Here is a 54,897-nt window from a genome sequence, read left to right as displayed (position 1 = left end):
CCCATGTGAGCTGTGCGTTCAGCGCTATAGGCCGAGATGTCGTCGACAAAGCGCAGCTTCGGAACGGCCCGCTCCAGCGCGTGCGGGTCGTCGATCGCCCAGTGGACCTCGGCGCCCGTCGCCCTGATGGTCGGATTGAGTCGAAGCAGCTTCAGGCCGAAGCGGCTGTAGACGTCGAACATCAGCTCGCCGCCGGCAAGATGCGAGACAAGGCGCGACAACAGGCGTGGCCCCTCCTCCGCCGGGAGATAGGGCGTCAGCCCCTCCATCACCACGACGGCCGGGCGGTTGCGGGGCACTTGGGCCAACCAGTCCGGGTCGGTCACCGAAGAGCCGACGAGGTGATAGCGCTCCCGGGACGGGTAAAGCTTGCGCCGGAGCGCGATGACATCGGGATAGTCGACATCGAACCACTCCACGCCTTCAGGCGGATCGACACGGAAGATGCGCGTATCGAGCCCGCAGCCGAGATGCAGCACGATGGCGCCGGGATTCCTGGCGATGAAATCTTGAACGCGCACGTCGAACGTCCTGGCCCGGATCGCCAGGCCGATGCCGAGATTGGTGTCGACCTTGAGGCGCGAAAAATCATAATCGATCTTGCGCACGGCGTCATCGGCGAAGCGATCCCCAAGCAGCGAATGCGGCAACCGGCTCTCCAGCGCCTTGCCGTAGAGCGTCATCAGCAAGGTCTCCCTTGCCCCGCTCAGGCTTACCTTTTCGCCGGCCATCGGCATCTCCTGCTTGGCAATCCAGTGTCTATCTGGGCCAGTGTCTATCTGGGCCAGCTTCTATCTGGGTTTGCGCCGCAACAAGGCAAGTTTCGGGTGGTTGCAAAGGGCGCAAAGACCGATATTCGCGATCAAGGAGATATTGCCATGAACGCCCAGATGACCATGAATACGCAGATGAAACCGACAGCGATCCTGCAGAACGACATCACCCCCGAAGGCAGCGACTACGAGGTCGTGCGCCGCGCCATCGAGAAGATCAGCCTCGACTACCGCGACCAGCCCTCGCTGGAAGCTTTGGCAGCCGATGTCGGCGAGACGCCGACCGGGCTGCAAAAACTGTTCACCCGCTGGGCCGGCCTGTCGCCAAAGGCCTTCCTGCAGGCGGTCACCCTCGACCATGCTCGCAAGCTGCTCGATTCCGGCATGCCGCTGCTCGAAACATCGTTCGAGCTCGGCATGTCCGGCCCCGGCCGGCTGCACGATCTGTTCGTCACCCACGAAGCGATGTCGCCGGGCGACTACAAGACGCGCGGCGAAGGGCTGACCATCCGCTACGGCCACCACATCTCGCCCTTCGGCATCGCCCTGATCATGGTCACCGACCGTGGCCTTGCGGGGCTGGCCTTCAACGATCCGGGTGGTGAGCGGGCGGCCTTCGCCGACATGTCGGGCCGCTGGCCGAACGCCACCTATGTCGAGGACATGAGCGCCACCCAGCCCTATGCTGCACGCATCTTCGATCCGACGCTGTGGCGCGCCGACCAGCCGCTGCGCGTGGTGATGATCGGCACCGACTTCCAGCTGCGTGTCTGGGACGCTCTGCTGAGGATCCCGATGGGCAGGGCCTGCACCTATTCCTCGATCGCCGCCGGCATTGGTGCGCCAACGGCCAGCCGGGCAGTGGGTGCGGCGGTCGGCGCCAACCCGTTGTCCTTTGTCGTGCCGTGCCACCGGGCAATCGGCAAGTCCGGCGCTCTGACCGGCTATCATTGGGGCCTGACGCGCAAGCGCGCCATCCTCGGCTGGGAAGCGGGCCAGACCGCCTCCTGAAGCACCCCGCATCAAACAACACCGGCGAAAACCCTTCGCCGGTGTTTTTCTTTTCTGCGAGCCCTCGGAAATCGCGCAAAAATTCTGCCTGCTCTGGCAAGCCGCCGGCTTACGGGTTAGCGTCCCGCGCATTCCGCTGGAGGCATTTTCTTGATTATCGTTGTCGGCTCGATCAACCTCGACCTTATCGCCAATGTCGACCGCTTGCCCTCGCCGGGAGAGACGGTCCGCGGCTCCGGTTTCACCACCGCGCCCGGCGGCAAGGGCGCCAACCAGGCGCTGGCCGCCGCGCGCGCCGGCGCCAAGGTGCGCATGGTCGGCGCCGTCGGCAAGGACAACTTCGCCACCGAGGCGCTCGCCCTGCTTGTGGCCGGCATGGTCGATCTCTCCGGCGTCGGCCAGAGCTTCGCCTCCACCGGCACGGCGCTGATCCTGGTCGGCGCCGACGGCGAGAACGTCATCGCCGTGGTGCCGGGCGCCAATGATTCGGTGCTGCCGGGCGATCTCGCCAAAGCCTTCCTTGGGAGGGGCGACGTCGTCCTGCTGCAGCACGAAATCCCGCTGCAGACCGTCGATTCAGCGCTTGATGCCGCACGCGCCGCCGGCGCCATCACCGTGCTCAACACCGCTCCCTTCCGCGGCGAGGCGGCAGCGTTTCTCGGCAAGGCCGATTACGCCGTCGCCAACGAAACCGAATTCGACCTTTACGGCGAGGCGCTGTCGCTGAAAGGCCGCGACCGCCCGGCGCGCATGCGCGACTTCGCCGGCAAGACCGGCCGTACCATCGTCGTCACGCTCGGCGGCGACGGCGTGCTGGCGGCGACGCCGGACGATTTCCTGACCGTGCAGGCGTTGAAAATTACCCCGGTCGACACGGTCGGCGCCGGCGACACGTTTTGCGGCTATCTCGCTGCCGGGCTGGCGTCCAACCTGCCGCTCGAACAGGCTCTCACCCGCGCCGCAGCTGCCGGTTCGCTCGCCTGCCTGAAGCCCGGCGCCCAGCCGGCGATCCCGCTGGCGGCGGATGTCGATGCCGCCCTGCGAAACAACGCCGGATAACAGCCATGCGCCCCGCCACGAAGCATGCCGTGCCGCCGGCCGGCGATATCTGCCGGATGTCCGCCGTCGACCTCGCCGAGGCGATCCGGTTGCGCCGGCTGTCTGTACGCGAGGTGGTCACGGCCTTCCTCGACCGCATCGACGCGGTGAACCCGCTGGTCAACGCCATCGTCTCATTGCGCGAGCGCGCCGACATTTTGCGCGAGGCCGACGCGGCTGACGCGCATCTGTCGCGGGGCAAGCCGACCGGCACCCCGTTCGGCCTACCGATGGCCATAAAAGACCTCGCCATGACCCGTGGGCTAAGGACCAGTTCCGGCTCGCCGATCTTTGCCGATTTCGTGCCGCAGGAAGACGATTTCTTCGTCGAGCGCATCCGCAATGCCGGCGCCATCATCATCGGCAAGACCAATGTTCCCGAATTCGGGCTGGGATCCAACACCTATAACAACGTGTTCGGCCCGACGTTGAACGCTTTCGATCCGACGCTGACCGCCGGCGGCTCGAGCGGCGGCGCTGCGGTTGCCCTTGCGCTGAACATGGTTCCTGTCGCCGACGGCAGCGATTTCGGTGGCTCGCTGCGCAATCCGGCCGCCTGGAACAATGTCTTTGGCTTCCGCCCGTCGCAAGGGCTTGTGCCGGGCGGGCCGGACGTCGAGGTCTTTCATGCCCAGATGGGCGTCGACGGGCCGATGGGTCGCAACATCAGGGACATGGCGCTGCTGCTCGATGTGCAGGCGGGCTACCATCCGCAGGCGCCACTGTCCTGGGAGAAACCCGGCTCGTTCCTCGAGGGCCTGGCCACGCCGGCAAAAGGTGGCCGCATCGGCTGGCTTGGCGATCTCAACGGCCATCTGCCTGTCGAGCCTGGCATCCTCGATCTGTGCGAATTCGCACTCGGCCACTTCGCGGAGGCATCCTTCGTGACCGAGCCCTTGCTGCCGGATGTCGATTTCGAAGCACTGTGGCAGGCCTTCGTGACCCTGCGCCAGGCGACCGGCGGCTCGTCGCTCAAAATCCACTATGACGATCCGCACAAACGGACCCTGCTGAAACCGGAAGCCATCTGGGAGGTGGAGAACGCCATGCGGCTGACGGCGCCGCAAATCCGCGCGGCCTCGGTCGTCCGCACCTCCTGGCACCGAATGCTGCTCTCCCTGTTCGAGCGCTTCGACCTCATCGCTCTGCCGACGGCGCAGGTGTTTCCTTTCGACGTCGGCATCCACTGGCCGCGTGAGGTCGCCGGACGCGCCATGGACAGCTACCACCGCTGGATGCAGGTTTCAGCCTTCGCCACGCTCGGCGGCTGTCCGGCGCTCAACGTGCCCGTCGGCTTCGACGCCAAGGGCAGGCCGATGGGTATGCAACTGATCGGCCGGCCGCGCGGCGACCTCGCCGTGCTACGCGCGGGCGCGGCCTATGAGGCGACGCTGCCATGGCAGGTCGGAGCGTCCTGACGTCAATTCGCGACCGAAGGCGACCTGTCCTGACGGCTTGCACCAGCGTCGCTGGCGTGCATTGATCAGGCCCTGACGCGCCGTGCGAGGCGTATTCTGTCTGAGGAAATCCCCGAGGAATCCCCATGTCGCTGGAACTTTACGCCGCCTATGTTCTTGCTTGCATCGTCATCATCCTGGTGCCCGGCCCGACGGTGACGCTGATCATCGCCAACAGCATCCGCCATGGCGCGCGCGCCGGGCTTGCCAATGTCGCCGGCACGCAGGCCGGGCTTGCCGTCATGATCGCCATTGTCGGTATCGGCCTCAACACGCTGATATCAGGCATGGGCCACTGGTTCGAATGGGTGCGCCTGATCGGCGCCGCCTATCTGATCTGGATGGGCGTGCAGATGTTTCGCGCCAAGGGCACGCTGAACGCCGACGGCACGGCGAGGAAGCCGCGCGGCGGCTTCTTCCTGCAGGGCCTGCTGGTGGCGCTGAGCAATCCGAAGACGCTGGTTTTCTTCGGCGCCTTCTTCCCGCAGTTCATCGCCCCGCAGGGCAATTACACGCTGCAGATCGTCGTCATGGGCTTCACCGCCATGATCTTCGCCGCCGTCTCCGATTCAACCTACGCGCTCGCCGCCAGCCGCGCCGGCCGCCTGCTTTCGGCCAGCCGCATCAAGCTGATGTCCAGGATCAGCGGCAGTTTTTTGGTCGGCGGCGGCCTGTGGCTGGCGTTTTCAAAGGCGAAGTGAGCGCGCCTTTACCTTCTCCCACAAGGGGAGAAGGTAAAAAGACCCCCTACAGCCGCGCCAACCTCTCCACCAGCAGCGCGAAAAAGGCGTCATGGTCGATGTCGCGCATCACCATGGCGTTCTTCGGCCGCTTGGTCACGCCCCACCAGTCGATCACGGTCATGCCCATGGTGAGCTCGGAGGCCGTTTCCACCGTGACGTTGCAGTTGCGGCCCTTGAACAAATCCGGCTTCAAGAGATAGGCGATGACGCACGGGTCGTGCAGCGGACCGCCATCGGTGCCGTATTTCTCCTCGTCGAAGCGTTCGAAGAATTCCAGCATCTCGGCAGTCGCGGTGCCGACCCTGGTGCCGAGCTGGCGGATGGCCTGCGTGCGCTTGGCCGTGGTCAGCGCCTTGTGGGTGACGTCGAGCGGCATCATGACGATCGGAATGCCGGATTTGAACACCAGGTCGGCGGCCTGAGGGTCGACATAGATGTTGAACTCGGCGGTCGGCGTGACATTGCCACCCTCGAAGAAACCGCCGCCCATCAGCACGATTTCCTTGATGCGCGGCGCAATCTTTGGTTCGCGCATCAGCGCCAGCGCGACATTGGTGAGCGGTCCGAGCGCGCACAGCGTGATCGTGCCGGCCTCTTCCTTCATCAGCGTCTCGACGATGAAATCGACCGCGTACTGGTTCTGCAGCTTCATCTTCGGGTCGGGCAGTTGCGGGCCGTTGAGGCCGGTCTTGCCATGCACTTCCTCGGCGGTGACGAGTTCGCGCGCCAGCGGGCGGATGGCGCCGGCATAGACTTTGATATCGGGTCGACCGGCCAGTTCGCAGATTTTTCTGGCGTTCTTCTCGGTCAATTTCAGCGGCACGTTGCCGGCAACAGCGGAGATGCCGACGATCTCGAGTTCGGCGCTGCCGAGCGCCAGCAATATGGCGACGGCATCATCTTGGCCGGGATCCGTGTCGATGATGATCTTGCGGGTCTGGGGCATTTCATTTCCTTATGCGGGGGAGTCTTTTTGGCGGGGGTTTTAGACGGCTTGAACTTGGCCGCGGCGCGGACCATATCAAGACCATCGGGAAAAATGCCATCCGGGTTTTTCCAGTTTATGTCGCTCCAAAGAGGACAGTGTAACATGAGCCGAATGACGCCCTTCTCCAGCCCGCTTCTCCTGGGTTTCGATGCCATGGAAAAGACCTTGGAACGATTGGCGAAATCCGGTGACAGCTATCCTCCCTACAACATCGAGCGCCTCAGCGGTGCCGACGGCAAGGCCGAAAGGCTGCGCATTACGCTCGCTGTCGCGGGATTCGCAGAAAGCGATCTCGATGTCACCACGGAGGAAAACCAGCTGGTCGTGCGCGGCCGTCAGACCGACGACACCGAGCGCGAATTCCTCCACCGCGGCATCGCCGCGCGCCAGTTCCAGCGCTGTTTCGTGCTGGCCGACGGCATGCGGGTGATCGCAGCGGAACTGAAGAACGGCCTTTTGTCGATCGATCTCGATCGGCCGGAGTCCGAACGGCTGGTACGGAAAATAAATATATCGGTGAAAGACTGATCTTTACCGATGGCTCTCATGCGGGATGGCCTTGAACGGCGTCCTCGCGCCAAGGAGGCTTTGAAATGACCAGAACTGACGAAACCATCACCATGACCAGCGGCGAATTCGCCCATCTCGGCGAAGGCTCGGTCGCTTACCTCCGCAAGGTCTCGAGCGACGAACTGCTCGGCCGCTTCCCCAATCTCGGCGAAATAGCGCCCGGTATGGTCCTGTGGGCCCTGTTTGCCGCCAACGGCCAGCCGATCCTGCTTTCGGATGCGAAAGACCGGGCTTTGGCCGGAGCCATGGAAAACGACCTGACGACTGTCGCCATTCACTAAACCATGATCCCGAAAAGCGGGAACCGGTTTTCGGGCAAGATCATGGTTGATCGATAAGAATAGGCGATAGCAGTCAGTGTTCGAAATGGAGAGGGCCGCCCATGGCGGCCCCTGGAAGGCTTAATCCAACAAAACCTCAGGCCGCGTGCGAAGCCTGTGTGTCCGACAGCAATGCGTGGATGGCGACCGCATCGCGCGTACCCCTGATCTTGGCCACCGTATCGGCGTCGCGCAGCACCCTGGCGATGCGCGACAGCGCCTTGAGGTGATCGGCGCCAGCGCCCTCCGGAGCCAGCAGCAAGAACACCAGATCGACCGGCTGGTCGTCCAGCGCCTCGAAATCGACCGGCGTCTCCAGCCTGGCAAAGACGCCGGCAATGCGCTTCACCCCGGCGAGCTTGCCATGCGGAATGGCGATGCCGTTGCCGACGCCGGTGGAGCCCAGCCGTTCGCGCTGCAGGATGGTGTCGAACACTTCGCGCTCCGGAATGCCGGAAATCGCTGCCGCTCTCTCGGACAGCAATTGCAGAAGCTGCTTTTTGGAGTTCGCCTTCAACGCCGGCAAGATCGCCGGAACGTTGATAAGATCGCTCAGATCCATGCTTGAAAATCCCTTATTCGCCTGCCGTCGCCAGTCCTCGCCCCTCGCGCGGCTGGCTATTATCTCTGTGCGACTGTTGTCGTCACGCCCGTGCGACCCATTGTCGTCACGCTTGTGCGACTTTGGTCGTGGACGGGTCGATCCAGCCGATATTTCCGTCCGGCCGCCGATAGACGATGTTGAGGTGGTCGTTTCCGGCGTTACGGAAGACGAAGACCGGGCTCTCCTTGGTGTCGAGCTCGATGACTGCCGACGCCACCGACATGGTCTGCAGCGTCATGGTTGATTCGGCGACGATGGCCGGGGCGAAATCCTCCGGAAACTCCTCGTCGTCGTCGGCAAGCGGCGCCATCACCGTATAGGCGATGTCGGTGATTTCACCATTGCCATTGCCTGAATTGTGCGATTTCAGACGGCGCTTGTAGCGTCGAAGCCGGGTTTCGAGTCGATCCGCCGCCGCCTCAAAGGCAAGCGTTGGATCCTGGGCATCGCCGGTCGCCTGCAGCGAAGCGCCGGAATCCAGCCTGATCATGCAATCGGCCGAATAGCGCGACCCCGATTTGATGACGGTGACATGCCCTGAAAAACCGCGATCGAAATATTTACCGATCGCTTCGCCGACACGATCGGTGATGCGCGTACGAAACGCATCGCCGATATCCATGTGCTTTCCCGATATGCGCAGCTTCATCTGAAAACTGACCTTCCTTGCTCAGGCTTCAAACTGGCCAGAGTTTATACTCGTGGTCCGTGCGCACAAGCTTTGCGGCGTCAACTTGCGCCGATTTTAGATCCGAACTTTCCGGTTGATCACAATCCGCCTTCTTGGCCGTCCCGTGGCCTTCATCGTGACGGACCATCCGCATGCGGGCCGCGAGCCCGTCTCATGCGGGCGGGCTTCTAGACACTTCATTGCGGCTTGTCAATGAAGGTCCAAAGTTGTGGAAATCCAGCCATAGCAAAAGCCGTGCCGGGCAAGCAGAACTAGCGCCCGGCGCTGGCCAAAGCGCGCTTTTCACGCCGCCGCTGCACCGATGAGGGAATGTTCATGCCCTCGCGGTACTTGGCCACGGTGCGCCTGGCAATATCGACGCCGCTCTCCTTCAACATGTCGACGATGGCGTCATCGGACAGCACGTCGGCGGGCTTTTCCTCGTCGATCAGCTGCTTGATGCGGTCGCGCACCGCTTCCGAGGAATGCGCCTCGCCACCGCCCGACGCCGCGATCGAGGCAGTGAAGAAATAGCGCAGCTCGAACACGCCGCGCGGCGTCAGCATGTATTTGTTGGCCGTCACCCGGCTGACGGTCGATTCGTGCATGCCGATGGCGTCGGCCACCGTGCGCAGGTTGAGCGGCCTGAGGTGGCGGACGCCGTGGACGAGAAAAGCATCCTGCTGGCGCACGATTTCCGACGCCACTTTCAGGATCGTCTTTGCCCGCTGGTCGAGGCTGCGCGTCAGCCAGTTGGCGTTCTGCAGGCATTCGGCCAGGAAATCCTTCTCCGCCTGGTTCTTCGCCTGCGGCGAAACCTGGGCGAAATAGATGTGGTCGACCAGCACGCGCGGAAGCGTCTCGGCATTGAGCTCGACCGTCCAGCTGCCGTCATTGGCGGCGCGGACCTCGACATCGGCGACGATGGCGTCGCTGGTGCCGCCCGAAAACGCCGTGCCCGGGCGCGGGTCGAGCGCGCGGATTTCGGCCAGCATGTCGAGGAGATCCTCCTCGTCGACCCCGCAAAGCCGCTTCAGCGTCTGGAAATCGCGCCGCGCCAAGAGTTCGAGGTTGGCGACCAGCGTCTTCATCGCCGGATCGAGGCGATCGCGCATGGCAAGCTGCAGCGACAGGCATTCGGCAAGGTCGCGCGCAAACAGGCCGACCGGCTCGAATGTCTGGCAGACGACCAGCACCTTGGCCACCATGGCTTGATCGCCGCCCAGTCGCTTCGCGATCTCGGCGGGATCGGCGCGCAGATAGCCGGCCTCGTCCATGCCATCGGCCAGTTCGCTGGCAATCAACCTTGCGGCCGGATCGGCGAAGGCAAGCGCGATCTGCTCGCCGACATGCTGGCGCAGCGTGATCGCCGCGGCGGCCATGTCGCCGACGTCGAAGCCTTCGGACGAGCCGGACGAGCCATTGCCGGTGGCCGACTTCCACTGCGCCGTCAGGTCGGGACCGAGCCGCTCGCGGGTGCCGGGATCGTCGGGAAACAGGTTTTCCAGTGAGCTGTCGAGCTTGTCCGAGATCGCTTCGGCGCTCCAGACCGTCTCGCTCTCGAACCAGTCGCCGTCGGCGGCAGGCTCAGGCGCGGTATCGCCCTTCTGCACCTGGTCGCTTGCGGCATCATCCTGGGGCTCGGCGCGCTCCAGCAATGGATTGCGCTCGATCTCGTCGTCGATGAAATGGTCGAGCTCGATATGGGTCAGCTGCAGCAGCCTGATCGACTGCATCAGCTGCGGCGTCATCACCAGCGACTGGGATTGTCGTAGCTGTAATTTCGCCGCCAGCGCCATGGTTCGGTTTCAAACGCCCTTCTACACCCGGGAGCCTACACATCAGAAGCTGCCGGAAAATGAATTTTTCCGACCCTCCATAGAAACTGGCCCAGCTTTTGCTTGTCAAGGCGAACGACGGCAAAAGGGCCTTACCGGAGCATTATCTCACGCAAAAATCGGAGAAAAAGGCCCGGCGAGGCGGCAAAATTCGCGTCAGGAAACAAATTTCACGCTCAGAGCGTAAAACCCTCACCAAGGTAAAGCCGGCGCACATCTGGGTTTGCCACCACTTCGTCGGCGCGGCCATGCGTCAGCACCTGGCCGGCATGGATGATGTAGGCGCGGTCGATGAGGCCGAGCGTTTCGCGCACATTGTGGTCGGTGATAAGCACGCCGATGCCGCGCGCCGTCAGATGGCGCACCAACTGCTGGATGTCGGCCACCGCAATCGGGTCGATGCCGGCGAAAGGCTCGTCGAGCAGCATGTAGGCCGGCCGCGTCGCCAAGGCGCGCGCGATTTCCAAGCGCCGCCGCTCGCCGCCGGACAGCGACATGGACGGCGCCTTGCGCAGATGGCTGATGTGGAATTCCTCGAGCAGTTCGTCGAGACTGCGCTCGCGCACCTTGCGGTCCTTCTCGACCACTTCGAGCACGGCACGGATGTTCTGCTCGACATTCAGGCCGCGGAAGATCGAGGCTTCCTGCGGCAGATAGCCGATGCCGAGGCGGGCGCGGCGGTACATCGGCATCGAGGTGACATCGAAACCGTCGATCTCGATCGTGCCCTCGTCGACCGGCACCAGACCGGTGACCATGTAGAAACAGGTAGTCTTGCCGGCGCCGTTGGGCCCGAGCAGCCCGACAGCCTCGCCGGCGCGCACACCGATGGTGACGCCGCTGACCACCTTGCGACCCTTGTAGCTCTTGGTCAGACCCTTGGCGATCAGGGTGCCCTTGAACTTCGCGGAATCGACGGTGACTGTGGCCGGTGCAGCAAGTTTGCTGGCCGCCCGTCCCGGAAGGCGGGTCAGCAGCGACGATATGCCAGTCATTCGGGCTTCGGCGCCTCGGATTTCGGCGGCGGCGTCATCGACATGATGACGCGCCCGCCGCAGCCATCAACCTGAGCCAGGCCGCTCTTCATCTGCACGGTGAGCTTGCAGCCCTTGAGCACGTTGGGGCCCTGCGACAGCACGACCTCCTTGCCCGACAGGACAAGCACCTGCGTCTTCATGTCGAATGTGGCGTTGTCGCCAGTGGCGATCTGGTCATTGGACTTGATGTAGACCTTGTTCTTGACCACCAGGTGGTCGATGTTGGCCGAACCTGTCATCGCCGACGCGCCGGCCGCCGCACCCTTGGCGGCATTGGGGTCCTTGACGTAGTAGACCTCCATGCTGCCGGCTTTCAGCAAAGTCGGCCCTTGCGTGACGGTGACGTTGCCGCTGAACAGCGCCATGCTGTCGGCCTGGCGGACCTCCAGCTTGTCGCTTTCGATCTGGATCGGCTGGTCACCCGACAGTTTGAGCCCGGATTGGCTGCTGGCGCTGGACTGAGCCCAGGACGGCGCCATACCCAGCAACAGCAAGGCCGAAGCTGCGGCGACAAGCCGTGCCGAATTACTGGGACGCATTCGATTCTCCGCTCTTTGCCTCTGCCGCCTTCATAGTGGCCGGATCGATGTGAACGCTTACCTTGTTCTCGAAAACGACAACCTTGCCATTTTCCTCGACCGCCATCGAACCCGCCGTGATCCGCGAGCCGTTACGGCTGACATCGACCGGATCACCTGTCTTCATAGAGCCTTTGCCCATGTCGAGGAAGACCGATTTGAAGATGGCAGCGACGCCATCGGTGGTGGTGACGGTGACGTCGCTGGTCATGTCCATCGTGTTGGCGCTGCGGTTATAGATGCCGCGCTTGGCGTCCACGGTCGCCACATTGTCGGCCGTCAGCGGCAGTTTGGCATGAATACCTTCGAGTTCTATGATGTCCTGCTTGCCGACGTCCTGGATGGCACGCAAGGCCGTCAGCGAATAGGGCAGCTTGCCCTTGGTGAAGCCGTTGAGCTTAGGGTTGGCCATCACCAGCTTGCCATCCGCGAAAGCGGTGCCGTCTGCCTGTATCGAAATGTTGATCGGCGCCGCGAGGTAGGAATAGACCGGAAAGGCAACCGCGATACCAGCGGCAAGCACCGGCACTGCAAACTTAAGCACGCGCACGCGGCGCGAATGGCGCTGGGCGCGGTCGAAGGCATCGCCGCGCGTGCCCGCTGGCGCCGTGGGCGCCAAGGCCGCATCGGCGTTGGTCGTTTCGTTCGATCGCGCTAGCATGACTGTCTTCTAGTAAACCCTTGTCCGCCAAAACACCTGCTATAGGTGGGTTGCCGGCCCCCGCAAGCAAGCACAAGCGGAGGAAAACCACAAAAATGTGACGGCCGTTGTTTTTGCAAACGGAAATCAGGCGACACAATTTCGGCACTTCATAGCAGAAACGAACGCGCCGCGTCATTTTTTCCTGAAATGCCTCCGTCCTGAAGGTCGCTTCGTCGCAGGCCCGTCAGGAAGAGGTAGCCGGGCGCGGACGCTTGCTTTAAAAGCATCGCTTCCCACCGACTATGAGGCAGACCATGGCACTGAGAGCCGACGACCTGATCGACCGCCGCCGCTTGCGACGCAAGCTGACCTTCTGGCGCGGCGTCGCCATCGCCATCGTGGCGCTCGGGGTGGTTGCGCTTGCAGGCTGGTTTTATGGCGAAGACCTCGGCGGCTCTTCCGTCGACCACATCGCCAAGGTCAGGATCGAAGGCACCATCACCGAGGACGAGGAACTGATCAAGCGGCTGGAAACCATCCGCACGTCCTCGCAAGTCAAGGGCGTCATCCTGGCCATCGATTCGCCCGGCGGCACCACGGTCGGCGGCGAATCGATTTACGAAGAGGTGCGCAAGCTTGCCGCCGACAAGCCGGTGGTGGCCGAGGTCGGCACGCTGGCGGCATCGGCCGGCTACATGATCGCCAGCGCCAGCGACCACATCGTCGCCCGCAAGACCTCGATCGTCGGCTCGATCGGCGTGCTGATCCAGTATCCCGATGTCAGTGGCCTGATGGACAAGGTCGGCATCAAGCTCGAGGAAGTGAAATCCTCGCCGCTGAAGGCCGCGCCCTCGCCTTTCAAGCCGACCAATGACGATGAGCGCGCCATGGTCCGCAAGCTTATCCTCGACAGCTACGACTGGTTCGTCGGCATTGTCGCCGAGCGCCGCAAGATGACCCGCGAGCAGGCACTTGCCCTGGCCGACGGTTCGATCTTCACCGGCCGCCAGGGCCTCGCCAACGGTCTGATCGACGCTGTCGGCGGCGAGAGCGTGGCGATCGACTGGCTGGCGACCAAGGGTGTCGACGCCAAGCTCAAGGTAGTGGAATGGAAGGACACCGAGCGGCGTGGCGGCTTCCTGTTCTCGAAGGCAATAGCGCGCAGCGTGGGCGGCGCGCTCGGCCTGCCGGACGCCAGCAGCGACGTTCTACACGAAATTGGCGCCGATCGCTTGTTTCTTGACGGTCTCGTTTCCGTCTGGCACCCTTGATCTGCCGTTTGGGGCGAGTAAAAAAGCAAATAAAATCATCCCGATAATTTGACCGCAGCGCTTTCACGGGGACCTTTCTGATGATCAAATCCGAGCTTGTGCAGATCATTGCCACGCGCAACCCGCATCTTTTCCTGCGCGACGTCGAAAACATCGTGGGGGCGATCTTCGACGAGATCACCGATGCCCTTGCCGAAGGCAACCGGGTCGAGTTGCGCGGCTTCGGCGCTTTTTCGGTGAAAAACCGCCCTGCCCGGACCGGCCGCAACCCGCGCACCGGCGAATCCGTCGAGGTCGAGGAGAAGTGGGTGCCGTTCTTCAAGACCGGCAAGGAATTGCGTGAAAGGCTGAACGGCGGCAAATAAGCGCGGACTTGACGCGTCGGCCTTCTCAAGGCCTGCCCTCCCCAAGGAATCTCTATGTTCAACCGCTTCATACTTATCGTGGTCTTCGTGCCGCTGGCCGTCATCCTGATTGCGCTGGCCGTCGCCAACCGCGAACTGGTCGCCTTCACGCTCGACCCGTTCAACCCCGGCAACCCGAAGCTGACGCTGAACTTGCCGCTGTTCATCTTTCTGTTCGTGGCGCTGGCCATCGGCATGGTCGTCGGCAGCCTGGCGACCTGGGTCAAGCAGGGCCGCTACCGCAAGCTGGCGCGCCAGCGCGGCGTCGAGGCCGAGAATTTGCGCCAGGCGGTCAGCCGCGTGCCGGCCGCGCCGCAAGGCTCAGGCCAGGGGACGGCGCTGCCGAAGCCAACGGCCTGAGCGGCGCTTTTATCTTCGCGGAGTTTTGCATGCTGACCATTTCGGCCGACGCTGTCGACCAAGCGCTGACCTTTCCCGGGCTGGTCGAGACATTGCGCACGGCCTTCCGCGACGGCGCCGTGCAGCCGGTCCGCCATCACCATGGGGTCGAGCGGCCGGACGGTGCCACGTCCACGCTGCTTTTGATGCCGGCCTGGACCGACTTCCATGCCGCCGGCACCTCGGTTGGCGGCCATATCGGCGTCAAGATCGTCACCGTATCGCCTGACAACAACGCCATCGGCAAACCGGCGGTGATGGGGCTCTATCTCCTGCTCAACGGCGCCACCGGCGAGCCCGAGGCGCTGATCGACGGCCAGCGGCTGACGCAGTGGCGCACCGCTTGCGCCTCGGCTCTGGCCGCCTCCTATCTCGCCCGCGAGGACGCCTCGCGGCTCTTGGTGGTCGGCGCCGGTGCGCTGTCGCCGTTCCTGGCCAAGGCGCATTCGGCGGTGCGGCCGATCAAGACCATCCGCATCTGGAACCGCACGCCGGCCAATGCCGAAAAGGTCGCGGCGGATTTGCGTGCGGAAGGTCTCAACGCCGAAGCAGCCAGCGATCTCGACGCCGAGCTTGCTGAGGCCGACATCGTCTCATCGGCGACGATCACGACGACGCCACTCGTCAAGGGCGCGCTGTTGAAAGCAGGCGCGCATGTCGATCTGGTCGGCGGCTTCACGCCGACCATGCGCGAAAGCGACGACGATGCGATCACGCGCGCCCGCATCTATGTCGACACCCGCGCCGGCGCCACGAAGGAAGCCGGCGACATCGTCCAGCCGCTCGCCTCCGGCGTGCTGAAACCGGAAGCCATCGTCGCCGATCTGCATGAACTGGCGCGCGGCGAAAAACAGGGCCGGCAGGGCGCCGGTGAGATCACCCTGTTCAAGTCGGTAGGCGCCGCGCTCGAGGACCTCGCCGCCGGCATTGCCGTCTACAACGCTCTCAAGCCGTAGCGTCTGCCGGCGTCACGGCGTCAGCCTTGCGATCGAACTTCCGGATCGCTTCCGCGCTGACCGGAGTGAAGAAATTCACCAGATTGCCATCGGGATCGCGCAGCAGCAGCGATCGATTTCCCCATGGCATCGTCGTCGGCGTCTGCACGAAGTCGCCGATGGTTTCCGTCAGCCTGCTGTACTCCGCGTCGACATCGCCGACGCGAAACTCGATGATCACCGAACGGTTGGCGGCTGGCTGCGCCACATCAGTTCCGAACAGCGCCAGGGTGCGCGTGCTGCCGATCGCCAGCGTGCAGGAGGGCGTTGCCAGTTCGGCGAAATCTTCGGTGAACCAGGTCGCGGCAAGCCCGGTAATCGCCTCGTAGAATGCCACAAGAGGCTTGATCTGGCCGGTGATGATGCGGATCGAGACGAAGTCCATGATAGCCTCCTGGCCAAGCGCGACGGGATTTGATGACAATGCGCTTGTCGCACAAGGCTGCTGACAAGCTGGTGTCAGCAGCCTTGTCACCATTTTGCCGTGCCGATCCGGCGGCTGAAGACCTCAGGCTGCCTTTGTCGTTTCGGCGCCCATCGCCTCGGCGATCAGTGAGAAATCATGCGCGGTGATTTCGAACAGGCCAAAACGCAGCTGATAACCCCAATTCGATTTGCCCGCGGTGAAGTCGAGTTGTTCGAGCAGCGGCTTGATCGGCGCTTCCTTCGCCTTGGCCCATTCGACATCGCGCCGGAACGACGTGAAGCCGGCGCCCATATCGCCCTGGTAGGGCTCACCTTCGCGCACGGTGCCAACTGCCGTGAAGGACTGCAGGCTGTCCTTCTCGCGCAGAATTGTGGTCGGCGAGTAGTAGACAATGCCATCACCGGGCTCGATGCGACGCAGGGGTGCAGCCTTGCCGTGGTTGACCTGCATGAAGCCAGCCTCGCGGCCGCGCCGCACATGTTCGGCGGACGCAACCGCGATCCAGTATTTCGTCATCGTGGCTCTCCTCAATCATTAGGGCAAAAGACGCGCAGGCGATGGCCATCGGGATCGAGCGCGACAAAGGTGTGGCCAAAATCCATATCGACCGGCGCCTGGAGGATTTTCAGGCCGCGCTGGGCCCATTCGTCATGCGTTGCTGCGACGGTGGCGATGTTGCCGACCGCGAAGGCGACTTCGCCGCCGCCACCGGCCGCACTTGCCGCCGGCTCGACGGTATGGCGCGACCACAGGCCGAGCATCAGCCCGTTGTCGAGCGCAAACAGCACGAAGGTCGGCGAGCTTTGCACCGGCTCACGGCCGAGCAAAGCGGTGTAGAAAGCGCCGCTCTGCTGCGGCTGATCGACATAAAGGATGACGAAATTCGGGGTTGCCATGGGTCTGTCTCCAAGTTGAATGTTTCGACTTGGAGACCATAGGACGAGCTGCTGTCAGATTCTGGCAGCAGCGATCATCGACTGCGCAGCCTGTCGACCACCCGCCATTCCTTGAGCAACGCCTGGCGGCGGCGGGGATAGCGCATGTCCGTGGCGTTGAGACCGGACATGCGGTCGGCGCGAAAATGCCTGAAGTCCTGGCGCGTCTCGCACCAGGCCACCACCACCCGCACCTTGTCGAAAAAGCCGAGCGCGAACGGCCAGACCATGCGCTCGGAAGCGGCGCCGCCGGCATCGCGGTAGAGAAAGCCGAGTTTTCTCTCATTACGGATCGCCTGGCGCACCAGGCCAAGGTCGATGCCTTCGACGGCCTCGCCGCGCGGCCCGACCAGCAGCGTATTTGCATCGAGATCCTCGCGTAGATCGTCTGGCAGCACGGCGGCGATCTTGGCCAGCGCGTCGGCGGCGGCCGCCGAAAGACGCTTGTCCGGTTGCATGGCAACCCAGCGCGATCCCAGCACAATGGCCTCGATCTCCTCATCGGTGAACATCAATGGCGGCAGCATGAAGCCGGGCTTCAGCACATAGCCCAGCCCCGCCTCGCCCTCGATCGGCGCGCCTTGCCCCTGCAGCGTGGCGATGTCGCGGTAGAGCGTGCGGATCGAAACGCCCATCTCACCGGCAAGCGTGCGGCCACTGACCGGCCGGCGATGCCGGCGCAGGATCTGGATCAGGTCGAGCAGGCGTTCGGAGCGGGACATGATTCCAGATTTGCCTGTTTCCTCAGCGAGGTCCACCACCTCAGACATTCGTATGCTGGACCATTTTGTTTGCGCAGCCGGTGACCCTATGTCAAAAGCGGCCTGCCGCCTCCGGAGACGCTCCTGCTTGAAGTCTTTTCGCGACAAACGCCGCGACAACCGTCCGCCCGCAAAGGGCAGGGCCGAACACGCGCGGCCGCGGCCGGCCGCTGCGCCAGCGAGACCGGAACCCAGGCGCCACGAAACAAAACCGGACGACCGGTCTGATCCCAAGCCGCCGCCGCGCATCCTTGCGCGCCGCGACGGCGCCTTGCCGGCCGAACGCCTGCCGGTGATCCTCGAAGTGGCGCCCAATCAGGATTATGCGCTGCTCGACAGCGGCGCCGGCGAAAAACTCGAACAATACGGGCCCTACCGCATCGTGCGGCCGGAAGGCCAGGCGATCTGGCAAAAGGCCTTGCCGGCCAGGGACTGGGACCGCGCCGACGCCATCTTCACCGGCGACACCGACGAGGAAGGCATCGGCCGCTGGCGCTTTCCCAAAATGCCGCTCGGCGAGACCTGGCCGATGAAGCATGACGGCATCGACTATCTCGGCCGCTTCACCTCGTTTCGCCATGTCGGCGTCTTCCCCGAGCAGGCCTCGCACTGGGACCATATGGCCGCGCTCATCGCGGCGGCAAAGCGGCCGGTCAAGGTGCTGAACCTGTTCGGCTATACCGGCCTTGCCTCTCTCGTGGCAGCCCGCGCCGGCGCCGAGGTCACCCATGTCGATGCCTCGAAGAAGGCGATCGGCTGGGCGCGCGAAAACCAGGAAATGGCCGGCCTCGGCAGCAAGCCGATCCGCTGGATCGTCGACGACGCGGTGAAATTCGCCGAGCGCGAGGAGCGCCGCGGCAGCCGCTACGACATCGTCCTGTTCGACCCGCCAGCCTATGGCCGCGGCCCCAAGGGCGAGGTCTGGCAATTGTTCGAGGATCTGCCCGGCCTGACCGATCTCTGCCGCGCGATCCTGACGCCGAAGCCGCTCGCCGTGGTGCTAACCGCCTATTCGATCCGCGCCTCCTTCTTCGCTATCCATGCCTTGATGCGCGACACCTTTGCCGGCATGGGCGGCACGGTTGAGTCAGGCGAACTCATCATCCGCGAGCAATCCGCCGGCCGGGCGCTGTCGACATCGCTGTTTTCGCGCTGGGTGGCCTGAATGCCCGGGAGTCCTGAATGCCCGGGAGTCATAAATGAATGAACGGCACGCCGGCGCGCCGGGGCAGGTCAAGGAAGTCACCAGCCTCGCCAACCCGCTGATCAAGGACATCAAGGCGCTGGCGCAGAAGAAATTCCGCGACCAGCAGAATGCTTTCATGGCCGAAGGGCTGAAGCTGGTGATCGACGCGCTCGACCTCGGCTGGTCGATCAGGACGCTGGTCTTCGCCAAAGCCGGACGCGGCAATGCGGCCGTCGAGAAGGTAGCGGCGCGCACGGTTGCCGCCGGCGGCACCGTGCTCGAAGTGTCGGAAAAGGTGCTGGTCGCCATCACCCGCCGCGACAATCCGCAAATGGTGGTCGGCGTCTTCCAGCAGAAACTTCTGCCGCTAAGAGATATCCGCGCTCACGATGGCGATGTCTGGGTGGCGCTCGACCGGGTGCGCGATCCCGGCAATCTCGGCACCGTCATCCGCACCGTCGATGCCGTCGGCGCCAAGGGCGTGATCCTGGTCGGCGAAACCACCGATCCGTTTTCGGTCGAGACCGTGCGCGCCACCATGGGCTCGATCTTCGCCGTGCCGGTGACCAAGGCGACGCCGGAAGCGTTCCTGGCGTGGCGAAACAGCTTTTCAGGCCTCGTCGTCGGCACCCATCTGAAAGGGGCGGTCGATTACCGCTCGGTCGATTTCTCCAGAGGTCCGGTGCTCCTGATGATGGGCAATGAACAGCAGGGCCTGCCCGACAATCTGGCCGAAAGCTGCGACAGGCTGCTCCGGATCCCGCAGGCCGGCCGGGCCGATTCACTCAACCTGGCGGTCGCCACCGGCGTCATGCTGTTCGAGATCCGGCGCGGCGCCCTGAAGCTTGCCCCTGAGGATACCAAACCGTGAAATCTTGGTCTCCCTACATCCTGCTGGCCATTGTCGCCTTTGCGCTCGATCAGTGGATAAAATATCTGGTCGAGACCAACCTCGCCTTTCAGGAGAAGATTGATCTGGTGCCGTTCCTGGCGCTGTTTCGCACCTTCAACACCGGCATTGCCTTCTCGATGTTCGAGTCCTTCGGCGACACCGGTCTGGTGGTGATTGCGGTTCTCGTCGTCGCTTTCGTGCTCTATCTCGCGACGCGTACACCGCCCGGCCATGTGCTTGCCCGCATCGGCTTCGCGCTGATCGTCGGCGGCGCGCTGGGCAATCTCGTCGACCGCGCTACGTATGGCCACGTCATCGACTACATCCTGTTCCACACGCAGACTTGGTCCTTCGCCATCTTTAACCTCGCCGACGCCTGCATCTCGGTCGGCGCCGTGCTGGTCGTCTTCGACGAACTCATCGGCTGGCGGCGCGAAGTGAAGCCGCAAGGTCCCGATGCTTGAACGCCCAACTCTTTTGACCAATTGACCTCGCCGGACCGTCGCCGCACAGTCCGGCCAGCCTTTGCCGGCATTCACAGCTGCTCGACCGAGGAGAAAAAAGTGTCCGAAACCTTCAAAGCCATCCTCGTTTCTCGCGACGCCGAAAAGAAGCAATCGGTCGGGATCGTCGATTTCAGCGAAGCCGATCTGATGGAAGGCGACGTCACCGTCGCGGTCGAGGCGACGACGGTCAATTACAAGGACGGGCTGGCCATCACGGGCAAGGCACCGGTGATCCGCCGTTGGCCGCTGGTGCCTGGCATCGATTTCGCCGGTACCGTTCTCTCGTCGTCGCATGCCGACTGGCGCAAGGGCGACAAGGTGATCCTTAATGGCTGGGGCGTCGGCGAAACGCATTTCGGCGCCTATGCCGGGCGCACCCGCGTCAAGGGCGACTGGCTTGTGCCGCTGCCTGACGGCATCACTGCCCACGATGCGATGGCGGTCGGCACCGCCGGCTATACGGCGATGCTGTGCGTCATGGCGCTGGAGCGGCACGGCATCCTGCCGGATCGCGGCCCGGTGGTGGTGACGGGTGCCGCCGGCGGCGTCGGCTCGGTCGCGGTCTCGCTCCTGTCCAGCCTCGGCTACCATGTCATCGCCTCGACCGGCCGCAACGCCGAAAGCCCCTATCTGATCGACCTCGGCGCCGCCGAAGTGATTTCGYGCGACGAGCTGTCCCAACCGGCCAAGCCGCTGGCCAAGGAGCGCTGGGCCGGCGGCATCGATGCCGTCGGTAGCCACACGCTGGCCAATGTGCTGTCGATGACGGCCTATGGCGGCGCGGTCGCCGCCTGCGGCCTGGCCGGCGGCATGGATCTGCCGTCGAGCGTCGCCCCGTTCATCTTGCGCGGCGTCTCTTTGCTCGGCATCGATTCGGTGATGGCGCCCAAGGCGGTGCGTATGGAAGCCTGGCGCCGCATCGGCACCGATCTCGATCTGGAAAAGCTCGCCGGCCTGTCGACGACCATCGGCTTCGACGGCATCATCGCCGCCGCCCAGGACATCGTCGAGGGCAAGATCAGAGGCCGCGTGGTCGTGGATATGTAAGGCTTAAGGCGGCGAAAGTGCATTACTGCTAAAATTCGAACGATCCGCCGCAATCTTCCATAATCTCTATCTGCCAAGGATTTCCGCATGATCGCGGAGTCCGCCAGGAAAGAGAAGAGCCATGCCGAGAGCGTCGAAGGGCCGAGCCCGGCGACGCCTAGGCGGCAGCATGTTGCCCCGCCGCCGCTGGCGCCGGATTTTCCGCGCGCCACGCACGAGGGCCTGCTGTTCCTGACGGTCGTCGCCAGTGTCGTGCTGGCGGGCCTGTCCCACCTCACCGGCGCGCCGATCTTCATCACGATCGGCCTGCTGGTGACAGGCCTCGCCGGCGTCGCCATGCATCTGCGCGGCCGCCGCACCGTACACCGCGCGAACGCCTTGCTCGACGAAACCGCCGCCCGCAGCCGCGCCGAGATCGAGACGTTGGCCGACCGCATGTGGGAGATGCAGGAGAGCGAGGAGCGTTTTCGCGGGCTGATCGATGCGCTCGGCGATCTCGTCGTCCACCGCGACCGCGACGGCCACATCGTCTATGCCAACAAGGTTTTCGCCGGCCTCGTCGAAACCGATCAGCGCGATCTTGCCGGCAGGACGCTGGCTGACCTCGGCATCGATGTCGGTGTCGTTCCCGACGCCGCCTTTTCCGATCACGAATGCCTGAGTTCCACCGACGTCTCCATCCGCACGCCGAACGGTCCGCGCTGGTTTTCGTGGATCGAACTGTCGGTGCGCGACAAGGATAGCGGCGCCGTTTCGCACCGGGCGATTGCCCGCGACATCACCGCCCGCAAGCGCGCCGAATCTTCGCTGATTACCGCGCGCGAGCGCGCCGAATACGCCAGCCAGGCCAAGTCGCGCTTCCTCGCCACCGTCAGCCATGAGATCCGCACGCCGATGAACGGCATCATGGGTATGGCCAAGCTTCTGGCCGACACCAATCTCTCGCCGGAGCAGCGCACCTATGTCGCCGCCGTCTCGACCTCGGCCAGCGCCCTTTTGGCGCTGATCGAGGATTTGCTCGATTATTCCAAGATCGAGGCCGGCCGCTTCGACCCGGAGCCGCAGCCGACATCTTTGCGCGAGGTTGCCGACAACATCATCGAACTGATGGCGGCGAAAGCCTTCGCCAAGAACATCGGCCTCGGCTGTCATGTCGAACCCGACGTGCCGCAGATGATCATGGCGTGCTGGTCTCGGTTGCACGGGTGCGCACCGAGACCAGCGACCGCATCTGCTTCACCGTCGCCGACACCGGCCCTGGCCTGCGCGAAGAGGACATGGAACGCATCTTCGAGGAATTCGAACAGTCCGACGGCACCTCGACCCGCACCCACGGTGGCGCCGGCCTCGGCCTTGCCATATCGAGGCGCCTGGCGACGGCCATGGGCGGCTCCATTTCGGTGTCGAGCCGGCTTGGTGAGGGATCTGAATTCGTCTTCGAGCTCCCGGCCACAGGGGCCACCGAAGCGCCGCAGAACCGGCAGAATATCCTCGCCGGCCGGCGCGCCGTGATCGTGTCGAAGAACGCGGTAGAGGCCAATGCCATAGCCCGCACCATCCGCGCCCATGGCGGCGTTATCGACCTCGCCACAACTGCTCCTCAGGCAGCGCCTTTCGCCGAACATTGCGACGCGCTGTTAATCGACGCCGCCATGGAAGACAGCGACGGCAGGCTGCTCAAACGCCTGCGCCAGAGCGGCTTTGCCGATTGCGAGGCGATCACGCTGATCGCGCCGACCGACCGTGGCATGCTTGGCGAATTCCGCGCCAGCGGCTACGCCACCTTCCTGGCAAGGCCGGTGCGCGGCGAAACGCTGATGCGGGTGCTGTTGACCAGCCATTCTCCAGTTTTGCCCCTGCCCATGAAGCCGGAAAAAAGCGGTGCGTCATCGCTTCGGGCCGCTGGCGGACGCCAGCATGGCCTGTCGGTGTTGATCGCCGAAGACAACGATATCAACGCCATGCTGGCCCGCGCGACGCTACTAAAGGCCGGGCATCGCGTAAAAGTCGTCGGCAACGGCAAGGCGGCCGTCGAGGCGGTCACCGAAGCCGGAATGAAACACCGCTTCGACGTGGTGCTGATGGATTTGCACATGCCGGTGATGGACGGGCTGGATGCGATTGCCGCCATCCGCCGGCACGAGGAAGAAATGGCCGTGCCGCCGGTTCCGATCATGGTTCTGTCGGCCGACAGCCAGGAAAAGACCCGCCACACAGTGCTCGCCCATGGCGCCAGCGGCTTCGTCACCAAGCCGCTCGACCCCGACGCGCTGGTCCATGCTGTCGAGGGTCAGGTGGCCGCCTGAGGCCGTTCTGGCGGCCCCTCCCCATCACGTAAGGTAGCCGGTTGAGGGTTTTCGCCAGCCGACGAAGTATTGCCCGCAGCGCCGTATCACGGTACTGTCACAATCCTGTTGCACCTACACCGTATCCCCGTGCCAAGAGGGATGGCTCGAAGGAGAATCACTCGTGCATACAGTTATGCCGGAATGTGACACTCGGCCCAACGCGGGCGGCGCTTTGCTCGCCGCGCGTAACGCTGATGCTGTTGCAACAGGCGCACCGCTGGGCCGGATCGGCAATCTCGAAGTGCGGCTTGCCCGCAACGAGGCCGAGATCGCTGCCGCGCAGGAAGTGCGCTACCGGGTATTTTATGACGAGCTTGGCGCCAGGAAGGATCTGTTCCAAGCGCAGGACCGGCGCGACGCCGACCGTTTCGACCCCCTTTGCGACCATCTGCTGGTACTGGACACCTCGATCTCCGGTCCCGAGCACCGCCGCATCGTCGGCACTTATCGCCTGCTGCGGCAAGAAATCGCGGCGACCGCAGGCGGCTTCTATTCCGAAGGCGAATTCGAGCTGACCAAGCTCATCGCTCGCCATCCCGGCCAGCGCTTCCTTGAGCTCGGCCGCTCCTGCGTTCTTAAGGAATACCGCTCCAAGCGCACCATCGAAGCGCTGTGGCAAGGCATCTGGGCCTATATCAAACACTATGAAATCGGCGTGATGACCGGCTGCGCCTCGTTCCACGGCACGGTGCCGGCTGCGCATGCCGAGGCGCTCACCTATCTTGCCCATCACTGCCGCACCAACTCGGCCTGGGATGTGCGGGCGGTCTCCGGACGCTATTGCTCGATGGACCTGATGCCGATCGAGGCGGTCAACGCCAAGGCGGCGATCGCGGCGATGCCGCCGCTGGTCAAGGGCTATCTGCGCGTCGGCGCCCGCATCGGCGACGGCTGCGTCATCGACCGCGAATTCTCCACCGTCGATGTGTTCGTGGTGATGCCGGTCAAGGAAATCGGCGCCCGCTACGTCAACTATTATGGCGGGGAAGCACAGCGTTTTGCGGCGTGATAGCGAATAGCGAATAGCGAATAGCGAATAGCGAATAGAAAGTTGCGCGGGCCTTGTCCAGTTCAACCCTATTCGCTACTCCCTATTCGCTATTCGCTTCTTCACGGGATATCCTCCGGCCGCCGCCCCGGGCGGCTCTTGTAGGACGGAAACGTCCAGCCGAATTTGAGCGCGCCGCCGCGCACCAGGAAAGCCGCGACAAAACCGGCGATATCAGAGGCGAGCGGCGGCAGACCGGCAAGATCGCCAAGCGTATAAAGGCCGGCGCCCGCGAGCGCCGCGCTGACGTAGATTTCGGGCCTCAACAGCACCGACGGCTCGCCGGCCAGCAGATCGCGCAGGATGCCGCCGAATGTGGCGGTCAGCACGCCCATAATGACGGAGACGACCGGCGAGCCGGTGATGGCCAGCCCCTTGGCCGCGCCCATCACCGAAAAGGCCGCCAATCCGATGGCGTCGAGCCAGAGCAGCCATTTCCAGCGGGATTCGACGCGGTGGGCGATGAAGAAGACCAGCACAGCAACCACTGCGCAGATCAGCACATAGCCGGAGTTGGCGACCCAGAAGACGGGCAGGTTGAGGATGACGTCGCGAAGCGTGCCGCCGCCGATGCCGGTGACGCTGGCCAGAAACAGGAAGCCGATAATGTCGAGCTGCTTGCGCGAAGCCGCAAGCGCCCCTGTCGCGGCAAAGACGGCGACGCCGGCATAGTCGAGGAGGTCGATGGCGTTTGAGGGCATGAGGCAATAGGGATTAGGAATTAGGGGAAGTATGAATAACACGAAGCCGTGCGATTGATACGGCCCCTACTGCCTATTGCCTTGCCTCACGCATCCTTCTCAGCCTGCTCGTTCACCGGACCCGGCTCGACCGGCGCCTCGCCTGCCGTGATCTTGGGGCCGCCCTTGGCGACGCCGACCATGGCGGGCCGCAGTACGCGCTCGCCGATCGAATAGCCCGGCTGCACGACCTGGACCACGGTGTTGGCGGGCACGTCGGGATTGGGCACTTCGAACATTGCCTGATGGAAATTCGGGTCGAACTTCTCGCCTTCCGGCGTCAGCTTCTTCACCCCGTGCCGCTCGAGCGCGGACAGCATGGCGCGCTCGGTCAGGTCGACACCCTCGATCAGCGCCTTGAAGCCGGCGTCTCCACCGGCCTTGGCCTCGGCGGGGATGGCGTCGATCGCGCGGCGCAGATTGTCCGAGACCGAAAGCATGTCGCGGGCGAAATTGGCCACCGCATAGGTGCGCGCGTCATGCACGTCGCGGGCTGTGCGGCGGCGCAGGTTTTCCATTTCGGCCGCGACGCGCAGCGCGCGGTCCTTCAGTTCCTCGTTTTCCTTCAGCAGCCGCACCAGCGCTTCATAGTCGCCGTCAATGCCGCCTTGCGTGCGCTCGGCCTCGGCCGTTTCGATATCCTCGGGCGCGCGTTCGTCTTTTGTCTGGTCGCTCATCGCCGTTTCCCGTCATTCGAATGGTTTGGATTTGCGCCCGATATCGAGGTTTGGCGGTCAAAAATCAAGGGGCAAGCGATGCTTCGAGCCGCTCTGAGGGCCCTGGCACGCATCGCGAAGATCTTTCGAAATTAATTCAAATTTTACCGTAACAGCCGGCTTTGCTTGCCAATACCCCGCTATGGGGGAACCATTCCGATGCCGGAGGAGTTTCGAAGCCAACAAGGATTTTGGGACAATGACAGGCAACAACGGCAACAGGAGCGAAGAGCTCGCCGCCGACATCAGACGCCAGTTCGGGACCGAGGCAACGAAGCGCTTCCTGCGCAGCTTGCCGGCATTCCGAACCGAGGCCGACATTCCGGAGCATTTTCGGGACCTGCTCGACCGTCTGGACGGCATAGAAGCCAGCGTGGCAGGCGGCCAACGCCGGCAATAGCGGCGCAATCGCGCGACAATTACGCGCAGTAATTTTGCGTGAGCTTTGCCTTGCGGCGGCGGCAAGCCACGCCTATGCTTCCTGATGAACATGATTTCCCCCGAGACGGCCGCCAACAGCAAGCGCGCCTGGCTGAAGATTCTGGCGCGCTATAAGAAGCCCGACCGGCGGCGCAGCACCCTCGAACTTGCCATCACCCTCATTCCTTTCGTCACGCTGTGGGCGCTTTCGTCGGCCGCCTATTCCTACGGCCACTGGTGGGGCCTGATCCTCATCCTTCCCGCCGCCGGCTTTCTGGTGCGGATCTTCATGATCCAGCACGATTGTGGCCACGGCTCCTTCTTTGCCAACCGCACCGCCGACGACTGGATCGGCCGCGCGCTCGGCGTGCTGACGCTGACGCCCTATGATTGCTGGCGGCGCGCGCACGCCACCCATCACGCCAGCGCCGGCAATCTTGACGAGCGCGGCATGGGCGACATCAGGACGTTGACGGTTGCTGAATATCGGCAGCTGTCTTGGCGGGGACGCCTTGCCTATCGGCTCTACCGCCACCCGCTGGTGATGTTCGGCCTTGGCCCGATCTGGCTGTTCATCTTCGAACAGCGGCTGCCGATCGGCATGATGCGCGGCGGCCTGACACCCTGGGTGTCGTCGATGACCACCAATCTCGCCATTGCGATTGCCGCGGCCCTGCTCATCTGGTGGATCGGCCCCGGCGCTTTCCTGGTCGTCCACCTGCCCATCGTCATTCTCGCCGGTTCGGCCGGCATCTGGCTGTTCTACGTCCAGCACCAGTTCGAGGAGACTGAATGGGCGAAGGACGAAGAATGGGAATTTCAGCACGCCGCGCTGCACGGCTCGTCCTATTATGACCTGCCGCCGGTGCTGAACTGGTTCACTGGCAATATCGGCGTCCACCACGTGCACCATCTCTCGGCCAAGGTGCCGGGCTACCGACTGCAGGAAGTGCTGCGCGATTATCCGGAACTGCGCGGCATCGGCCGCGTCACGCTGCTCGACAGCCTGCGCTGCGTCAAGCTAGCGCTGTGGGACGAACAGCGCCGCAAGCTGATCTCGTTTCGCGAAGCGCGGGCCTTAGCCTAAAAGCAATTCCAGGAAAAGTGTGAAGTGGTTTTCCCGGGAAAAGCGCGCAGCGCTTTCCCTTCGGAAGTGCGTAAAACAAAGAAACAAACCGCCGCACCAAAGGCGCGGCGGCATCTCCCAAAAACCGGCTCAGGCAGCCTTGCGCTCGTCGCGCATCAGCGCCTTGCCGTCGCGGATTTCGGTGCCAAGCACCTTCAGGCATTCGCGCATGAAGGCGGCGAGGCCGGGCCAACCCTTGGCCGACACCAGATTGCCGTCGACATGGGCGCCGGTCGGCGCGACATCGATGTAGATGCCGCCGGCAAGCGTCACCTCCGGCTCGCAATATTGCAGCGCCGCAACCTCCCGGCCACGCACCACGCCGTCGACCGCGATCAGGATCTGCACGCCATGGCAGATGGTGAAGATCGGCTTGCCGGTCTCATGGAAATGCCTGACCAGCGCCTGCACCCTTTTGTCGATGCGGATATATTCTGGTCCGCGCCCGCCCGCGGCATAGACGGCGTCGTATTGCGCCGGATCGACCTCGGAAAACGTCTTGTTCAAGATGTAGTCGTGGCCGAGCTTTTCGGTATAGGTCTGATGGCCCTCGAAATCGTGCAGCGAGGTCTTCAAGATGTCGCCGGCCTTCTTGTCAGGGCAGACGACGTGCACCGTATGGCCAACCGCATGCATGGCCTGTTCAAAGACGAAAATCTCGTATTCCTCGCTGAACTCGCCAACGAGCATCAATATCTTCTTGCCTGCCATGCCGGTCTCCTCCCTTTGCTGGCCATTATTTCGGATCGCGAAATAATGGCCCTATCCTAGGGGCAGGCTCGCGACAGGGAAAGCCCAAATCGCACAATTGGTCTGACCAGATTGAGTTTTTTCGCCTTGAGCTGAGCGGCAGAGCAGCGCATTCAGGGAGAAGCAGCACAGTTGGTCCGACCACGAGGCGAGAAAATCAGGCACCTGCCCTGATCATGTCGACCGCCTTTTCGGCAATCATGATGGTCGGTGCGTTGGTGTTGCCGCCGATCAATGTCGGCATCACCGACGCGTCGACGACACGCAGTCCCTGCAGCCCGCGCACCTTGAGCTCAGGATCGACCACGGCCATGGCATCGACACCCATCTTGCAGGTGCCGACCGGGTGATAGATCGTGTCGGCGCGAGCCCTGATATGCGCCATCAGCGCGGCATCGCTGGAAACGCCGGCGGTATAGATTTCCTTGTCGCGGTACTTCGCCAGCGCCGGCGCCTCCAATATGCCGCGCATCATCCTGGCACCCTTGAGCAGCAGGTCCCCGTCCCGCTCGTCGGACAAAAAGCGCGGATCGATGCGCGGCGGCGCCAGCGGGTCCGGGCTCCACAGCCCGACCTCGCCGCGCGAATGCGGCCGAAGCACGCAAACATGGCAGGAGAACCCGTAGCCCAGATGCAGCTTGCGACCATGATCGTCGACGATGGCGATGCAGAAATGCAGCTGCAGATCGGGCCGGTCGATCGCCGGATCGGATTTGAGGAAGGCGCCGCCTTCCGCATAGGGCGTGGCGATCATGCCGGTGCCGTTTCTGCGCCAGCGCAGCATATGCCTGAGCAGGCCAGGCAGACCACGCAGGCCGATACCCATCATGTCGGCATCCTTCGATGTCCAGGCCAGGATGAAATCGAGATGGTCCTGCAGGTTCTTGCCGACCCCGGGCAGATCATGGGCGACGGCTATGCCTTGCGCGGCAAGCTCATCCGCCGGACCGATGCCGGACAACAACAGGAGTTGCGGCGAGCCGAAGGCGCCGCCGCAGACGATGACCTCGCGCCTGGCTTTCGCTACCGCATCGCTGTTGCCCTTGCGATAGCGAACCCCGGTGGCGCGCTTGCCGTCCAGCACGATGCCTGTGGCATGCGCGCCGGTGATAACGGTGAGGTTTGGCCGGCTCATCGCCGGATGCAGATAGGCGGCGGCCGCCGAGCAGCGCTCGCCATTCCTGGCCTCACCCCAGAACTGCGTGACCTGATAGAGCCCTGCCCCTTCCTGTTCCGGCCCGTTGAAATCGTCGTTGCGGCGGATCTGGTTTTCGCCGCAGGCCTCGACAAAGGCGCGCGCGATCGGGCGCGGCTCCTGCTGTTCGCCGACCCTGAGCGGCCCGTCGCCGCCATGCAGCGCGTCGGCGCCGCGCTGGTTGCCTTCGGCGCGCCGGAAATACGGCAGCACCTCGTCCCACGACCAGCCCTGGCAGCCGAGACCGGCCCATTCGTCATAGTCGCCGCGATGGCCGCGCGTGTAGAGCATGGCATTGATGGCGCTGGAGCCGCCCAACGCCTTGCCGCGCGGCTGGTAGCCCTTGCGGCCGCCGAGCCCTTGCTGAGGCACCGTCTGCAATCCCCAATTGTTGATCTTCGGCCGGCCCGGCAGCAGCGCAATGATGCCTGCCGGCGCGCGGATGAGCAGGTTCCTGCCCTCGCCGCCGGCTTCGATCAGGCAGACCGTTTTCGAAGGATCTTCGGAGAGCCGTGCGGCAAGCGTACAGCCGGCGGAGCCGCCGCCGGCGATGACATAGTCGAAATCCATGTCTCCCTCCCTGGCCGGCGGATATTTCCGTCCGGACAGCCAAGAGAAGGCCTGATTTCAGCCGATGTAAAGGCAGGTGGAATTACCGCTGCGTCAGCTGTCGCGAACGCGCCGCCAAGAATATTTCGGTCCCTTCGGCTCAGACGCTTCGGTCGGCTGATAATACAGCCCCAGCCCGCCGATCCGGCCTTCCTCGAGCCGTTTCAGCAGCACGGGATTCGATATCTCGAACTCGTCGAAGCCGAGCCGCAGCATGTGCGGCAGCTGGTCGACCAGCACTTGGCCCGTGGCGCGGACGGCGCCCTCGAACTGGTAGCGGCTGCGCAGCAGCTCGCCCTTGGAGAAGGAGCGGCCATCGTTGAAGGCCGGAAAGGCCAGCGCCACCAGCGACAGCTGGTCGAGCAGATCCACGATCTTTTCCAACTGGTCGCCGGGCTGCAACGCGACGCCAAGCCGCTCCTTGGCCGAGCGCCGCACTTCGGCATCGAGGCCGAGAAATGCCTGCAACGGCAGGATGAAGCGGCCATTGCCTGACAACGCATCCGCGCTTTCGGCATGCGCCCATTCGTCCTCGCGAAAACCCGTCGGGGTCCAGAGGCGGGTCTCCGGTGTCGTCGGTTCAGTCATCGAAAATTCCTAAAGCCCAAAAAATCGAAAGTCCGCTGAAGGCCAGTCCACACGAAATCGACGGCCTCCGAGTGGAAGCCGCCGTTTGCAGGCCAGCCTCACCTGAATATCTACATAGCCTAAAGGGAAGCGTCGGTCAGCGACTTCTCCAAGCCCGACAGATGGATGCCGCACTCGGTCTTGGCGTGGCCGGCCCAGCGGCCGCTGCGCGCGTCCTCGCCCGGCTGCACCGGTTGCGTGCACGGGAAGCAGCCGATCGACAGATAGCCGTACGCGACCAGCGGATTTTCGCGCAGAGCATGCGCGCGCATGTAGTCGGCCTGGTCCGATGTCGTCCAATGCGCCAGCGGATTGATGCGTACGCGCGGCCCGACCGCCTCGAACACCGGCAGTGCCGCCCGCGTCGAGGCCTGGAAGCGCTTGCGGCCGGTGAACCAGGCGCGGAAGGGCGCGACGCCCCGCGCCAGCGGCTCGACCTTGCGCACGTCGCAGCAGGCGTCGGTGTTGCTTTGGTGCAGATTGCCCGTCGGATCGATCCGTTCGAGCGCCGCCTCTTCCGGCTTGATCACCCTGATATTGGTCAGTCCGAAATCGGCGACGAGCGCGTCGCGATAGCCAAGCGTCTCCTCGAAATGCTTGCCGGTGTCGAGGAAGATGACCGGCAGCGTGCGGTCGACCTTGGCGATCATGTGCAACAGCACCGCCGAATCCGCGCCGAAGGACGACACGGCGGCGATCTCGTCGTGAAACAGCTCTTTCGCGGCACGTTCGATGATCTTGAGCGCGCTCAGATGTCCATACAGCGCATCGAAGCCCGCCGCTTTCGCGGCGATGCTGTCGTCGACGTCGACGATACGGTCAAGCGGCCTTGGTTTCGCCAGCATAGAGCGCCTCCTTGAACGGCGCGGGACCGACACGGCGGTAGGCGTCGATAAAACGTTCACTTGGATTAAGCCGAAGGCCGAGATAGGTATCGACGATCTGCTCGATGGCATCGGTGATCTCTTCCGAGGAAAAGCCGCGGCCGATGATTTCGCCGACCGACGTGTTTTCGTCGGCCGAGCCGCCAAGCGTCACCTGGTAGAGCTCGGAGCCTTTCTTCTCGACGCCGAGAATGCCGATATGGCCGACATGGTGGTGGCCGCAGGCATTGATGCAGCCGGAGATCTTCAGCTTCAATTCGCCGATCTCACGCTGCCGCTCGAGCGAGGCGAAGCGAAGCGAAATCTCTTGCGCGATCGGGATCGAACGCGCCGTGGCCAGCGCGCAATAGTCGAGGCCGGGGCAGGAGATGATGTCGCTGATCAGATTGGAATTGGCCGTCGCCAGCCCGATGTCGACCAGCGCGTCATAGACCGCCTTGAGATCGGCGCGTGCCACATGCGGCAGGATCAGGTTCTGCTCATGGCTGACGCGCAACTCGTCGAAAGCGTATTTCTCGGCGATGTCGGCGACCGCTTCCATCTGGCTGTCGGTGGCGTCGCCTGGCACTTCGCCGATGCCTTTCAGCGAAATCGTCACAGCCGCATAGTCGGGATGGCGATGCGTCACCACGTTCTGGTCGAGCCAATCCGAAAAGCTCTTGGAATCGAGCCGCGCCAGCTTGATGGCGGCATCGCCTTCCGGCCGCTCCACCAACTGAGGCGGCGCGAAATAGGTGTCGATGGCGCGGATGTCCGCATCCGGCAGCTTCAGCTCTGCGTCCTTCAATTCCTGCCATTCGGCCTCGACCTGGCGGGTGATTTCCTCGACGCCGGTCTCGTGCACGAGGATCTTGATGCGCGCCTTGTACTTGTTGTCGCGGCGGCCGTAGAGGTTGTAAACGCGCAGGATCGCCGTGCAGTAGGACAGAAGGTCGGCTTCCGGCAGGAAGTCGCGGATCTTCTTCGCCACCATCGGCGTGCGGCCCTGGCCACCGCCGACATAGACGGCAAAGCCGAGTTCGCCGGCGGCGTTCTTCTTCACATGCAGGCCGATGTCATGCGTCTGGATGGCGGCGCGGTCGCGCTCCGCACCCGTCACCGCGATCTTGAACTTGCGCGGCAGGAACGAGAACTCCGGATGCACCGACGACCACTGCCGCAGGATTTCCGCATAGGGTCGCGGATCGGCGACCTCGTCGGCGGCGGCGCCAGCGAAATGGTCGGCGGTGACGTTGCGGATGCAATTGCCGCTGGTCTGGATGGCGTGCATCTCGACGCTGGCGAGATCGGCCAGGATCGCCGGAATGTCGGACAGCGCCGGCCAGTTGAACTGGATGTTCTGGCGCGTGGTGAAGTGGCCGTAGCCCTTGTCATATTTGCGCGCGATGTGGCCGAGCATGCGCAGCTGGGCGCCGTTCAGCGTACCGTAAGGCACCGCGATGCGCAGCATATAGGCGTGCAGTTGCAGGTAGACGCCGTTCATCAGCCGCAGCGGCCGGAACTGCTCCTCGGTGATCTCGCCGGACAGCCGGCGCTCGACCTGGTCGCTGAACTCGGCAACGCGGGCCTGGACAAAATCGTGATCGAACTCATCGTAACGGTACATGTTTCGTCTTTCAGGGCGCGTCCGCCCGTTTCACTAGAAATCAGGCTACGCTGCCCGCTCGGCCTGCTTGCCCAGATCTTCCCGGATGGTCGGGCCGGCGGCACGGATCTTTTCGCGCAGCCGAACCGGCTCGACGACGCCATCGACGACTTCCGCATCGATCAGATTGACGTCGACCACCTCATTGTCGGCATAGGCCTTGGCGCCGATCGCCTCCAGCCGATCCTCGGCCGCCTTGTCATGGGCGAGATCGGAGTGGCCCACCGTCTCGGCCCAGCCGCCATCGGCGTACCAGACGGCGATGCCGTCGGTGAGGCGGTTTGCGGTCAGTATCTTCATGGTTCGACCTCTGCGGCGGCCGCGTTGGCGGCGCCCTCATGCTTGTGTGCCGCGAGCGGCTCGGAACGTTCAAAGTTGGCGCCGGCAACCGCATCGCCGATGATGGTCATCACCGGGCCGGTCAGATCGGCGCGCGCCTCCAACGACGGCAGGTCGGCCAGTGTGCCATGGAACCGGCGGCGGTTTTGCAGGCTGGCATTCTCGACCACAGCGACCGCCGTGTCCGGCGACAGGCCGGCCTCGATCAGCCGTCCGGCAACCTCGGCCGCGACCGAGCGACCCATATAGACCGCAACGGTGGCGCCGGAGATGGCGAGCTTGGCCCAGTCAGGCAGCGAATTGCCCTTGAGATCATGACCAGTGGTGAACACCATCGACGACGACACGCCGCGCAGCGTCAGCGGCAGCTCGAAATCGGCGGCTGCGGCGAAAGCGGCGGTGACGCCCGGGATGACATCATAGGCGATGCCGGCATCACGCAGCGCGGCCATCTCCTCGCCGGCGCGGCCGAACACCAGCGGGTCGCCGGACTTCAGCCGCACGACGCGCTTGCCCTGCCCGCCGAGTTCGACGAGCAGCGCATTGATCTCGGCCTGGCTCTTGGTGTGGCAGCCCTTGCGCTTTCCCACCGGCAGCCGCTCGGCGTCGCGGCGGCCCATGGCGACGATCGCCTCCGGCACCAGCGCGTCATAGACGATGACATCGGCTTCCATCAAAAGCCGGTGCGCGCGGAGTGTCAAAAGATCCTCGGCGCCGGGGCCGGCACCAACCAGCGCGATGTGGCCCGCAACCGGAGCCTTCGACAGCAACAGATCGACGGCGGCGTCATGCGCCTGCGAGAGCTCGCCGGCTTCGACGGCACGCGCCGGCGCGCCCTGGAAAAAACTGCCCCAGAACTGGCGGCGCGCATTGCCTTTCGGCAACAGCTTTTCGGCGGCGACACGGAACGAGGCGGCAAGCGTTGCCAGTGGCCCCAGCGACGGCGACAGCATGCGGTCGATACGGCTGCGCAGCATCTGCGCCAGCACGGGGCCGGCACCTTCCGTGCCGATGGCAATGGCGACCGGCGCGCGGTTGACCAGCGCCGGGGTGAAGAAATCGCAGAGCTCCGGCCGGTCGACGGCATTGACCGGAATGGCCAGCCGACGCGCATCCTCGGCCACGCGGCGGTCGAGCGTCTCGTCGCCGCTGGCGGCAAACACCATCACCGCGCCTTCAAGATGCGCGGCGTCGTAAGGGGCATCAATGTGGGTAGCGCCGGTCGCCGCGATGAAGCTCAGCAATTCGGCGTCGGCAGCTTCAGTGATGATGCGCAGCGTCGCGCTCGACTGACCGAGCAGCCGCGCCTTGGCCAATGCTTCATCGCCGCCGCCGACGATGGCCACGGCTTCGCCTTCGACCCGCAGGAAGACGGGGAACGCGTTGAGCTTAGGATTGGCCTGCGACATGAGAGACAGATTCCGGAACAAGGTGGCAGTTTTACGCGCGGGCGTGAAAAAGCTGAAGGAACCCACTCGCGCATCCCCTCACGGGAGGCAATCGGTTTTCCGCAAGCCTGAAGGCCAGGAGAAAAATATTCCACATCCGCATATCCGGCGGATTCAAGCTGCTACCGCAGGCCTTGTTCTGCGGCTCTTTTATCCGCCAGCCAGCCAAGTCGCAAAATTGTTTTTTCTAAATTCTACCAATTTAGTAGATTAAAGCCGCCGACCGGAGAACGACCCACCGAGACCGTAAAGCCGGCCTCTGAGGGGAGCCGCCGCCGCTCCGCTTGAAGGGTGGAACGTTCCCGCTCCGCCACGCGTTCTGACCCTGCCGATGCTGACAATCGTCGGCTGGATCTGAACCTTCAAACAGGAGCGCGCGATGAGCAAAATCAACCTGAGACATGGCCTGTTGGTCATGGTGGCCGATGGCGAAAAGGCGCTGTTCCTGAAGAACGAAGGCGACAACCTCTATCCGAACCTGCAGCTCTTCCAGGAGATGAAACAGGACAATCCGGCAACGCGCGAGCAAGGCAGCGACAGTCCCGGCCGCTACAATGACGGCGCATCTGGCAACCGCAGCACGGGCGAGGATACCGACTGGCACCGGCAGGGCAAAGAACGCTTCGCGGAGGAGATTGCCGACCGGCTTTACAAGTTCGCCCATAACGGCATCTTCGACCACATCGTGCTGATTGCGCCGCCGCTGGTGCTCGGCACCATGCGCAAGAAGCTGCACAAGGAGGTCACCGACAAGGTGCAGGCCGAGATACCAAAGACATTGACCAACCATGCCGTGATCGACATCGAGGCCATGCTGCAGGCGGCCTGAGGACCAACCATCCTCATGATGTGGGACGAGGACCCTGTCTTCGGGCCTTGGTCACGCCTGCCAATTCACCGCTGAGAAACACGGCCCAGCTTCCATAGACGCCGTTCGTTCTTCAGACGGGCGTTCAAGGCGGTTGTACCTGCGCGAGCAGCGTCTCAACCATAGGGAGCATGTTTTTAACGATGATCGCCTCACCCGCTGCATTGGGGTGGTCGTAGTCAAATTGCAGCAACTCCGGATGCCCCGTCACGCCCTCTTTGAAGTCGGCGTAGAGCAAATCGCCATGCTTGGCCGCCAGCTCGGAGAATATCTTTGAAAACGGCTCGGCATAGTCAGCCCCGCAATAGGCATAGGCTGCGGTTCCGACGACCAGCACTGGAATCCTCTTGTCGGCGAGGATACCCAGAAGCTGGTCGAGATTCGCCCGCGTGTGATCAAGGTCGAGAAGCCCGCAATCGTTCTGCCCCAGTTCGACAATGACAACTTGGTTTGCAGGGCTCGCCTGCAGGTCAAGGCCGCCTTTCGACTTCGTCAGCCAACGGAGACCCGACCTGCTGTCGTTTGTGTACCCGACCTCGACAATTGTCACTTGGTGTCCGTCGGCGCCCAGCGCCGACTTGAGCCTAGCTGCGAATGCGTCAGTTGGGGCTTCTATTCCGTGGCCGTTGATGTAGCTGTCGCCGAGGGTGACGATTGTCGGAGGTGCATCCTCGGCATCCACGTTGCCGGCTAACCCCAACATTGCGGAAAGTGCGGCAAGGGCCACAAACGAGACGTGACGCACTTTTGTCATGGTCTACCTCCCAGCGGAACCATTCGGGTTGTCCTGGCCTAAGCCTCAGAGCCCGCGATGGATCGTAACACATTCTCACACCGCATCGGCGAAGGAAGATGGCCGCGCCGTGCTGCATTCATTATCGGGCGCGCGCAGCGCAGGTGGCGCGGTCCTTCCATTTTCAGAGCCTCTCGCTGCGGAATTCCGCCATAGCGGGTTGCATCGCCGCTACCCTGTCCACCATATTGCAAAGGCGGCGGCTTCGGGCGGCGCACCCCGACATCACGATTCTTGAAAGGCGCTCCATAGACAATGCCGCATGACATGCCCCTTATCGCCACCATCGTCGCCGGTCTGGGGCTGGCATTCATCTTCGGGGCGCTCGCCAACCGTTTCCGCATCCCGCCGCTGGTCGGCTATCTCGTCGCCGGCGTGCTGGTCGGGCCTAACACGCCCGGCTTCGTCGCCGATGCCGGCCTCGCCAATGAGCTGGCCGAAATCGGCGTCATCCTGCTCATGTTCGGCGTCGGCCTGCATTTCTCGCTGAAGGATCTTCTCTCGGTCCGCGCCATCGCCGTGCCCGGCGCCATCGTTCAGATCGGCTTTGCCACCGCGCTCGGCGCCGGGCTTGCCTGGATGCTCGGCTGGTCGATGGGCGCCGGCCTGGTCTTCGGCCTGGCCCTTTCGGTGGCGTCCACCGTGGTGCTGCTGCGCGCCCTGCAGGAGCGACGGCTGATCGAGACCGAGCGCGGCCGCATCGCCGTCGGCTGGCTGATCGTCGAGGACCTCGCCATGGTGCTGGCGCTGGTGCTGTTGCCGGCCCTGGCCGGCGTGCTCGGTGGCCAGCCGCAGGTCGATGACCATGCGAGCTTGCTCTCGCTGCCGGCCAGCTACGGCATCTGGGGCGTCGTCGGCCTCACCCTAGCCAAGGTCGTCGCCTTCGTCGTCGTCATGCTCGTGGTCGGCCGCCGGGTCATCCCGTGGATCCTGCACTATGTCGCCCATACCGGTTCGCGCGAGCTGTTCCGGCTGGCGGTGCTGGCCATCGCGCTCGGTGTCGCTTTCGGAGCCGCCAAACTGTTCGGCGTCTCGCTGGCGCTCGGCGCCTTCTTCGCCGGCATGATCATGAGCGAATCCGAGCTCAGCCACCGCGCGGCCGAAGAATCGCTGCCGTTGCGCGACGCCTTCTCGGTGCTGTTCTTCGTCTCGGTCGGCATGCTGTTCGACCCGTTCAGCCTGATGAGCAATGGCTGGCCGATCCTGGCGACGCTGGCCATCATCGTCATCGGCAAGTCGCTGGCCGCCTTCGTCATCGTCATCGCCTTCCGTTATCCGCTGGCGACCGCCTTGATGATCTCGGCCAGCCTCGCGCAGATCGGCGAGTTTTCCTTCATTCTGGCCGAGCTCGGTGTCGGGCTGAAACTGTTGCCCGAACAGGGACGCGACCTGATCCTGGCCGGCGCCATCCTGTCGATCCTGGTCAATCCGCTGATGTTCCTCGCCCTCGACTGGATGAAGCCATGGCTGGACGCGCGCGCCGCCAAGGCAGCGCCGCCGGAAGAGGCCAAGCCGGTCGGCCCGGCGACGCAGCCGGGACAGGTGGCCTCGGTGACTGCCGCGGCCAAAGAGGATGGCCCGCCGCACACCACGCTTTCGGGCCACACCATCCTGATTGGTTACGGCCGCGTCGGCAGCCTGGTTGGTGCGGCGCTGAAACAGGCGTCGCTGCCCTTCCTAGTTATCGAGGACGCCGACAAGACGCTGGCCAGGCTGAGAGACGACGGCGTCGAGACCGTGTCCGGCAATGCGGCCAATGCGGGCGTGTTCGCAGCCGCCAATCCGCAGGGCGCCAAACGCCTGATCCTTGCCATTCCCAACGCTTTCGAGGCCGGGCAGATCGTGCTCAGGGCACGCGCCGCCAATCCCGGGATCAATGTCATCGCACGCGCCCATTCCGACGCCGAGGTCGATCATCTCAAGGGGCTCGGCGCCGACACTGTCATCATGGGCGAACGCGAAATCGCCCGCGGTATCGTGGACGAAGTGCTGGGGCCAAAGCCAACGCCGCGACCCGAGGCCATCGAACCCTCCCCGGCCTGAGGCTTGTCGGTAGAGCGTTGACTACGCCACGAAGGCGGAGCCGCCATTGTGCGCGACGCTCGCGAGATACTTTGCCGGCGGCTTGCCAAGCGCCCTCTTGAACATGGTGATGAAAGCCGTGACGGAGCCATAGCCGAGATCGCCCGCAACCTGCTGCACACTGGCACCCGAGGCCAATTCCCGTATGGCCACGATCAGGTGCAATTGCTGGCGCCAGCGGCCGAAGCTCAGGCCGGTCTCCTTCACCACCAGACGGGCGAGGCTGCTCTGCGAGAGCGCAACGCGATTGGCCCACTCGGCAAGCGTGCTGCGGTCGGCAGGGTCCTGCGCCAGGGCTTCGGCGATCCGCCGCAAGTGCGGCTCGGAGGAAATCGGCAGATGCAGCTGCTGGATCGGCATATCAGGCAGTTCGGCAAGCAGGACGCTTCCCAGGAAAACGCACCTGTCGTCGTCCGGCGCGCACTCCGACAGTTCGATAATGAGTTCGCGCAGCAGCGGCGAGATCGACAGCGTACAGCACCGGTCCGGCAGATCGGCGGCTCCCGGCTCGATATAGACGAAGAAAATCCGCGCATTGGCAGTCGCGATATTGCTGTGTTCCATACCGCCGGGAATCCAGACACCGCAATGCGGCGGCACCATCCACAAGCCGCTTGGCACGCGGCATGTGACGCCACCGCCGAGCGCGAAGACGAGCTGGCCCTTGCGGTGCCAATGGGCGGCCACTTCCGCCTTGGTTTCGGTAACATCGACGCGCACCGCAATCGCCGGCGCGACGACGTCATCGACATCGAAATTGACCCATGGGTAGCGGAGAGGCTGTCTCATGATTGACGGCTTTTAGCGACTATTCGCCATGATAGCTAAATTCTTTGACAGGGGAAGTCGATAGGGTCCGGTTTGTGGCTGGCATCCACAAACGAGCAGGAAGGTTCCCATGCGCGCCCTCGTCATCTCCCCCGACAGCCCCACCCGGCTAAGGCTCGCCGAGGTCAAGGACCCTCGGCCGCTCGCCAACGAGGCGCTTGTCTCAGTCCGCGCAACTTCGTTGAACCGCGGTGAACTGCGCCTGCTCACCATACGGCCGGAAGGCTGGATACCTGGCCAGGACGTGGCTGGCATTGTCGAGCGGGCAGCAGCGGATGGTTCCGGGCCAGCGGTCGGGGCCCGTGTTGTGGCTTTGGTTGACGAGGCCGGCTGGGCAGAACGTGTTGCCGTCCCAACCGACCGTCTCGCCGTCATCCCAGATGAGGTCAGCTTCGTTTCCGCCGCCACGCTTCCGGTCGCGGGCACGACGGCGCTGCGGGTCTTGCGCCATGGCGGCGACCTCGCCGGCCAGCAGGTCCTGATCACTGGCGCAAGCGGCGCGGTAGGTCGTTTCCAGATCCAGATCGCTCGCGAACAGGGCGCCTCGGTGACCGCGATCGCCGCCGCCAGGCATGCCGAGGATCTTCGCGGCCTCGGTGCAGAGCAGGTTGTCGAGTCGATCGAGCGGGCTGAGGGGCCGTTTTCGCTGATCGCCGAGTCGGTCGGTGGCCAAAGCCTCGCCCACGCCATCGAACGCGTCGCACCGGGCGGCACCATCGTCATGTTCGGCTCGAGCAGCGGCGAACTGACGCCAATTGGCTTCAGACAGTTCGTTCCGGGCCATGAGGGGGCGAGGCTTCAGACCTTCGCTTACTACACATCCGGTCCGGCGATAGGCGCTGATATTGCCTCGTTGCTCGCCCTGGTCGCGGCTGGCCGGCTGGAAACCCGCGTGTCGCTGACCGTGCCGTGGACAGACATCGGCCAAGCCCTGGATGCGCTGCGGCAGCGCAGCTTCAGCGGCAAGGCTGTTCTCACCATAGCCGGATGAGCAGTCCAGTGCTCAAACGTGCTGGCCGCCATTGATGTGGATTTCCGAGCCCGTCACGTAGGACGCCTGCTGCGAGCACAGGAAGAAGATGATGTCGGCGACCTCTGCCGTGGCGCCGAGCCTTCTGAGCGGGATGGTCTCGACGATCTTGTCGGTGCCTGGCGACAGGATCGCGGTGTCGATCTCGCCCGGCGCAATCGCATTGACGCGAATGCCGTGCGGCCCGAAATCATGCGCCATCTCGCGCGTCAGCGAGCCAAGTGCGGCCTTCGACGTCGCATAGGCGGTGCCGGCGAAGGGATGCACGCGGGTGCCGGCGATCGAGGTGACGTTGACGATCGAGCCCTTGGCCGCCGCAAGCTCCTTGAAAAGGCCACGCGCGAGCATAATCGGCGCGAAGAAATTGACCTGGAAAACGTCGCGCCAGACATGCATCGGCGTGTCGATCGAATCCATCCGGCTGTTGCCGTCCTTGAGCTTCGGCGAAATGCCGGCATTGTTGACCAGCGCGTGCAACTGGCCGCCATGCGCTTCCAGCCGATGGCGTATTTCCGAGACGGCGATGCCGACATCTTCCTGATCGGCGAGATCGACCTTGATGTGGTCCTCCGGGCCGGCCGGCCACGGGCAGTCCTCGGCAAAGGCCTGGCGCGAGCAGGTGATGACCCGCCAGCCCTCGCGCGAAAAGCGCTTGACCGTGGCATGGCCGATGCCGCGGCTGGCGCCGGTCAGCACGATGGTTTTTCTGGTGTCGGTCTCAGCCATGTAGCAGTCTCCGGCGCGTGATCTAACCGAATATGGTTACAATGGCGAGAGGCCGACAGGAGATCGCAACGATGTCCGCATCGCCCGTTCAATAGCAGGTCGGGCACTCGTAGCGCAGATTGAGGTTCGAGACGAACATGAGTACCGCCAGAACCCAAAGAACGCTGAGAAATACAAGGCGCGATCTCCGGAAGATGCGCCCGGACATCCACGCCAGGCCGTAAGGGATAAGGAGACAGGTAATGAAGGCGCCCGTCATCCCGCCCAGCCTCTCATCAAGAAGGTTCGCCGGCTCGGATCTGAGATTAGGCGCCTGACGAAACAGGATGGCGCTGGCCGACATGGCAATCAGCAGCGACCATTGCTCAAAGTTCAGACGATTGAACCTACGAATGGGTTCCATTGCCCTGTCGCCCGATATCAGTCGATCACTTGATCAAACCGCCGTCGGGTTTGTCAATGCCGATCTGTCGGACGATCTAGAAGCACGTTGACGCTCAGCCGCCGCCGAGAATATCCAGGATCGACGTCTTGCGCTTCTTGGTCGGGCCGCCGACGCTGCCGGGCGGTACCGGATGCTTGATCGAGGCAGTGGTGCCACCGTCGCCGGGCATGTCGAAGCCGTCGGCATCGACCGTTTCGGCCGGACGGCGGACCGGCACTTGTGCCGGGGCAGCAGCAGGCGCCGGAGCGGCAGCCGGGGATGACTGACCCACAGATACGGCAGGCAACGGCGCCACCTGGTTATTGTCGGCGGAGGGTATGTCGTCCGGGACAATCGTATCGGGCGGCGTCGATTTCCAGGTGCCGGGCAGCGGCCTGACCGGCACGCCTTCATGCGCGGCAACCATGAATTCGTGCCAGGCCTGTGCCGGCAGCGCGCCGCCGGTGACCTTCTTCATCGGCGTGCCGTCATCATTGCCGAACCACACGCCGGTGGTCAGGTTGGCGGTGTAGCCGACGAACCAGGCGTCGCGTGAATTCTGGCTGGTGCCGGTCTTGCCGGCCGACGGCCAGGCGAAAGCCGCTTTCTTTGCCGTACCGATCTCAACCGTCCCGGTCATCATCGAGTTCATCATGCCGACAATGTCCTGTTTGACGACGCGCGGCGCGCTGCCACCATTGTCGTCAAAAAGCACCTTGCCTTCGGTGGTGGTGATGCGGCGGATGAAATGGATGTCAGGCTTGTAGCCGCCATTGGCGAAGGGCACATAGGCCGATGTCAGCTCCAGCGGCGTCACTTCCGAAGTGCCGAGCGCGATCGAGGTGTTGGCGATCAGATCGGACTGAATGCCCATGCGGTGCGCCGCCTCGACCACCGCGTCAGGCCCGACCTCCATGGTCAGCTGTGCGGCGACCGAATTGAGCGACTTCGCCAGCGCGGTCGCCAGCGTCACCTTGCCGAAATACTTGCCGCCGTAATTGTCCGGCGTCCACTTGCCGATCTTGATCGGCGCGTCGTTGCGCACGCTGTCGGGTGTGCGACCGGCTTCCAGTGCCGCCATATAGACGAACGGCTTGAACGCCGAGCCGGGCTGGCGGCGCGCTTCCGAGGCGCGGTCGAACTGGCTGGTCGAGTAATCGTAGCCGCCGACCATGGCGCGCACGGCGCCCGAATTGTCGATCGACACCAGCGCGCCCTGGCTGACATTGAGCTTCTTGCCGCTGTCGTCGATCAGCCGGCGGATCGACTGTTCGGCGAGCTTCTGCAGGTTCAGGTCGACGGTGGTGTTGACGACGATGTCGCCGCGCACATCGCCGATCAAATCGGGCAATTCTTCCATGATGGTGTCGGCGACATAGTTTTCCGAACCGGTCCAGTAGGACGGCGCGCGCGTTGCCGGCGCACTCATCGCCGAGGCCAGCTCCTTGGCGCTGATCTTGCCTTCGTCGCGCATGGCGGCGAGCACCAGCTGCGAGCGCTGTTCCGCCGCCTTCGGGTCGCGCGCCGGCGACAGCCGCGACGGCGCCTTAAGCAGACCGGCAAGAAGTGCCGCCTCCGAAAGCGTGACATCGCGCGCGCTTTTGCCGAAATAGCGGCGCGAGGCCGCCTCGACGCCATAGGCGCCCGAGCCGAAATAGACCCGGTTGAGGTACATTTCGAGGATTTGGTCCTTGGTGTGCTTGTGCTCCAGCCAGAGCGACAGCAGCACCTCCTGCACCTTGCGTTCAAGCGTACGGTCGGGCTTCAGGAACAGGTTCTTGGCCAGCTGCTGGGTCAGTGTCGAGCCGCCTTGCGAGAAATGGCCGCCCAGAATGTTGGTCACCATGGCGCGCGAAAGGCCGATCGGGTCAATGCCGAAATGCGAATAGAAGCGGCGGTCCTCGATGGCGATGACGGCTTCTGGAATGTAGGGCGACATTTCGTGCAGGCCGACCGCCTCGCCGCCGCTCATACCTCGGTTGGCAAGCAGTTGGCCGTCGACCGAAACGATCTTGATGTTAGGGGCGCGGTCGGGGATCGACCAGGTGGTCGCCGCCGGCATCTTGGCGCCGTAATAGACGACAATGCCGGCCACGGCGATTCCGCCCCAGATGCAGAGCACGAAGCACCAGTAGAACATCCGGGCCAGCGCACCGAACAGGCCGCGCCGGCTTTTGCCGCGCCGGCCGCGCGAGGACGATTTTGCTTTGGAGGTTTTGCGCGCCGTGGAGGTTTTGCGATTGCTCGGCACGACGCGATCCTCCTCGTTCACCGAAAAGCCGGCCGGAGATTTCGCCTTTGGCGATCCCTCGAAGCTGGGTTCGATGCGACTGTCTCTGCGGTTCGCCATGCGTTGCGCTGTCTTCCCGGTGCCCTATGGCGCTCGGGTTGGAGGGTAGATGCGGCGGTTTAAGGGCGCGTTAAAGCAGGGTTTATGCACCCTTTTGAAATTCCTTAAGAATTTCTAAATCCGATACCGCCCGCTGGCTCCGGCAGAGTGCATCCGCACTGCCTGTCTGCTGCGGAAGGTAAGGGGCTAGGCGACCCCGAAATATTTCAATTCTGCTGGATCGAAATGCCCTTGTCGTCGATCTTAAGCTCCACGCCCTTCGGCTTGGTCTGCTCGTGATAGAGGTAGATGCCGAGCACGATGACGACGACCACGAGCGCGCCGATGACGAGATAAAGCGTGTTCTGTTTCATGGCGCGCTCCGTTTGGAGCAATTCCAGGAAAAGTGTGAAGCGGTTTTTCCCAGGAAAAGCGCATAGCGCGCTTTCCCTTGCGGAATTGCGTTCAATAAAAGTTCGAGCGTCACGCTCGCTTCAGGACCTTGACCAGCACCAGCAGGATGACGGCGCCGATCGTGGCGTTGATGATAGAAGCAAGGATGCCGCCGCCGATGGCGAACCCGAGCCGCGGGAACAACCAGCCGGCGATGAAGGCGCCGATAATGCCGACGACGATGTTGCCAATCAGACCGAAACCGAAGCCCGAGACGATGAGGCCGGCGAGCCAGCCGGCAATGGCGCCGATGATGATAAAGATGAGAAGGCTTTCGATGCCCATGACGCGTTCCTCCAGGAAGAGAGGCGGCTGCGAGGCGGAAAGCCCCGAATCGGCCTCGTGATCAACGCTTTCAGGCTATGTGAAAGTGCGTGATCTCGCCAGCAGCACTCATTGGTCGTCGTCATCATCGCTGGAGGCCGGCCGCCAACTGGTCGGGTCGACCTTCTTCTGGGTATCGCTGTCGGTGTAGACCCACCAGGCGCCGTCACGGTATTGCCCGACGGATTCGCTGACGACACCGGCGCCGTCCCTCCACAGAACAGTGACCTTGGACCCGTCCGTCGGCGCGGTCGCTATCGGCTTTCGGTCTGCCATGTCATCCCCTCTCGTCGCATTTCCGTCCGGAATGCGCAAAACAACGCCGCCACCCGCATCCGGTTCCCGGCGGCCGGAAGACCCGAACCGTCAGCTGTGGGCAAAAATATCCTCTTCATCCCAGCCCATCAGATCGAGCTTGGCACGCGTCGGCAGGAAGCGGAAGCAGGCGTCGGCTTCCTTGATGCGCCCGTCACGTGCCAGCCGCCCGGCCAGCACATCGCGCAGACGGTGCAGATAGAGCACGTCGGAAGCGGCATATTCGAGCTGTTCGGGCGACAAGGTCTCGGCCGCCCAGTCCGACGACTGCTGCACCTTCGACAGGCCGACGCCGAGCAGCTCGAAGCAGATGTCCTTCAAACCGTGCCGGTCGGTATAGGTGCGGGTCAGCCGCGAGGCGATCTTGGTGCAGAACACCGGCTCCGGCATGACACCGAAGGCATTGTAGAGCACCGCAAGGTCGAAACGGCCATAGTGGAACAGCTTGGTGATGCCGCGGTTGCGCAGCAGGCTGACCAGGTTCGGTGCCTTCTTCTGGCCGGGCGCGATCTGGATCACGTCGGCGGAGCCATCGCCCGGCGATATCTGCACCACGCAGAGCCGGTCGCGGTGAGGGTTCAGCCCCAGCGTCTCAGTGTCGATGGCCACCGCGTCGACATTGTAGTGCGAAAGGTCGGGAAGATCGTTTTTGTGGAAGCGGATGTCGGCCATTGTTTTCTCCGGATCGCGGTCTGCAGCGCCGCGCATCTCTAGGGATGCGCAAAGGACGCTGCAGCATATTAAACTCGTCGGTGGTCCTCGCCGCGATCCGCTGAAAAATCAACCAGAAACTGGTTTTTTCCGTCGTTCAGCGCGTCAGCGCATCGAGAATGCGCGCCCAAGAGCGCTGGCCCTTGTGGAAGGAGGTCAGCTCGTATTTCTCGTTGGGCGAGTGGATGCGGTCGTCGTCGAGGCCGAAGCCGACCAGCAGCGATTCCATGCCAAGATAGGTCTGGAAGTCGCCGACGACCGGAATGGAGCCGCCACTGCCCGTCGTCACCGCTGGCTTCGCCCATTCGTCCGACAGCGCATTCTTGGCCTTGGCCAAGAAGGGCGAGTCGTAGGAAAGCTGGATCGCCGGCGAGCCGCCATGCGGGTGGAACTCGACCGAACAGTCCGCGGGAATGCGTTCCCTGACGAATTTCTGGAAGGCGGCGCGGATCTTTTCGGGATTCTGCTTGTGGACGAGGCGGAAGGAGATTTTCGCCGACGCTTCCGCCGCGATCACCGTCTTGAAGCCCTTGCCGGTATAGCCGCCGATAATGCCGTTGAACTCAGCCGTCGGCCGCGCCCAGGTGAGCTCCAGCACCGAGCGGCCCTTTTCGCCGGACGGGATCGACAGGCCGATAGGCCCGAGGAAGGTCTCGGCGGTTTCGCCGAGCGTTTCCCACGATTTCAGGATCTGCGACGGCGTTTGCTCGACTCCGTCATAGAAGCCGGGAATGGTGATGTGGCCGTTCTCGTCATGGATGTCGGCCAGGATTTTCGCCAGGATGCGGATCGGATTGGCGGCAGCACCGCCATAAAGGCCCGAATGCAGGTCGCGATCGGCCGCCTTGACCGTGATTTCCTCGCCGACCAGACCGCGCAGGCCAACGCAGATCGACGGCGTCTCGCGGTCCCACATGCCGGTGTCGCAGACCAGCGCGAAGTCAGCCTTCAGCTCTTCGGCATTGGCCTCGAGGAACGGCTTCAGCGACGGCGAACCGGACTCCTCCTCGCCTTCGAACAGGATGGTGATGCGGCACGGCAAATTGCCATGCACCTGCTTCCAGGCGCGGCAGGCCTCGACGAAGGTCATCAGCTGTCCCTTGTCGTCGGCCGAGCCGCGGCCGGTGATCACCTTGTGGCCGGGTTCGATCTCCTTCACCGCAGGCGCGAACGGGTCGTTCTCCCAAAGCTCGATCGGGTCGACCGGCTGCACGTCGTAATGGCCATAAAACAGCACATGCGGCGAACCGGCGGGGCCGTCATGATGCGCAACCACCATAGGGTGTCCGGGGGTGTCGCGCACGGAAGCATCGAAGCCGATCAGCTTGAGCTCGGCCACCAGCCATTCGGCGGCCTTGCGGCAGTCGGCGGCATAGTCGGAATCGGTGGAGATCGACTTGATGCGGAGCAGGCCGAACAGGCGCTCCAGGCTCTGGTAGAGATTTTTATCGAGACGGTCGAGGACGGGGGAAATGGTGGACATTATTGCGGGCCTTTCTTTTCGGTGCCGGGACCGTAAAGGCAGCGCATCAAAACGAAAAGCCCGCCATCGTTGGACCACGGGCCGTGAATCATCATCCAAGGCAAACTCGTTGTCTAAGGCAAAAAAAGCGCCGCCGTGGTGGAGGGGGAACCACGGCGGCCTTTTACTCGAAACGTTGCGGCAGCCCGGAGAGGGGGGATAGGCTGCCGCAGTTGTCCGGGATAGGCGGGGGACGGGCCTTGCTCCGGACTCGGCGAAAACTGCCGATGACCTGTATTTGTGTCTTCGAACGTGGCGTTTCAAGGGCACGAAAATTACACTTTTGTAACATCGGCGTGAGCGCAAGCTCTGTCAGGATGTCGTCGCAACCTCTGTGGAAGCCCGCCTTTGCCATGGACCGCGAAGCTTGGCCGCGCTATCCCTGCCGGCATGAAAAAAGGCGATCATCTCTTCCTTATCGACGGCTCCGGCTACATTTTTCGTGCCTACCATGCGCTGCCGCCGCTGACCCGCAAATCCGATGGGCTGCCGGTCGGCGCCGTGTCCGGCTTCTGCAACATGCTGTGGAAGCTGATACAGGACGCCCGCAACACCGATGTAGGCATTGTGCCGACGCATTTCGCCGTCATTTTCGACTATTCGTCGAAAACCTTCCGCAACGAGCTCTATCCCGAATACAAGGCCAACCGCAACGCGCCGCCCGAAGACCTGATCCCGCAATTCGGCCTGATCCGCCAGGCAACCATCGCCTTCAACCTGCCCTGCATCGAGATGGAAGGGTTCGAGGCCGACGACCTTATCGCCACCTATTGCAAGCTTGCCTGCGAGGCCGGCGCCGACACCACCATCATCTCCTCCGACAAGGATCTGATGCAGCTGGTCGGCCCCACGGTCGGCATGTACGACCCGATGAAGGATCGCCAGATCGGCATTCCCGAAGTCATCGAGAAATGGGGCGTGCCGCCGGAAAAGATGATCGACCTGCAGGCGCTGACCGGCGACTCCGTCGACAATGTCCCTGGCGTGCCCGGCATCGGGCCGAAGACGGCAGCGCAGCTTCTGGAACAGTTCGGCGACCTCGACGGGCTGCTCGCCCGCGCCAGCGAGATCAAGCAGGACAAAAGGCGTGAATCCATCATCGCCAATGCCGACAAGGCGCGGATATCGCGCCAGCTGGTGACGCTGAAGAACGACGTGCCGGTCACCGACGGGCTTGACGATTTCGTGCTGCACGCGCCGGACGGTCCGAAGCTGATCGGTTTCCTCAAAACCATGGAATTCACCTCGTTGACGCGCCGCGTCGCCGAGGCGACCGAAACCGAAGCCGGCGACGTCCAGGCCGTCGCTGTCACCGTCGAGCGCGCCGACACCGCGCATGGCCCCGATGTCGGCTCTGGCACACCGGTGAGCGGCGGAACCAACGAAGCAGCACAAGCTGAAGCCAAGGCCGATACCGCCAAGGCCGGCGATACCCCTTCCTTGCTTTCAGCACTTCGCCTCGAGGCGGCGTCCGCCGCCAAGATCGACCCAGGCGCCTATGTCGCGATCCGCGATACGGCAACGCTCAAGACCTGGCTGGCCCAGGCCAAGGAGACCGGCATCGTCGCTTTCGACACCGAGACCACATCTTCCGATCCGATGCTGGCCGACCTCATCGGTTTCTCCCTGGCGATCGGCCCCGGCCGCGCCGCCTATGTGCCGCTGGCGCACAAGAGCGGCGCCGGCGACCTGCTCGGTGGCGGTACGCTGGAGAACCAGATCCCGGTCCGCGAGGCGCTGGCGCTGCTGAAACCGCTGCTGGAAGACAAATCGGTCCTCAAGGTCGCCCAGGACGCCAAATACGACATCGTCGTCATGAGCCGCCACGGCATCGATATCGCGCCCTTCGACGACACGATGCTGATCTCCTACGTGCTCGACGCCGGCACCGGTCACCACACTTTGTCCTCGCTTGCCGACAAATGGCTTGGCCATGCCACGACCCCGCTCAAGGACCTCGCCGGCTCGGGAAGAAGCTCGGTCGGCTTCGAGCAGGTCGACATCGACAGGGCGACCGCCTACGCCGCCGGCCACGCCGACGTGGCGCTGAGGCTGTGGCAGGTGCTGAAGCCACGGCTGGCGGCCAAGGGACTGGTCTCGGTCTATGAACGGCTGGAGCGGCCGCTGGTGCCCGTTCTGGCCCGGATGGAGCAGCGCGGCATCTCGGTCGACCGTCAGATCCTGTCGCGGCTCTCCGGCGAGCTGGCGCAAGGCGCGGCGCGGCTGGAAGAGGAAATCTACGGTCTCGTCGGCGAGCGCATCAACATCGGTTCGCCAAAACAGCTCGGCGACATCCTGTTCGGCCGCATGGGACTGCCCGGCGGCTCAAAGACCAAGACCGGTCAGTGGTCGACCTCGGCGCAGCTTCTGGAAGACCTCGCCACCGAGGGTCACGAACTGCCGCGCAAGATCGTCGATTGGCGCCAGCTGACCAAGCTGAAATCGACCTACACCGACGCCCTGCCCGGCTTCATCCATCCCGACACCAAGCGCGTCCACACCTCCTATGCGCTCGCCGCGACGACGACCGGCCGGCTGTCCTCCTCCGACCCCAATCTGCAGAACATCCCGGTGCGCACCGCCGAGGGCCGCAAGATCAGGACCGCCTTCATCGCCGACAAGGGCCAGAAACTGGTCTCGGCCGACTACAGCCAGATTGAACTCCGCGTGCTGGCCCATGTCGCCGAGATTCCGCAGCTGACGCAGGCCTTCGCCGACGGCGCCGACATTCACGCCATCACCGCTTCGGAAATGTTCTCCGTGCCGGTCGAAGGCATGCCTTCCGAAGTGCGCCGCCGCGCCAAGGCGATCAATTTCGGCATCATCTACGGCATTTCGGCCTTTGGCCTCGCCAACCAGTTGTCGATCCCGCGCGAGGAAGCCGGCGCCTACATCAAGAAGTATTTTGAGCGTTTCCCGGGCATCCGCGACTATATCGAGGCGACCAAGGCCTATGCGCGCGAACACGGCTTCGTCGAAACCATCTTCGGCCGCCGTATCCATTATCCGGAAATCCGGTCGTCAAATCCGTCGATCCGCGCCTTCAACGAGCGCGCCTCGATCAACGCCAGGCTGCAAGGCACCGCCGCCGACATCATCCGCCGCGCCATGGTGCATATGGACGAGGCGTTGGAGAAAGCCGGCCTGTCGGCCCGCATGCTGCTGCAAGTGCATGACGAGCTGATTTTCGAGACGGTGGAAGCGGAAGTCGAAGCAACGATCCCCGTCGTGCGCCGCGTCATGGAAAACGCGCCGATGCCGGCCATTTCGATGTCGGTACCCCTGCATGTCGATGCACGCGCCGCCAACAACTGGGACGAGGCGCACTGAAGCGCCGGAACGCTGGATACGCAGCGATCCTGCTCACCCCCCTCTGCCCTGCCGGGCATCTCCCCCTCAAGGGGGGAGATTGGACGTCGCAACGACTTTCGCCAATCACCAACGTCGCGAAAACAAGCGCCGCGCCGGAGCTGCCAATCTCCCCCCTTGAGGGGGAGATGTCCGGCAGGACAGAGGGGGGTGCTGTCCCGCGAACGTCACCAATAGCGGGCAATGTTCTCAGGCAGCCTCAGCTCTACACTTCGCACACGTCCCGCGAAACTCGATCACCGCCTTCTTGGCGGCAAACCCAGTCGAGCGCACCCATTCGTCGAGCCGATGATCGACATCGTGGTCCGACATCTCCGTCACTTGCCCACAGGTGTCGCAGATGGCGAAGGCGGTCATCGAGTGGCTGTGGTCGTGCGGCTCGGCGCAGGCGACAAAGGAATTGAGGCTTTCCAGCCTGTGCACGAAGCCTGACTTCACCAGGCTGTCGAGCGCCCGGTAGACCTGCAGCGGCGCGCGGAAACCACGTTCGCGCAGCTGGTCGAGCAGCGTATAGGCGCTGAGCGGTCCGCTGGCGGCCTCGAGCTTCTCGAGCACATTCAGCTGATTCTTCGTCAGCACATCCCTTGCCGCCATGATCCCGTTTTCCGATCGTTTAGAGCATGATGCCGAAAAGTGTGAAGCGGTTCTCGGACGACATCATGTTCTATCTGTTTGATCCAGCGCCGCTCGCAAATCATTTCTGCCATGCGCCGGTCTCAATTCCCTTGAGATAGCGATGAAACGGGCTTTTTGCCACTGTTTCCGTTATCGCCATCGACATCATGGCCGCTACCGTCGGTTGACGGCACCGACCACATTCAAAATACTGACAAAATCCTCGGCAAAAGGTGCCGCACTTGCAAATTCGATCAGGCTTGGGGAAGCAATCATGATCAAACTGACTCGGCGGACGCTGCTCGTCGGCACGTCGGCGCTTGTGGCCGCCGGTACGGTCTCGTTCCGCAGTCTCGCCGCTTCGCGCACCTATCATGCGCTGCTGGTTGCCTGCACCGACTATCCCAACCTGCCACAGAAGAACTGGCTGATCGGGCCGAAGAACGATGCCGGCCTGGTCCGCGACTATCTGCTGAAGAACACGCCCGATCCGGTGAAGTTCTCGGCCGAGAACGTGACCTTGCTCGCCAAGGACGTCGAAGGCGCCAACGGTCCGCCGACGCATGCGGCGATCAAGGCCGCTCTTGCCGATCTTGCCGGCAAGGTGCAACGCGACGATTTCGTCTATCTGCATTTGTCGGGCCACGGCGCGCAGCAGCCGCAGGCAAAGGCCGGTGACGAGACAGACGGCCTCGACGAGATCTTCCTGCCCTCCGATATCGACAAATGGATCAACCGCGCAGAGGGCGTGCCGAACGCGCTGGTCGACAACGAGGTCGGCGCCGCACTCGACGCCATCCGAGATAAGGGCGCCTTTGTCTGGGTCGTGTTCGACTGCTGCCATTCCGGCACCGCAACGCGCGCAGCCGAAGTCGATGACGAACTGGAGCGCAAGGTGGAATTCGCCGACCTCGTCGGTGGCGACGACGCGGCGAGAGCAGCGGCGGTGAAGGCCTATGACGACATCTCGGCAAGCGCATCGCGCGGTTTCGACGAGAACGGCGCCCGCAAGCCGGCGTTCAACCTCACACCGACTGGCGCCGAGCCGATCGCCCGGGGCAAGCTGGTTGCCTTCTATGCCGCGCAGACCGTCGAGACGACGCCGGAAATGCCGCTGCCCAAGGGCACGCCCGACGCGCCGCGCTTCGGCCTGTTCACCTTCACCATCCTGTCGAAGCTGGCCGAGAATCCCAACGTCACTTATCGCCAGCTCGGCCAGTCCGTGCTGCAGCAATATTCCGCAGACGGCCGCACGAGGCCTACGCCCTTGTTCGAGGGCGAGCTCGACGCCCGCGTGTTCGGCACCGACAAGACCGACGCCGTCATGCAATGGCCGATTGCCGTGAAGGACGGCGAGGCCGCGATCGGCGCCGGACTGCTGCAGGGCGTCACCCCCGGCAGCAAGCTCGCCATCCTGCCTTCGGCGCTGTCGAAACTGTCCGACGCGGTCGGCTATCTCGAAGTGCAATCGGCGAGGAACCTCGAGAGCAACCTCAAGCCTGTCGAATTCGACGGCAAGCCGGCGCTCGCCCCGGCGGCGGTGCCTGCCGGCGCCTATGCACGCGTTGCCGAGCTGGCGGTCGACTACAAGCTGCTGGTGGCAAAACCGGCGCCAACGGCAGGGCTGGAAAAGGAAACCGAGCTGGTCAATTCGGTTCTCGACGAGCTGGCGGCGAAGCCGAATTCCGGCTTCCACATTGCGCTGGTCGAGCCCGGCAAGAGCGCCGACCTGCGGCTGGCGGTGCTGCGCGAAAAGTCCATTACCGGCGCTGCCGCCGACGCCACCGACGAGCCGGCGCTCTGGTTCCTGCCGGCGTCCGGCGATATCAACTTGAAGGACGGCAGCAAGCCGCCGCGCATCGTCATCCACCAGAATGGGCGCGACAAGCTCACTGAGGCCACTGCCAAGAACCTGACCACGATCTTCCGCGCCACCGGCCTGTCGCGGCTCGCCGCCGCCTCCGACTACCGGCCGGATGAGGTCAGCGTCGAGTTCCTGATCAGGCGCCAGGACAGCGACGCGATGGAGCCGATCGAATCCTCGACCGTGCCGCGCGTTTCGCCCGGCGACCAGGTGCACATCTCAGCCAAGAACGAGTCCGACGAGTTTGTCGACATCAACGTGCTCTACATCGGCAGCGACTATTCGATCACCCACATCGTCGCCGAGCGGCTGGCGCCGATCAACCAGCAGGCCGACCAAGGCCTGAAGGAAGGCCTGCTCGCCTTCACCGACACCAGCTTTGGCATGGAGCGCATGATTGCCGTGCTGACCGAGGCTCCGCCGCAAAGCGAGAAAGAGGATCTGAGCTTCCTTGCCCAGGAAGGCGTGCGCGCCGTGACGCGGGTGGCTTCCGGCCCGCCCGGCTTCTCCGACATGCTGGCCGACATCGGCATGGCGCCGGCGACGCGCTCGGTGATGCGGCTTGCCGACAAGAGCGGTCCGAAGGGCGCGGTGATGATCTTCCCGATGGAGACGGTGCCGCGCGCCTGAACATAGCTTTGTCGGCTCTTGCGCTACCGGCATGATAGAGTGAAACATTTCCCGGCTCGCGGCGCCTCGATGTACCACGGCGGGATGCAACAGATGAGGACTTCAGTGCCTATCCCCGTGCCCTCCTGGCGTGCAGCGACCGCCGGCCTAGCCGCCGGCCTGTTGCTGGCTGCCAGTGCCTCGGCGGACGAAAACTGCGGCCTATGCGCCAAGCAGATCGTCACCAATTCCGAGCTCGCCACCTGTTTTCTCGACCAGTACGACCGGATCGCCAAGACCGGCAGCACGGCCGTCGTCGTCGATCTCTCCAGTTGCGCCTCGCGCGGTGTGGTCGAGCCCTTGCCGTCACCCAACAAGGCGGCTGCCGAACCCGACGTGCAGTTCATGATTTCGCGCACGCAGCTCGACTGCCTGAAAAAGAAGCTGGAGGCGCCTGGTATAGTGCTCGACCCCTCCGCCACCATCCAACTGGACAGCTGCGGATGAAGAAGCCGGGGGGCACTGCAACACAAAAATCGGCAGCCATATCGGCACCGGCACCGGCCAAGAAGCCGGAGAGCTTGCCCGAGACCACCGAAGGCTTTCCGTGGCCGAGCAGCCACGAGATCAAGAAGGAATCAAACCCCTTCACCGACCGCGACTGGCGCATGCTGGCCTATGCCTGGTCGGGCCTGGCTGTGCGCTTGGCGATCATTTTCACCCTGGGCTTCTCGGTCTTCCAGTTTCTCGCAAACCAGGAGCAGAAGCGCGTCGAGCAGACAATGTCGTTGGTCGAGCTCTGGGAAAGCAAGGACTTCCAGCAGGCGCAACGCGCGCTCAAGGAACGGCTGGCGGCGCTCAACGCCAAATACGACAATCTGCTCAGCGCCACGCCGTCGCCGACCGAGGAACAGGTGTTCCGCCAACGCATCGGCATCGAGGCGATGACCGCCGGGGGCGGCACCATGCCGATCGCCGATTTCAACG

At 63.6% G+C, this 54,897-nt stretch carries 56 protein-coding genes and 1 pseudogene (2 of these 57 cut by a window edge); 25 read left to right on the top strand and 32 right to left on the bottom strand.

Features of this window, described 5'->3' with window-relative positions:
* Positions 1-731 carry the 5' portion of a class I SAM-dependent methyltransferase gene (locus AC1DYO_RS23625; protein ID WP_477266875.1) on the bottom strand. Its footprint begins 85 nt before the window's first position, so only the first 731 of its 816 coding nucleotides appear in the window; its start codon is at positions 729-731; its stop codon lies beyond the left edge, outside the window.
* A 147-nt stretch (positions 732-878) separates the two neighbouring features.
* Here AC1DYO_RS23625 and AC1DYO_RS23620 point away from each other — a divergent pair, with 147 nt between their 5' ends.
* The 4 genes from AC1DYO_RS23620 (at position 879) to AC1DYO_RS23605 (ending at position 5,040) form a co-directional block, all read left to right on the top strand.
* On the top strand, positions 879-1,784 hold the full coding sequence (locus AC1DYO_RS23620; protein ID WP_477266874.1) for a methylated-DNA--[protein]-cysteine S-methyltransferase: 906 nt from the start codon (positions 879-881) through the stop codon (positions 1,782-1,784).
* A 150-nt stretch (positions 1,785-1,934) separates the two neighbouring features.
* Positions 1,935-2,843, top strand: coding sequence for a ribokinase (locus AC1DYO_RS23615; protein ID WP_477266873.1), 909 nt, complete (start codon positions 1,935-1,937; stop codon positions 2,841-2,843).
* A 5-nt stretch (positions 2,844-2,848) separates the two neighbouring features.
* Positions 2,849-4,300 carry an amidase gene (locus tag AC1DYO_RS23610; RefSeq protein WP_477266872.1) on the top strand — a complete coding sequence of 484 codons (1,452 nt, stop codon included), beginning with the start codon at positions 2,849-2,851 and terminating at the stop codon, positions 4,298-4,300.
* 125 nt (positions 4,301-4,425) lie between these two features.
* Positions 4,426-5,040 carry a LysE family translocator gene (locus AC1DYO_RS23605; protein WP_181059510.1) on the top strand — a complete coding sequence of 205 codons (615 nt, stop codon included), beginning with the start codon at positions 4,426-4,428 and terminating at the stop codon, positions 5,038-5,040.
* 46 nt (positions 5,041-5,086) lie between these two features.
* Here AC1DYO_RS23605 and AC1DYO_RS23600 read toward each other — a convergent pair whose 3' ends face one another.
* On the bottom strand, positions 5,087-6,028 hold the full coding sequence (locus AC1DYO_RS23600; protein WP_477266871.1) for a nucleoside hydrolase: 942 nt from the start codon (positions 6,026-6,028) through the stop codon (positions 5,087-5,089).
* 144 nt (positions 6,029-6,172) lie between these two features.
* Here AC1DYO_RS23600 and AC1DYO_RS23595 point away from each other — a divergent pair, with 144 nt between their 5' ends.
* Together AC1DYO_RS23595 and AC1DYO_RS23590 are read left to right on the top strand one after the other, a co-directional pair.
* A complete protein-coding gene (locus tag AC1DYO_RS23595; protein WP_013893014.1) occupies positions 6,173-6,598 on the top strand; it encodes an Hsp20 family protein in 426 nt (141 codons plus the stop codon).
* 65 nt (positions 6,599-6,663) lie between these two features.
* Positions 6,664-6,921, top strand: a complete 258-nt coding sequence (locus AC1DYO_RS23590; RefSeq protein ID WP_023683072.1) for a BQ00720 family protein — start codon at positions 6,664-6,666, stop codon at positions 6,919-6,921.
* 136 nt (positions 6,922-7,057) lie between these two features.
* Here AC1DYO_RS23590 and ptsN read toward each other — a convergent pair whose 3' ends face one another.
* From ptsN to lptC, 6 genes are all read right to left on the bottom strand, one after another.
* Positions 7,058-7,522: a PTS IIA-like nitrogen regulatory protein PtsN gene (ptsN, locus tag AC1DYO_RS23585; protein WP_135898701.1), complete on the bottom strand. Its 465-nt coding sequence runs from the start codon at positions 7,520-7,522 to the stop codon at positions 7,058-7,060.
* A 106-nt stretch (positions 7,523-7,628) separates the two neighbouring features.
* On the bottom strand, positions 7,629-8,213 hold the full coding sequence (gene hpf / locus AC1DYO_RS23580; protein WP_142869001.1) for a ribosome hibernation-promoting factor, HPF/YfiA family: 585 nt from the start codon (positions 8,211-8,213) through the stop codon (positions 7,629-7,631).
* 293 nt (positions 8,214-8,506) lie between these two features.
* On the bottom strand, positions 8,507-10,033 hold the full coding sequence (gene rpoN / locus AC1DYO_RS23575) for an RNA polymerase factor sigma-54 (protein WP_477266870.1): 1,527 nt from the start codon (positions 10,031-10,033) through the stop codon (positions 8,507-8,509).
* Positions 10,034-10,248: 215 nt separating this feature from the next.
* Complete coding sequence (lptB, locus tag AC1DYO_RS23570; protein WP_477266869.1) at positions 10,249-11,067, bottom strand: LPS export ABC transporter ATP-binding protein; 819 nt, start codon at positions 11,065-11,067, stop codon at positions 10,249-10,251.
* Positions 11,064-11,648 (bottom strand): LptA/OstA family protein, encoded by a 585-nt coding sequence (locus AC1DYO_RS23565; protein WP_023683069.1) that lies wholly within the window; start codon positions 11,646-11,648, stop codon positions 11,064-11,066. The genes lptB and AC1DYO_RS23565 overlap by 4 nt, the downstream gene beginning before the upstream one ends.
* Positions 11,635-12,348, bottom strand: a complete 714-nt coding sequence (gene lptC / locus AC1DYO_RS23560; RefSeq protein ID WP_477266868.1) for an LPS export ABC transporter periplasmic protein LptC — start codon at positions 12,346-12,348, stop codon at positions 11,635-11,637. The genes AC1DYO_RS23565 and lptC overlap by 14 nt, the downstream gene beginning before the upstream one ends.
* Before the next feature lie 296 nt (positions 12,349-12,644).
* Here lptC and sppA point away from each other — a divergent pair, with 296 nt between their 5' ends.
* The 4 genes from sppA to lhpI all read left to right on the top strand — a co-directional run bounded on the left by sppA (position 12,645) and on the right by lhpI (position 15,360).
* Positions 12,645-13,601, top strand: a complete 957-nt coding sequence (gene sppA, locus AC1DYO_RS23555; protein WP_477266867.1) for a signal peptide peptidase SppA — start codon at positions 12,645-12,647, stop codon at positions 13,599-13,601.
* A gap of 80 nt (positions 13,602-13,681) precedes the next feature.
* Complete coding sequence (locus AC1DYO_RS23550; protein WP_006200394.1) at positions 13,682-13,966, top strand: integration host factor subunit beta; 285 nt, start codon at positions 13,682-13,684, stop codon at positions 13,964-13,966.
* Between the two features lie 54 nt (positions 13,967-14,020).
* Positions 14,021-14,365 (top strand): DUF1049 domain-containing protein, encoded by a 345-nt coding sequence (locus AC1DYO_RS23545; protein WP_477266866.1) that lies wholly within the window; start codon positions 14,021-14,023, stop codon positions 14,363-14,365.
* Between the two features lie 29 nt (positions 14,366-14,394).
* A complete protein-coding gene (gene lhpI / locus AC1DYO_RS23540; protein ID WP_477266865.1) occupies positions 14,395-15,360 on the top strand; it encodes a bifunctional Delta(1)-pyrroline-2-carboxylate/Delta(1)-piperideine-2-carboxylate reductase in 966 nt (321 codons plus the stop codon).
* Here the strand turns inward: lhpI and AC1DYO_RS23535 are convergent.
* From AC1DYO_RS23535 to AC1DYO_RS23520, 4 genes are all read right to left on the bottom strand, one after another.
* Positions 15,350-15,784, bottom strand: coding sequence for a VOC family protein (locus AC1DYO_RS23535; RefSeq protein WP_477266864.1), 435 nt, complete (start codon positions 15,782-15,784; stop codon positions 15,350-15,352). The genes lhpI and AC1DYO_RS23535 overlap by 11 nt on opposite strands.
* Positions 15,785-15,907: 123 nt before the next feature.
* Complete coding sequence (locus AC1DYO_RS23530; RefSeq protein WP_477266863.1) at positions 15,908-16,342, bottom strand: EVE domain-containing protein; 435 nt, start codon at positions 16,340-16,342, stop codon at positions 15,908-15,910.
* 11 nt (positions 16,343-16,353) lie between these two features.
* Positions 16,354-16,722 (bottom strand): VOC family protein, encoded by a 369-nt coding sequence (locus AC1DYO_RS23525; RefSeq protein ID WP_477266862.1) that lies wholly within the window; start codon positions 16,720-16,722, stop codon positions 16,354-16,356.
* 74 nt (positions 16,723-16,796) lie between these two features.
* A complete protein-coding gene (locus AC1DYO_RS23520; protein ID WP_477266861.1) occupies positions 16,797-17,483 on the bottom strand; it encodes a helix-turn-helix transcriptional regulator in 687 nt (228 codons plus the stop codon).
* Between the two features lie 127 nt (positions 17,484-17,610).
* Between AC1DYO_RS23520 and AC1DYO_RS23515 the strand changes: the two genes are divergently transcribed.
* The 6 genes and pseudogenes from AC1DYO_RS23515 to olsB all read left to right on the top strand — a co-directional run bounded on the left by AC1DYO_RS23515 (position 17,611) and on the right by olsB (position 24,510).
* Complete coding sequence (locus AC1DYO_RS23515) at positions 17,611-18,687, top strand: RsmD family RNA methyltransferase (protein ID WP_477266860.1); 1,077 nt, start codon at positions 17,611-17,613, stop codon at positions 18,685-18,687.
* A 34-nt stretch (positions 18,688-18,721) separates the two neighbouring features.
* Positions 18,722-19,579 carry a TrmH family RNA methyltransferase gene (locus AC1DYO_RS23510; RefSeq protein WP_477266859.1) on the top strand — a complete coding sequence of 286 codons (858 nt, stop codon included), beginning with the start codon at positions 18,722-18,724 and terminating at the stop codon, positions 19,577-19,579.
* Complete coding sequence (lspA, locus tag AC1DYO_RS23505; RefSeq protein WP_477266858.1) at positions 19,576-20,064, top strand: signal peptidase II; 489 nt, start codon at positions 19,576-19,578, stop codon at positions 20,062-20,064. The genes AC1DYO_RS23510 and lspA overlap by 4 nt, the downstream gene beginning before the upstream one ends.
* Before the next feature lie 99 nt (positions 20,065-20,163).
* Positions 20,164-21,153, top strand: a complete 990-nt coding sequence (gene acuI, locus AC1DYO_RS23500; protein WP_477266857.1) for an acrylyl-CoA reductase (NADPH) — start codon at positions 20,164-20,166, stop codon at positions 21,151-21,153.
* 87 nt (positions 21,154-21,240) lie between these two features.
* Positions 21,241-23,459: pseudogene (locus AC1DYO_RS23495) on the top strand (response regulator).
* Between the two features lie 175 nt (positions 23,460-23,634).
* Positions 23,635-24,510 (top strand): l-ornithine N(alpha)-acyltransferase, encoded by an 876-nt coding sequence (gene olsB, locus AC1DYO_RS23490; RefSeq protein WP_210285015.1) that lies wholly within the window; start codon positions 23,635-23,637, stop codon positions 24,508-24,510.
* 101 nt (positions 24,511-24,611) lie between these two features.
* Here olsB and AC1DYO_RS23485 read toward each other — a convergent pair whose 3' ends face one another.
* Together AC1DYO_RS23485 and grpE are read right to left on the bottom strand one after the other, a co-directional pair.
* Entirely contained in the window at positions 24,612-25,250 is a 639-nt protein-coding gene (locus AC1DYO_RS23485; protein ID WP_477266856.1) for a trimeric intracellular cation channel family protein, read from the bottom strand.
* Between the two features lie 86 nt (positions 25,251-25,336).
* A complete protein-coding gene (grpE, locus tag AC1DYO_RS23480; protein WP_477266855.1) occupies positions 25,337-25,966 on the bottom strand; it encodes a nucleotide exchange factor GrpE in 630 nt (209 codons plus the stop codon).
* 238 nt (positions 25,967-26,204) lie between these two features.
* On the opposite strand from grpE, the gene AC1DYO_RS23475 reads away from it, so the two are divergent.
* Entirely contained in the window at positions 26,205-26,405 is a 201-nt protein-coding gene (locus AC1DYO_RS23475; RefSeq protein WP_477266854.1) for a hypothetical protein, read from the top strand.
* An 84-nt stretch (positions 26,406-26,489) separates the two neighbouring features.
* Complete coding sequence (locus AC1DYO_RS23470; protein ID WP_477266853.1) at positions 26,490-27,512, top strand: fatty acid desaturase; 1,023 nt, start codon at positions 26,490-26,492, stop codon at positions 27,510-27,512.
* Positions 27,513-27,641: 129 nt separating this feature from the next.
* On the opposite strand, the gene AC1DYO_RS23465 is transcribed toward AC1DYO_RS23470, so the two are convergent.
* From AC1DYO_RS23465 to cysG, 7 genes are all read right to left on the bottom strand, one after another.
* Positions 27,642-28,262, bottom strand: a complete 621-nt coding sequence (locus AC1DYO_RS23465; RefSeq protein WP_142868981.1) for a DJ-1/PfpI family protein — start codon at positions 28,260-28,262, stop codon at positions 27,642-27,644.
* Positions 28,263-28,458: 196 nt separating this feature from the next.
* Positions 28,459-30,066 carry a GMC family oxidoreductase gene (locus AC1DYO_RS23460; RefSeq protein ID WP_477266852.1) on the bottom strand — a complete coding sequence of 536 codons (1,608 nt, stop codon included), beginning with the start codon at positions 30,064-30,066 and terminating at the stop codon, positions 28,459-28,461.
* Positions 30,067-30,159: 93 nt separating this feature from the next.
* On the bottom strand, positions 30,160-30,693 hold the full coding sequence (locus tag AC1DYO_RS23455; RefSeq protein WP_477266851.1) for a DUF934 domain-containing protein: 534 nt from the start codon (positions 30,691-30,693) through the stop codon (positions 30,160-30,162).
* 119 nt (positions 30,694-30,812) lie between these two features.
* Complete coding sequence (locus AC1DYO_RS23450; RefSeq protein WP_477266850.1) at positions 30,813-31,577, bottom strand: phosphoadenylyl-sulfate reductase; 765 nt, start codon at positions 31,575-31,577, stop codon at positions 30,813-30,815.
* Positions 31,552-33,222: a nitrite/sulfite reductase gene (locus tag AC1DYO_RS23445; protein WP_477266849.1), complete on the bottom strand. Its 1,671-nt coding sequence runs from the start codon at positions 33,220-33,222 to the stop codon at positions 31,552-31,554. Before AC1DYO_RS23445 ends, AC1DYO_RS23450 begins: the two co-directional genes overlap by 26 nt.
* A gap of 45 nt (positions 33,223-33,267) precedes the next feature.
* On the bottom strand, positions 33,268-33,561 hold the full coding sequence (locus AC1DYO_RS23440; RefSeq protein WP_477266848.1) for a DUF2849 domain-containing protein: 294 nt from the start codon (positions 33,559-33,561) through the stop codon (positions 33,268-33,270).
* Positions 33,558-35,009 (bottom strand): siroheme synthase CysG, encoded by a 1,452-nt coding sequence (gene cysG / locus AC1DYO_RS23435; protein WP_477266847.1) that lies wholly within the window; start codon positions 35,007-35,009, stop codon positions 33,558-33,560. Before cysG ends, AC1DYO_RS23440 begins: the two co-directional genes overlap by 4 nt.
* Before the next feature lie 418 nt (positions 35,010-35,427).
* Between cysG and AC1DYO_RS23430 the strand changes: the two genes are divergently transcribed.
* On the top strand, positions 35,428-35,877 hold the full coding sequence (locus AC1DYO_RS23430) for a baeRF12 domain-containing protein (RefSeq protein WP_477266846.1): 450 nt from the start codon (positions 35,428-35,430) through the stop codon (positions 35,875-35,877).
* A 124-nt stretch (positions 35,878-36,001) separates the two neighbouring features.
* Here the strand turns inward: AC1DYO_RS23430 and AC1DYO_RS23425 are convergent, their stop codons facing one another.
* Positions 36,002-36,670 (bottom strand): GDSL-type esterase/lipase family protein, encoded by a 669-nt coding sequence (locus AC1DYO_RS23425; RefSeq protein WP_477266845.1) that lies wholly within the window; start codon positions 36,668-36,670, stop codon positions 36,002-36,004.
* A gap of 294 nt (positions 36,671-36,964) precedes the next feature.
* On the opposite strand from AC1DYO_RS23425, the gene AC1DYO_RS23420 reads away from it, so the two are divergent.
* Complete coding sequence (locus AC1DYO_RS23420; protein WP_477266844.1) at positions 36,965-38,752, top strand: cation:proton antiporter domain-containing protein; 1,788 nt, start codon at positions 36,965-36,967, stop codon at positions 38,750-38,752.
* Positions 38,753-38,773: 21 nt separating this feature from the next.
* Here AC1DYO_RS23420 and AC1DYO_RS23415 read toward each other — a convergent pair whose 3' ends face one another.
* Positions 38,774-39,580, bottom strand: a complete 807-nt coding sequence (locus tag AC1DYO_RS23415; RefSeq protein ID WP_477266843.1) for an AraC family transcriptional regulator — start codon at positions 39,578-39,580, stop codon at positions 38,774-38,776.
* 109 nt (positions 39,581-39,689) lie between these two features.
* Here AC1DYO_RS23415 and AC1DYO_RS23410 point away from each other — a divergent pair, with 109 nt between their 5' ends.
* The gene (locus tag AC1DYO_RS23410; protein ID WP_477266842.1) at positions 39,690-40,610 is read left to right on the top strand and encodes a zinc-binding dehydrogenase; all 921 of its coding nucleotides are present in this window, start codon (positions 39,690-39,692) and stop codon (positions 40,608-40,610) included.
* A 12-nt stretch (positions 40,611-40,622) separates the two neighbouring features.
* Here AC1DYO_RS23410 and AC1DYO_RS23405 read toward each other — a convergent pair whose 3' ends face one another.
* The 8 genes from AC1DYO_RS23405 to AC1DYO_RS23370 all read right to left on the bottom strand — a co-directional run bounded on the left by AC1DYO_RS23405 (position 40,623) and on the right by AC1DYO_RS23370 (position 47,414).
* Entirely contained in the window at positions 40,623-41,375 is a 753-nt protein-coding gene (locus AC1DYO_RS23405) for an SDR family NAD(P)-dependent oxidoreductase (RefSeq protein ID WP_023733595.1), read from the bottom strand.
* Between the two features lie 88 nt (positions 41,376-41,463).
* Positions 41,464-41,778: a hypothetical protein gene (locus AC1DYO_RS23400; protein WP_477266841.1), complete on the bottom strand. Its 315-nt coding sequence runs from the start codon at positions 41,776-41,778 to the stop codon at positions 41,464-41,466.
* A gap of 94 nt (positions 41,779-41,872) precedes the next feature.
* Positions 41,873-44,149: a transglycosylase domain-containing protein gene (locus AC1DYO_RS23395; protein WP_477266840.1), complete on the bottom strand. Its 2,277-nt coding sequence runs from the start codon at positions 44,147-44,149 to the stop codon at positions 41,873-41,875.
* A 206-nt stretch (positions 44,150-44,355) separates the two neighbouring features.
* On the bottom strand, positions 44,356-44,502 hold the full coding sequence (locus AC1DYO_RS23390; RefSeq protein WP_477266839.1) for a hypothetical protein: 147 nt from the start codon (positions 44,500-44,502) through the stop codon (positions 44,356-44,358).
* A 109-nt stretch (positions 44,503-44,611) separates the two neighbouring features.
* On the bottom strand, positions 44,612-44,866 hold the full coding sequence (locus AC1DYO_RS23385) for a GlsB/YeaQ/YmgE family stress response membrane protein (RefSeq protein WP_477266838.1): 255 nt from the start codon (positions 44,864-44,866) through the stop codon (positions 44,612-44,614).
* Between the two features lie 108 nt (positions 44,867-44,974).
* Positions 44,975-45,181 (bottom strand): hypothetical protein, encoded by a 207-nt coding sequence (locus AC1DYO_RS23380; protein WP_181059578.1) that lies wholly within the window; start codon positions 45,179-45,181, stop codon positions 44,975-44,977.
* A 90-nt stretch (positions 45,182-45,271) separates the two neighbouring features.
* Complete coding sequence (locus AC1DYO_RS23375; protein ID WP_477266837.1) at positions 45,272-45,892, bottom strand: ribonuclease D; 621 nt, start codon at positions 45,890-45,892, stop codon at positions 45,272-45,274.
* A gap of 136 nt (positions 45,893-46,028) precedes the next feature.
* Positions 46,029-47,414: a M20/M25/M40 family metallo-hydrolase gene (locus AC1DYO_RS23370; protein ID WP_477266836.1), complete on the bottom strand. Its 1,386-nt coding sequence runs from the start codon at positions 47,412-47,414 to the stop codon at positions 46,029-46,031.
* Between the two features lie 429 nt (positions 47,415-47,843).
* Here AC1DYO_RS23370 and polA point away from each other — a divergent pair, with 429 nt between their 5' ends.
* On the top strand, positions 47,844-50,783 hold the full coding sequence (gene polA / locus AC1DYO_RS23365) for a DNA polymerase I (RefSeq protein WP_477266929.1): 2,940 nt from the start codon (positions 47,844-47,846) through the stop codon (positions 50,781-50,783).
* Between the two features lie 228 nt (positions 50,784-51,011).
* Here the strand turns inward: polA and AC1DYO_RS23360 are convergent, their stop codons facing one another.
* Positions 51,012-51,416, bottom strand: a complete 405-nt coding sequence (locus tag AC1DYO_RS23360; protein ID WP_477266835.1) for a transcriptional repressor — start codon at positions 51,414-51,416, stop codon at positions 51,012-51,014.
* Between the two features lie 295 nt (positions 51,417-51,711).
* Between AC1DYO_RS23360 and AC1DYO_RS23355 the strand changes: the two genes are divergently transcribed.
* The 3 genes from AC1DYO_RS23355 to AC1DYO_RS23345 all read left to right on the top strand — a co-directional run.
* A complete protein-coding gene (locus AC1DYO_RS23355) occupies positions 51,712-53,931 on the top strand; it encodes a caspase family protein (RefSeq protein ID WP_477266834.1) in 2,220 nt (739 codons plus the stop codon).
* A 93-nt stretch (positions 53,932-54,024) separates the two neighbouring features.
* Positions 54,025-54,417 carry a hypothetical protein gene (locus AC1DYO_RS23350; RefSeq protein ID WP_477266833.1) on the top strand — a complete coding sequence of 131 codons (393 nt, stop codon included), beginning with the start codon at positions 54,025-54,027 and terminating at the stop codon, positions 54,415-54,417.
* Positions 54,414-54,897, top strand: the 5' portion of a protein-coding gene (locus AC1DYO_RS23345) for a DUF4760 domain-containing protein (RefSeq protein ID WP_477266832.1). It continues 230 nt past the right edge of the window; only the first 484 of its 714 coding nucleotides appear in the window; it begins with the start codon at positions 54,414-54,416; its stop codon lies off the right edge, out of view. Before AC1DYO_RS23350 ends, AC1DYO_RS23345 begins: the two co-directional genes overlap by 4 nt.

This window comes from Mesorhizobium sp. P2_F5, assembly GCF_056403715.1.
This window is presented reverse-complemented; position numbering and strand designations above follow the sequence as displayed.

Excerpts from the sequence above, each read along its gene's own strand:
- AC1DYO_RS23620 (WP_477266874.1), top strand. The coding sequence starts at position 879 with ATGAACGCCCAGATGACCATGAATACGCAGATGAAACCGACAGCGATC.
- AC1DYO_RS23610 (WP_477266872.1), top strand. The coding sequence starts at position 2,849 with ATGCGCCCCGCCACGAAGCATGCCGTGCCGCCGGCCGGCGATATCTGC.
- AC1DYO_RS23605 (WP_181059510.1), top strand. The coding sequence starts at position 4,426 with ATGTCGCTGGAACTTTACGCCGCCTATGTTCTTGCTTGCATCGTCATC.
- AC1DYO_RS23600 (WP_477266871.1), bottom strand. The coding sequence starts at position 6,028 with ATGCCCCAGACCCGCAAGATCATCATCGACACGGATCCCGGCCAAGAT.
- AC1DYO_RS23595 (WP_013893014.1), top strand. The coding sequence starts at position 6,173 with ATGAGCCGAATGACGCCCTTCTCCAGCCCGCTTCTCCTGGGTTTCGAT.
- AC1DYO_RS23590 (WP_023683072.1), top strand. The coding sequence starts at position 6,664 with ATGACCAGAACTGACGAAACCATCACCATGACCAGCGGCGAATTCGCC.
- ptsN (WP_135898701.1), bottom strand. The coding sequence starts at position 7,522 with ATGGATCTGAGCGATCTTATCAACGTTCCGGCGATCTTGCCGGCGTTG.
- hpf (WP_142869001.1), bottom strand. The coding sequence starts at position 8,213 with ATGAAGCTGCGCATATCGGGAAAGCACATGGATATCGGCGATGCGTTT.
- rpoN (WP_477266870.1), bottom strand. The coding sequence starts at position 10,033 with ATGGCGCTGGCGGCGAAATTACAGCTACGACAATCCCAGTCGCTGGTG.
- lptB (WP_477266869.1), bottom strand. The coding sequence starts at position 11,067 with ATGACTGGCATATCGTCGCTGCTGACCCGCCTTCCGGGACGGGCGGCC.
- AC1DYO_RS23565 (WP_023683069.1), bottom strand. The coding sequence starts at position 11,648 with ATGCGTCCCAGTAATTCGGCACGGCTTGTCGCCGCAGCTTCGGCCTTG.
- lptC (WP_477266868.1), bottom strand. The coding sequence starts at position 12,348 with ATGCTAGCGCGATCGAACGAAACGACCAACGCCGATGCGGCCTTGGCG.
- sppA (WP_477266867.1), top strand. The coding sequence starts at position 12,645 with ATGGCACTGAGAGCCGACGACCTGATCGACCGCCGCCGCTTGCGACGC.
- AC1DYO_RS23550 (WP_006200394.1), top strand. The coding sequence starts at position 13,682 with ATGATCAAATCCGAGCTTGTGCAGATCATTGCCACGCGCAACCCGCAT.
- AC1DYO_RS23545 (WP_477266866.1), top strand. The coding sequence starts at position 14,021 with ATGTTCAACCGCTTCATACTTATCGTGGTCTTCGTGCCGCTGGCCGTC.
- lhpI (WP_477266865.1), top strand. The coding sequence starts at position 14,395 with ATGCTGACCATTTCGGCCGACGCTGTCGACCAAGCGCTGACCTTTCCC.
- AC1DYO_RS23535 (WP_477266864.1), bottom strand. The coding sequence starts at position 15,784 with ATGGACTTCGTCTCGATCCGCATCATCACCGGCCAGATCAAGCCTCTT.
- AC1DYO_RS23530 (WP_477266863.1), bottom strand. The coding sequence starts at position 16,342 with ATGACGAAATACTGGATCGCGGTTGCGTCCGCCGAACATGTGCGGCGC.
- AC1DYO_RS23525 (WP_477266862.1), bottom strand. The coding sequence starts at position 16,722 with ATGGCAACCCCGAATTTCGTCATCCTTTATGTCGATCAGCCGCAGCAG.
- AC1DYO_RS23520 (WP_477266861.1), bottom strand. The coding sequence starts at position 17,483 with ATGTCCCGCTCCGAACGCCTGCTCGACCTGATCCAGATCCTGCGCCGG.
- AC1DYO_RS23510 (WP_477266859.1), top strand. The coding sequence starts at position 18,722 with ATGAATGAACGGCACGCCGGCGCGCCGGGGCAGGTCAAGGAAGTCACC.
- olsB (WP_210285015.1), top strand. The coding sequence starts at position 23,635 with ATGCCGGAATGTGACACTCGGCCCAACGCGGGCGGCGCTTTGCTCGCC.
- AC1DYO_RS23485 (WP_477266856.1), bottom strand. The coding sequence starts at position 25,250 with ATGCCCTCAAACGCCATCGACCTCCTCGACTATGCCGGCGTCGCCGTC.
- grpE (WP_477266855.1), bottom strand. The coding sequence starts at position 25,966 with ATGAGCGACCAGACAAAAGACGAACGCGCGCCCGAGGATATCGAAACG.
- AC1DYO_RS23475 (WP_477266854.1), top strand. The coding sequence starts at position 26,205 with ATGACAGGCAACAACGGCAACAGGAGCGAAGAGCTCGCCGCCGACATC.
- AC1DYO_RS23470 (WP_477266853.1), top strand. The coding sequence starts at position 26,490 with ATGAACATGATTTCCCCCGAGACGGCCGCCAACAGCAAGCGCGCCTGG.
- AC1DYO_RS23465 (WP_142868981.1), bottom strand. The coding sequence starts at position 28,262 with ATGGCAGGCAAGAAGATATTGATGCTCGTTGGCGAGTTCAGCGAGGAA.
- AC1DYO_RS23460 (WP_477266852.1), bottom strand. The coding sequence starts at position 30,066 with ATGGATTTCGACTATGTCATCGCCGGCGGCGGCTCCGCCGGCTGTACG.
- AC1DYO_RS23455 (WP_477266851.1), bottom strand. The coding sequence starts at position 30,693 with ATGACTGAACCGACGACACCGGAGACCCGCCTCTGGACCCCGACGGGT.
- AC1DYO_RS23450 (WP_477266850.1), bottom strand. The coding sequence starts at position 31,577 with ATGCTGGCGAAACCAAGGCCGCTTGACCGTATCGTCGACGTCGACGAC.
- AC1DYO_RS23445 (WP_477266849.1), bottom strand. The coding sequence starts at position 33,222 with ATGTACCGTTACGATGAGTTCGATCACGATTTTGTCCAGGCCCGCGTT.
- AC1DYO_RS23440 (WP_477266848.1), bottom strand. The coding sequence starts at position 33,561 with ATGAAGATACTGACCGCAAACCGCCTCACCGACGGCATCGCCGTCTGG.
- cysG (WP_477266847.1), bottom strand. The coding sequence starts at position 35,009 with ATGTCGCAGGCCAATCCTAAGCTCAACGCGTTCCCCGTCTTCCTGCGG.
- AC1DYO_RS23430 (WP_477266846.1), top strand. The coding sequence starts at position 35,428 with ATGAGCAAAATCAACCTGAGACATGGCCTGTTGGTCATGGTGGCCGAT.
- AC1DYO_RS23425 (WP_477266845.1), bottom strand. The coding sequence starts at position 36,670 with ATGACAAAAGTGCGTCACGTCTCGTTTGTGGCCCTTGCCGCACTTTCC.
- AC1DYO_RS23420 (WP_477266844.1), top strand. The coding sequence starts at position 36,965 with ATGCCGCATGACATGCCCCTTATCGCCACCATCGTCGCCGGTCTGGGG.
- AC1DYO_RS23415 (WP_477266843.1), bottom strand. The coding sequence starts at position 39,580 with ATGAGACAGCCTCTCCGCTACCCATGGGTCAATTTCGATGTCGATGAC.
- AC1DYO_RS23410 (WP_477266842.1), top strand. The coding sequence starts at position 39,690 with ATGCGCGCCCTCGTCATCTCCCCCGACAGCCCCACCCGGCTAAGGCTC.
- AC1DYO_RS23405 (WP_023733595.1), bottom strand. The coding sequence starts at position 41,375 with ATGGCTGAGACCGACACCAGAAAAACCATCGTGCTGACCGGCGCCAGC.
- AC1DYO_RS23400 (WP_477266841.1), bottom strand. The coding sequence starts at position 41,778 with ATGGAACCCATTCGTAGGTTCAATCGTCTGAACTTTGAGCAATGGTCG.
- AC1DYO_RS23395 (WP_477266840.1), bottom strand. The coding sequence starts at position 44,149 with ATGGCGAACCGCAGAGACAGTCGCATCGAACCCAGCTTCGAGGGATCG.
- AC1DYO_RS23390 (WP_477266839.1), bottom strand. The coding sequence starts at position 44,502 with ATGAAACAGAACACGCTTTATCTCGTCATCGGCGCGCTCGTGGTCGTC.
- AC1DYO_RS23385 (WP_477266838.1), bottom strand. The coding sequence starts at position 44,866 with ATGGGCATCGAAAGCCTTCTCATCTTTATCATCATCGGCGCCATTGCC.
- AC1DYO_RS23380 (WP_181059578.1), bottom strand. The coding sequence starts at position 45,181 with ATGGCAGACCGAAAGCCGATAGCGACCGCGCCGACGGACGGGTCCAAG.
- AC1DYO_RS23375 (WP_477266837.1), bottom strand. The coding sequence starts at position 45,892 with ATGGCCGACATCCGCTTCCACAAAAACGATCTTCCCGACCTTTCGCAC.
- AC1DYO_RS23370 (WP_477266836.1), bottom strand. The coding sequence starts at position 47,414 with ATGTCCACCATTTCCCCCGTCCTCGACCGTCTCGATAAAAATCTCTAC.
- polA (WP_477266929.1), top strand. The coding sequence starts at position 47,844 with ATGAAAAAAGGCGATCATCTCTTCCTTATCGACGGCTCCGGCTACATT.
- AC1DYO_RS23360 (WP_477266835.1), bottom strand. The coding sequence starts at position 51,416 with ATGGCGGCAAGGGATGTGCTGACGAAGAATCAGCTGAATGTGCTCGAG.
- AC1DYO_RS23355 (WP_477266834.1), top strand. The coding sequence starts at position 51,712 with ATGATCAAACTGACTCGGCGGACGCTGCTCGTCGGCACGTCGGCGCTT.
- AC1DYO_RS23350 (WP_477266833.1), top strand. The coding sequence starts at position 54,025 with ATGAGGACTTCAGTGCCTATCCCCGTGCCCTCCTGGCGTGCAGCGACC.